The organism is Morganella morganii, from assembly GCF_041099235.1.
Lineage (GTDB): Bacteria > Pseudomonadota > Gammaproteobacteria > Enterobacterales > Enterobacteriaceae > Morganella > Morganella morganii_E.
Window position 1 is genome coordinate 1 of record NZ_JBFZSO010000006.1, and the last position, 57,671, is coordinate 57,671.

The following is a 57,671-nucleotide window of genomic DNA, read 5'->3' on the forward strand; positions in this document are numbered from 1 at the left end:
ACATTCGCTGCCGTTGCCGGTCTTCTGCGTTGTTGCGAGGCTGCGTATATTACGTTTCCAGCCCCTTCGAGTCAAGCGTTGTTTTTCAACTTTTCGCTTTTTCTCTTTCTGCCGGAACCGCTTGTCAGCGTGTTGTTCCGTGTCAGTGGTGGCGCATTATAGACACTCGCTGAGATCACGCAAGTGTTTATTTGAAAAAAATGTTTGTTCGCGTTTTTTTTAGACAAAACATGTATATTTGAGCTTTTATTCGCCTGTTTTGTCATTAATATGCCCATAATGCGTCTTATATATCATTATCCCGCTTTGTTAATGCATCACGCCAAGGAATCAGAATGCAGTTTTCAGAACAACTCAATGCGTCACAAAAGAACCTGTCTTATCTTCTGGCTGAAAAACTGGGACAGCAGATTTTATCCGGCAAGTATCCGCCGGAGTCTATTCTGCCGGGAGAGATTGAGTTGGCGGAGCAGTTCGGGGTAAGCCGGACCGCTGTCCGTGAGGCAGTAAAAATGCTGGCGGCGAAAGGAATGGTTTTACCGCGCCCGCGCATCGGCACCCGGGTGATGCCGGTAATAAGCTGGAATTTTCTCGACCATGACTTTATTAAGTGGTGGCTGAGCAGCGGAGACCACCGGCAGGTACTGACGTATTTCCGCGAGCTGCGCGCCGCGATTGAACCCCAGGCCTGCGCACTGGCCGCCATGAATGCCGGAAAAGATCAGAAACAGTCACTTTCGTTTCTGTTAAAAGAGATGACCTTATTATCCGCCCATTTTGAGAGGGATAAATGGATAGCCGTTGATCACCGCTTCCACCACCTTATTTACCAGGCGTGCGGAAATCCCTTCTTTTCCTCTTTCGCTAATTTATTCGATTTTGTGTATCACAACTTTTTTGAATCCATCACCACTAATCAGGTTATTGAAATTGATCTCCACAAGGAGATTGTGGATGCCATTATCGACGGGAACGGAGAACGCGCCCGCCAGGCATGTCAGGTGTTGTTGAGTAAAGTGTGAATATGTAATAGTTACACTACTGACTATTCAGAGATAATGCATTAAGGGAAAACATGTTTAAAACAGCCCGGAATATGGCGGGCCTGCCGTGGATTGCCGCGATGGCGTTCTTTATGCAGGCGCTCGATGCCACCATTCTGAACACCGCACTGCCGGATATTGCCAAAAGCCTGAACCACTCCCCTCTGGCAATGCAGTCCGCTGTTATCAGTTACACCCTGACAGTGGCACTGCTGATCCCGGTCAGCGGCTGGCTGGCTGACCGCTTCGGCACCCGCCGGGTGTTTATTATCGCGGTGATTCTGTTTTCCCTCGGTTCTTTATTATGTGCCTTTTCACCCAATCTGCCATTCCTGGTGGTGTCACGGATTATTCAGGGGATAGGCGGGGCAATGATGATGCCGGTGGCCCGGCTGGCACTGCTGCGGGCTTATCCGCGCAGCGAACTGCTGCCGATTCTTAACTTTGTCACCATTCCGGGATTGGTCGGCCCGGTACTGGGGCCGCTGCTCGGCGGGATTCTGGTGACCTATGCCACCTGGCACTGGATTTTTATCATTAATATACCTATCGGGATTCTGGGGATTATTTACGCCATCCGCCATATGCCCGATTTCACCATGCCGAAACGCCGCTTTGATACGTTAGGTTTTGCCCTGCTTGGTGCCGGGCTGGTCTCTGTTTCTGTCAGTCTGGATCTGTTCGGGGATAATGCCCTGGCGGCGGCAACGCCGTTCCTGGTGATGGGCAGCGGTTTTGCACTGCTGACTTTCTATGCCCTGCACGCCCGCCGTATTCCTGCACCGATTATTCCGCTGAGTCTGTTCCGCACACGGACATTCAGTGTCGGGATAGCCGGTAACGTTGCCACGCGTCTGGGCACCGGCTGTATTCCGTTTCTGATGCCGCTGATGTTACAGGTTGGTTTTGGTTATCCCGCTGTGGTGGCAGGGATGATGATGGCACCGACGGCTATCGGCTCTATTCTGGCAAAATCAGCGGTCACGCAGATTCTGCGCCGCTACGGTTATCGTCTGACATTATTTGCGGTCACACTGGTGATCGGCGCAATCATTTCTTCTTTCTATTTCCAGTCGCCGGGAATGTCGATTTATCTGCTGGTCCTGCCGCTGTTTATTCTCGGCATGGCGATGTCGACCCAGTTCACCGCGATGAATACGATTACCCTCGCAGATCTGACCGAGCACAATGCCAGTTCCGGCAACAGTGTGCTGGCCGTGACCCAGCAGCTTTCCATCAGTTTCGGGATTGCGGTGAGTGCGTCTGTATTACGCTATTTTGAGTCTCAGGATTGGGGATCGATCGTTGATAATTTCCATGCGACCTTTGTGACGGTCGGGGTGATGACGATTCTGTCGGCGTTTGTGTTCCTGTTCCTGAGCCGGACTGACGGGCGGAATATGATTAAGAAGAAAACCCGCCCTTCAGACAGTCCAGCCTCACCTTAACGGCAGATAACAGAGCCCCGGTTTATCAGTGCCGGGGTCAGCACCAGTAAATCAGAAGGTGCGTCTGCGTCATCCATACGACGCAGCAGCTTATCCACCGCCAGTTTGCCCAGCTCGTCTTTCGGCTGGTGAATAGTGGTCAGCGGCGGCGTGAGAAATGCTGCCAGATCGATATCATCGTAACCGATAACCGCAATATCCTGCGGGATACGCAACCCTTTCTGCCAGATAGCCTGATAAGCACCGACCGCCATCGCATCGTTACCGGCAAATACCGCCTGCGGCGGTACAGGCAGGGAAAGCAGTTGATTCATGGCACTGAAACCTCCGCTGAATTCAAAATCACTTTCCAGCACATACTCCGGCGGCACATCCAGCCCGGCCTGTGCCATTGCACGGTAAAAACCGTCCAGACGGGACTTGGCCGGTGATTTATCCAGCGGACCGGCAATGCAGGCAATCCGGGTAAAACCGTTTTCGATCAGGTGACGGGTGGCAATTTCGCCGCCGAGGAAAGAGTTGTCCTGAATCACATCCCCGCCGAACGCAAACGGCGACCAGTCCATCATCACCATCGGCAGCCGGGGATAGCGGCTGAACACCTCCGCTGACGGGCCTTTTATCTCTGTACACATCAGCAGCAGACCATCCACCCGCTTTTGCAGCAGGGTTTCCAGGCTGCTGTTCATCCGTTTGTGATCCCCTTCGGTATTACAGAGGATCAGGCTGTAGCCGCGCTCATAGCAACTGCGTTCCACGCCGCGGACGACTTCCGCATAAAACGGGTTATTACTGGTAGTCACCAGCATCCCGATGGTGTTTGTGCGGTTCATTTTCAGGCTGCGCGCAAGTGCAGACGGTGCGTAGTTCAGCTCGGCAATGGCATCATTTACTTTCTTGCGCACGCCGTCACTGACAAAACGGTTATTATTGATGACATGGGAGACTGTCGAGGTAGATACCCCCGCCAGCCGCGCCACATCTTTCATCGTCGCCACAGTCTTAACCACGCTCCGCAAGGAAAGCGTCAATTTCACGGCGCCACGGCACCGATGGCTGTGCGCCCCGGCGGGTAACAGCAATCGCGGCGGCGGCATGGGCAAAACGCACCGCGTCATCTGCAGGTTTTCCTTCCAGCAGCGCCGTGACATACGCGCCGTTAAAGGTATCACCGGCTGCAATGGTATCCACTGCATTAACTTTAAAGCCCGGGATCCGGCGGCCTTCACCGTTGACGCTCAGCCAGACCCCCCGGCTGCCCAGGGTGATCAGAACCTGTTCAATCCCTTTATCGTGCAGTACCTGCGCCGCTTTGGCTGCGCCGGTTTCATCACTGACAGAAATACCGGTCAGCTTTTCCGCTTCGGTTTCATTCGGGGTGATAACGTCCACCAGCTTCAGCAGGCTGTCCGGTAATTCCCGCGCCGGGGCCGGATTGAGGATAACTTTCGTCTGATGATTTTTTGCAGCCTGTGCGGCGGCAATCACCGTTTCCAGCGGGGACTCCAGCTGCATCAGCAGGGCATCCGATTGTTCAACAAGCCCTTTATAAGGCGCAAAATGTGCCGGTGTCAGCGCGGCATTGGCACCGGCACTGATGCCGATGACGTTTTCACCGTCTTCATTCACAAAAATCATCGCCACGCCGGTGGCCGCTTCCGGTACCACGCTGACTGCAGCGGTGTGAATACGATCACGCTGCAACTGCGCCAGGATTTCCGCGCCGATGGCATCATCCCCCACACAGGCAATAAAGGTAATATCAGCACCGCTGCGTCCGCAGGCCACAGCCTGGTTCGCGCCTTTGCCGCCGAAGGCTGTCTGATATTGCTTACCGATCACCGTTTCGCCGGGTGCCGGGAACTGTGCAATATTCATAATATGATCGACATTAATACTGCCGAGAACGGTCAGACGGGATGTTGTCATTACCTTTATTTCCTTAATTACTGACAATACTCCCCGGCACAGTGTACCGGGGAGGCTGATATCGTTAGTCTTTTACAATCAGTTCTAACTCAACCGGAATGGTTTTGTCGATTTTTTCGCCTTTCAGGACTTTATCGGCTGTCTGAATACCAATGATACCGATCTGGTCAGGACGCTGTGCCACTGTTGCTCCCAGTTTGCCGCCTTTCACGGCTTTGATGCCGTCAGCTGTGCCGTCGAAGCCGACCACCAGCACATCATCACGGCCTGCAGTCTGCAATGCACGCTGCGCACCTAATGCCATTTCATCGTTCTGGGCAAATACCGCCTGAACAGCCGGATGTGCAGTCAGCAGGTTCTGCATAACATTCAGACCTTTGGTACGGTCGAAATCTGCCGGCTGGCTGGCCAGCACATTCATTTTATGCTCGGCAACCGCCTGTTTGAAACCTTCACCGCGCTCACGGGAAGCTGAAGTCCCGGTGATACCTTCCAGCTGGATAACTTTGGCATCCGCGCCGGTTTTACGGGCGATAAAATCACCGGCCAGTTTGCCGCCGAGGACGTTATCAGAGGCAACGTGGCTGACCACTTCACCTTTATTGGCAACACGGTCAAGGGTGATAACCGGGATATTGGCTTTGTTGGCCAGGATCACGGCGTTACCGACCGCATCAGAGTCTGTCGGGTTAATCAGCATCAGTTTGGTGCCTTTCACGGTCAGATCCTGCACGTTAGCCAATTCTTTCGCCGGGTTATCCATGGAGTCCAGAACCACCAGGTCGTAACCGAGTTTATCCGCTTCTTTCTGTGCACTGTCTTTCATGGTGACAAAGAACGGGTTGTTCAGTGTGGAAATCACCAGGGCAATGGACTCTTTTGCCAGTGCATTGGCGCTGATAGTGGCGCTCAGTGCAACAACGGAGAAAAGGGTCGCAATCTTTTTCAGTTTCATGTTTCTGTTCCTTGCAGGATTCGGGTAAGTGGATTATTTACTGCTTTTGTTATCAACGAGTACAGCCAGCAAAATCACAACCGCTTTAACAATCATCTGGTAGTTGGAGGAGATCCCCAGCAGATTCAGCGCGTTGTTCAGAAAACCTAAAATCAGCGCCCCGATCAGGGTGCCCATAATACGGCCTTTACCCCCGGCGAGACTGGTGCCGCCGAGTACCACCGCCGCAATCGCATCCAGCTCATAACCGTTACCGGCCATCGGCTGTGCGGACGATAAACGCGCCACTTCAATCACGCTGGCTAATGCCGCCAGCAGACCACAGAGGGCATAAACAATGATTTTGATTTTATCGACATTAATACCGGACAGGCGGGTGGCGGATTCATTACCGCCCAGCGCATAGATATAACGACCCAGACGGGTGTGGTGCAGCAGATACCAGGCTGCCGCGAAAACGACAATCATCAGCCAGACCGGTGCCGGAATGCCGAACAGACGGCCGATACCAAACCAGCTGAACACATCGGCGTTATCACTGAATCCGGTGCTGATCGGGCTGCCGTCGGTATACACACGGGTCACACCGCGCAGTAACAGCATCATCACTAATGTGGCGATAAAGGCCTGCACTTTCCCTTTCGCGACAATCACACCGGTCACACCACCGATAGCCGCCCCCAGCGCCAGCGCACCCGCGACAGCAACAATAGCGTTAACATCCGCGCCCACCATGGAGGCCGCCACCGCACCGGTCAGTGCCAGCAGTGAGCCGACAGACAGGTCAATCCCGGAGGTCAGGATCACCAGCGTCATCCCCACCGCCATAATGGCGTTCACAGAGGTCTGCTGGAGAATATTGAACAGGTTATTCAGGGTAAAAAAATTCGGGCTGATCATGGAGACAATCACAATCAGGATCAGCAGTGCTATCAGTGATTTCTGCTCAAGCAGCCATTCTTTGGAAAACCAGCGTTTTGACGCCGGGGTTGAATCTGTACGCATATCTTACTCCTGCCCTGCGCCATATTGTTTGCCGACTGCGGCGGCCATTAATGCTTCCTGAGTGACGTTTTCCGCGGCAAACTCCCCGCTTATCCGTCCTTCGTGCATGACCAGAATCCGGTCACTCATCCCCATCACTTCCGGCATTTCCGATGAAATAAGGATGATACTCAGGCCTTCCTGTTTAAATTTGTTGATAAGCTGATAAATCTCTTTCTTCGCTCCGACATCAACACCGCGTGTCGGTTCGTCGAGGATCAGGACTTTCGGCCGGGTCATCAGGCCGCGGGCGATCGCCACTTTCTGCTGATTACCACCGGATAAGAACCCGATTATCTGATCCATGCCCGGGGTTTTGATATTGAACAGCTGAATAAAATCACTGACAGTCAGATGCTCTTCTTTATGATTAAGGCGTCCGGTTTTGCTGCTGAAATACGGCAGCGCCGTCAGAGACATGTTCTCTTTTACTGACATCCCCAGCACCAGACCATCGCGTTTGCGGTCTTCGGATATATACACGATACCGTTATCCAGCCCGGCTTTCGGCGAGTTTATCTGACAGGCTTTGCCGTCCATTTCAACCGTTCCGCCGGTTTTTGCCATCGCGCCGTAAATGATTTTCATCAGTTCGGTACGCCCGGCGCCCATCAGCCCGGAAACACCGAGAATTTCATTCTCATGCAGCGTGAAACTGACATCATGCACATCGCGGCCGCACAGGTTTTTCACCACCAGCTTCTCTTTGCCGCGCGGCAGATTCAGACGCGGATACTGATCTTCCAGCTTGCGCCCGACCATCATTTCAATCAGCGTATCTTCTGTCAGGTCAGATACCTGTTTTTCACCGATAAACTGACCGTCGCGAAACACCGTCACGTCATCACAAATCTCAAAAATCTCTTTCAGACGGTGAGAAATATAGACAATCCCGCAGCCCTGCTCACGCAGTTCGCGGATCACACTGAAGAGGGATTCGGTTTCGGTGTCCGTCAGTGCGTCCGTCGGTTCATCCATAATGATGACTTTCGACTCAAAACTGAGCACCTTGGCGATTTCCACCATCTGCTGATCGCCGATAGACAGTTCCGCCACCAGCCGGTGACTGCTGTAAGAAAGATTCAGACGGGCCAGTAACTTATCTGCTTCGGCATACATCTTTTTCCAGTCGATATTGCCGAAACGGCCGGTGAATTCGCGGCCGAGGAAAATATTCTCTGCAATCGTCAGTTCCGGGATCAGGTTAAGTTCCTGATGGATAATCCCGATACCGGCTTCCTGAGACGATTTCGGCCCCGTAAACTGACGCTCCTGCCCCAGAAACAGAATCTGACCGGCATCTTTTTTGTAGATCCCGGTCAGCACTTTCATCATGGTGGATTTACCGGCGCCGTTCTCTCCGACCAGCGCCATCACTCTGCCGGGGTAGACTCGCAGGGCGGCACCGGATAAGGCTTTCACACCCGGGAAAGCTTTATCGATACCTTTGAGTTCAAGTAACGGTTCCATAGACACCTCAGAATGTCACGCCGGAAAATAGCATCACATTGGCAAACGGAGTGCACTCACCGGTCCGGATCACGGCACGGCTGTTTTGTGTCTGTAACTTGAAAGAGGCATGAGTCACATACTGAATCTGAATCACATTCCCCTGCTGTAATTCCAGGGCTTTCAGATGTGCCACAATCGCATCATGCAGCTCACAGTTATGCGTCTGGATATCTTCCGCCATCAGTGCAGCTTCCACCTGCATCTCCTGCGTGATGACCTTAAACACTGACATAAAATCAGGCACTCCCTGTGTCAATGCCAGATCAATACGTGGTGTGGCGGGCGGGATCGGCAGCCCGGCATCAGCAACAGTAATATGGTCGGTATGACCCAGACGCGCGATAACCGCGGAGACATCACCGTTCAGTAAAGCCCCTTTCTTCATAAAATCCTCCTGAGCGAAACGTTTCGCTTTTAAACCATGGTAGGAAAAATACGGGAAAACTCAATGTTCATCCATAAAAAATGTGATGGTGATCGAAACGTTTCGCTTAAGAATGTGTTAACTGAAAAAGCTAACTGATTGAATGAGTTATAGCTGAATGGATTCAATATAAAACAGCTGTTTTTTTTCCGTTATTTACGCAAAAAACAGAAGAAACGTGATTTCACGCAGTAAACACGGTAGCTTTTTTAGTTTATAAACGCAGAAACTGCATCAGTAAATTCACGGGAGTCCCATGCAACGTTCTGAACGTATCGCCCGGCTGAGCCGACATCTGGAATCCGGGCTGTATGAACGACAGCACGCCATCCGGCTCTGCTTACTGGCCACCCTCAGCGGGGAAAGTGTTTTTCTGCTCGGCCCGCCGGGAATTGCCAAAAGTATGATCGCACGGCGCATGAAACTGATTTTCAGTGACGCCCGTGCCTTTGAGTATCTGATGACCCGCTTCTCCACCCCGGAGGAGATCTTCGGTCCGCTCTCCATTGCGGCACTGAAAGATGAAGGTAAATACCAGCGCATCACGCAGGGATATCTGCCGGATGCGGAAATCGTGTTTCTCGACGAAATCTGGAAAGCGGGTCCCGCTATCCTCAACACCCTGCTGACCGCGATTAACGAACGCAAATACCGTAACGGCGACAGCGAAAGCCCTATTCCGATGCGGCTGCTGGTGGCCGCGTCCAACGAACTGCCGGACGACGACAGCAGCCTGGAAGCACTCTATGACCGGATGCTTATCCGCTTATGGCTGGATAAATTACAGGAAAAACAGAGCTTCCGCGCCATGCTTATCAGCACACCGGGGGAATCGGATGAACAGATCCCCGCGCATCTGCAGGTAACCGATGAGGAATATCATCAGTGGCAGGAAGAAATTGACCGTGTTGTGCTGACCGATCAGATATTTGAACTGATTTATCAGCTGCGTCAGCAGATTGAGCGGCTGGATAACGCACCGTATATCTCAGACCGGCGCTGGAAAAAGGCACTGCGGCTGTTACAGGCCAGTGCGTTTTTCAACGACCACAGCAGTATCACACCTCTTGACCTGATTTTGCTGAAAGATTGCCTGTGGCATGATTCCGCCTCACTGAAATCCGTTCCGCTACTGCTGACACAACTGATGTGTGAGCAGGCCTATCAACAACGCAGCCTGCTGCTGAAACTGGAAAAATACTATCAGGAATGGATCCTGGAAACGCAGACTCAGCAACAGAGGGATGCCTTCAGTGTGATCCGCAGCAGTGCCCGTTTCGGGCGCAAAGTCAGTTACGCTCTGCCGGATACACTGCCACCCGGCCCGGTCATCCTCTTTTTACATAACCCGCTGACATTACATGATATGACAGTCACTCACGTGACTATTGAGCGCAGTGCTTTTGATACTTTCTTTGATAAAGGAGAGCACATTGCGGCAAAACTCAACGGCATCGGCTTTACCCAGTCTGTATCTGCCGCCGTGAATGATAACGGCCTTCTGGAACTGCGTGATGTCAGTCTGCGCAGCAGTACCCTGTTCCCTGCGGGTACCGAAAGCCGGATGACAGAGGCGCAGAAGCAAATCTGGCTGGATAAGCTTTCGGTGATACGCCAGACACTGGTACAGCAGCGCCAGCTGTTTGCGCAGCATCAGCCGGCCCTGTTTGTCAGTGATGACTGGATTGCGCAGATAGAGGAAAGCTTTCTGCCGGTGGCAGAGCGCCTCGATAAACTGGCTCAGCAAATGAGCAGCACCCCGTGTTAAGTCTTTCGGCACTGGATCTGGCGCTGGCAGTTAATGAAGGGGAACTCATTGAGGAGATCCTGCTGACACTGCTGGCCGCTCCGCAGCTGGCCTGGTTTTTTGAAAAGCACCCGCGGTTACGCCGTGCGGTGCTGACCGATATGCCGTCATGGCGGAAATCGCTGGAAGAACGGGTGAAAGAGGCGCTGGTACCAGCGGCACTGGCAGATGAATTCCGTCTTTACCAGAAAAGTACCGCCGCAGACCGGACAGAATTTTACCGCCTGCTGCCGGAAATCCTCAAAGCGCTGGAGGACATAAACTCGCCGTTCTCGCCGGAAGCACACCGCCTGCACAGAGATGAGCAGGAAACCACCTCCCATCAGATATTATTCAATCAGCGCTGGCGTCTCAGCCTGATTTTACAGGTCACCACCTACCACAAAGAGATCCTGGAGCAGGAAAAAGAACAGCTTCTTGCCGAACTTCAGCAGCATCTGGCGCTGAGCGGCAATCTTGATCCGCTGATCAGTGAAAATGAGCAGGCTTCCGGTAAATTATGGGATCTGGCCAAAGGATCACTGAAATCCCCCGGACCGACGGACGATCTCCTGCTGCGTTACAGCGAGTTTTTAAAATCCCAGCCGGAACTGGAAAAACTGACCTCACTGCTGGGGCGAAGTCAGACAGCAAAATCCGTTCCTCAGGACAGTGCGGTGACAGAGCCGGTCACCATTACCGAACTGGTGCCGGATCAGACCCCGGAAGAGGTCAGCGGGGTAGGGCTGAGTGATGATGTGCTGCGTCTTCTGCCCGCCGAGCTGGCATTACTCGGTATCAGCGGTCTGGAGCTGGAGTTTTACCGGAAGCTAGCCGAGAAGCAGTTATACACCTACCGGTTACAGGGCGATCACTGGCAGGAACGGCAGGTGATGAGACCGGTCGTTCATCATAAAGATGAAAAACAGCCGCGCGGCCCCTTCATTATTTGCATCGATACTTCCGGCTCTATGGGCGGTTTTAATGAACGCTGCGCCAAAGCGTTTTGTCTCGCACTGGTCAAAATAGCCATGGCCGATAACCGGCAGTGCCATGTCATGCTCTTTTCCACTGAACAGGTGCATTATGATTTTCTCGGTCCGGACGGCATAGAACAGATGACCCGCTTTCTGCTTCAGAGTTTTAAAGGCGGAACAGACCTGGCGTCCTGTCTGACAGAAGCGGCAAAACGGCTGGAAACGCCGCAGTGGCGTGATGCGGATGTGGTGGTGATGTCTGACTTTATTGCCCAGCGGCTGCCGGATGACGTGGTGAAGCAGGTAAAACGTTCGCAGCAGCAGGGAAAACACCGCTTCCATGCGGTAGCCCTGTCCCATTACGGAAAGCCCGGTATCATGCGGATTTTTGATCACATCTGGCGTTTTGATACCGGCTTAAAAAATCGTCTGCTGCGCCGTTTCAGGCGGTGAGCCTCCGGGCTCACCGTACGGCAGAGAATTACAGCATATCAGTGATAGTTTCTCGCACTTCCGGTGCCCACACACTGCATTGTACCTGGCCGATATGGCTGCGCTGGAGCAGTAACATCACCAGACGTGACTGGCCGATCCCGCCGCCGATAGTCTGCGGCATTTCACCGGCTGCCAGCGATTTATGCCAGTCCAGCTCCATCCGCACCTGCTGACCGGTCAGATCCAACTGACGCGCCAGGGTAACCGGATCGACACGTATCCCCATTGAGGATAACTCGAACGCATCCTGTAAAACCGGGTTCCACACGAGGATATCCCCGTTCAGCCCTTTGTAACCGTCACTGTTCTCAGTGGTCCAGTCATCGTAATCCGGTGCGCGGACATCATGGGACTCACCATGAGATAATTTACCGCCGATGCCGATTAAGAAGACGGCACCCAGTTCTTTCGCGATGGCGCGCTCACGGCCTTTGGCATCCAGGTCCGGGTAGCGTGCAAGCAGTTCTTCAGAGTGAATAAAATGAATTTGGTCCGGCAGGAACGGTGTCAGACCAAATTCCTTACTTACTGCAAGTTCTGTTTCTTTTATTGTCTGATATATTTTACTCACTGTCTGCTTCAGATAAGGCAGCGTACGCTCCTCATCTGCCATCACTTTTTCCCAGTCCCACTGATCAACATAGACAGAATGGATTGGGGTTAAGCGATCCTCATCAGGACGCAACGCTTTCATGTCGGTGTACAGACCCTGACCCGGCTGAAAATCAAAACGCCCTAAGGTTTTGCGTTTCCATTTAGCCAGTGAATGCACGACTTCAAAGGTTGAGCCCGGCAATGATTTAACTTTCACCTGAACCGCTTTCTCGCTGCCGGATAAATTATCCTGAGTACCATCACCCACGCGGCTTAAGATTGGCCCCTGGACTTCAATAAGGCCCAGTTGTTTTTCCAGCAGACGTGAGAAGTAAGACTTCACGAAGCTGATTTGCTGCTGCTGTCGGATGAATGATTTTTCCATGATAATAATCCTTGATATGCGGAACATGTATTGCCTGTGAAAGAGATTAAGCAACAGAATGGGGTATAAATTCAATATCCTTTAGCAAAAATACCCTTTGCTATTTATAAAATTCATTTTTATGATGATAAAAATGAATTTTCGTTAATTTAAGGGACATAAAATGGCCGAAATTTATCAGATCGACAATCTGGACCGTGACATACTTCACGCTTTAATGGCGAATGCCCGCACACCTTACGCGGAATTAGCGAAAAAATTTGCCGTCAGTCCCGGAACGATCCATGTCCGGGTCGAGAAAATGAAGCAGGCAGGTATCATCACCGGCACCCGGGTGGATATCAGTGAAAAACAGCTGGGATTTGATGTGACCTGCTTTATCGGCATCATCCTGAAAAGTGCCAAAGATTACCCGGCCGCCCTCAAGAAACTCGATAAGCTGGATGAAGTGGTGGAAGTCTATTACACCACCGGGCAGTACAGCATCTTTATAAAGGTGATGTGCAAAACGATAGAATCTCTGCAGGACGTACTTATCAACAAGATCCAGAGTATTGATGAGATACAGTCCACTGAAACCCTGATCTCCTTACAGAACCCGATCATACGGACGATCCGCCCGTAAGAAAAAATTCTTATAACCACATTATCCACAGGTAGATCCCAGCTGTTTCACAGCGTACAATAGCGGCTCTTTACAGCAGGGGATCACCATGACCACAGTTACTCTCATTACCGGCAGTACCATGGGCAGCGCAGAATATGTTGCCGAGCATGTTGCCGAAATCCTGGAAAACGCCGGTTTTACCACGGATGTGCAGCACGGGCCGGAAGCGGACGATGTACCGCAGCAGGACAGTATCTGGTTAATTGTCACCTCCACTCACGGTGCCGGTGATCTCCCCGAAAATATACAGCCGTTTGCTGATACCCTGCGTGAGCAGCAGCCTGATCTCAGTTCCGTCCGTTACGGGGCCATCGGGATCGGCAGCAGTGAATATGACACCTTCTGTGGTGCCGTCCGTACACTGGATGCCCTGCTCACCTCTCTGGGTGCCAGAAAAATCGGTCAGTCACTCGAAATTGATATTCAGAAACACGACATTCCTGAAGATCCGGCTGAGATCTGGATCGAAGAATGGAAAAATTTACTCTGATTTGCTGATAAAAACAGCGATCAACTGTGGATAACTCAGGGATCAACTTGCGATCAACCCGTAGTTATTCACTGTATAAGATCACTCTCCGTCAGGCCCTGTGAATAAGTACCCTTTTTGATCCCAGCTTATACTGTACAGGATCAACGGTACTTCACAGGAAATGATCCTTTACAGTTTTATGATCTTTATGGGGATTTTACACTTATCCACAGAGGATCGCGATCCTAATAAAAGATCTAATAAAGAGATCTTTAAATAAAAAGATCTTTATATAATTACCTGCGTCTTTACCGCTCATGGTCAGACGGCAAGAGTTGAGTTATATTCTCTCCCCCGATGCGCTACTGCATTTTGTAATGAAGGTTTAACATGTTTTATCCGGATCATTTTGACGTCATTGTTATCGGCGGTGGCCACGCCGGTACTGAAGCTGCAATGGCAGCGGCACGTATGGGCCGTCAAACACTTTTACTGACTCACAATATCGACACTCTGGGTCAGATGTCCTGCAACCCTGCTATCGGTGGGATCGGTAAGGGACATCTGGTTAAAGAGATCGATGCACTCGGCGGGCTGATGGCACATGCCACTGACCGTGCCGGTATTCAGTTCAGAACCCTGAACGCCAGCAAAGGACCGGCAGTTCATGCCACCCGTGCTCAGGCTGACCGTGTGCTTTACCGTCTGGCAGTGCGCACCGCACTGGAAAACCAGCCTAACCTGATGATTTTCCAGCAGCCGGTTGAAGATCTTATCGTTGAAAACGATACCGTTACCGGTGCAGTGACCCGGATGGGACTGAAATTCAGAGCCAAATCGGTTGTACTGACAGTCGGGACATTCCTGGACGGCAAAATTCACATCGGACTGGAAAACTACAGCGGCGGCCGTGCCGGTGATCCGCCGTCAGTCTCTCTGTCACACCGCCTGCGGGAACTGCCGCTGCGTGTCGGTCGCCTGAAAACAGGGACACCACCGCGTATTGACGCCCGGACCATCGACTTTGCTCAGCTGACACCACAATTCGGTGACAACCCGATGCCGGTATTCTCCTTCATGGGCAGTGCGGATGAGCATCCTGAACAGATGCCGTGCCATATCACGTACACCAATGAAAAAACCCATGAGGTGATCCGCAATAACCTCGATCGCAGCCCGATGTACGCCGGTGTGATCGAAGGGATCGGACCGCGTTACTGCCCGTCCATTGAAGACAAAGTGATGCGTTTTGCGGATCGTAACCAGCATCAGATTTTCCTGGAGCCGGAAGGGCTGACCAGCAATGAAATTTACCCGAACGGTATCTCCACCAGCTTACCGTTTGATGTGCAGATGCAGATTGTTCACTCGATGAAAGGCATGGAAAACGCGCGTATTGTGCGTCCGGGATATGCTATCGAGTATGATTTCTTTGACCCGCGCGACCTGAAACAGACCCTGGAAAGCAAATACCTGCACGGCCTGTTCTTTGCCGGACAAATCAACGGCACCACCGGTTACGAAGAAGCGGCTGCCCAGGGGCTGCTGGCCGGTCTGAACGCCGCCCGCTATTCTGCCGATCAGGAAGGCTGGTTCCCGCGCCGTGACCAGGCGTATATCGGCGTGCTGGTGGACGACCTGTGCACACTCGGCACCAAAGAGCCGTACCGGATGTTTACCTCACGGGCGGAATACCGTCTGATGTTGCGTGAAGACAACGCAGATGCCCGTCTGACGGAAAAAGGCCGTGAACTGGGGCTGGTGGATGACGCACGCTGGGCACACTTCAGTGAAAAAATGGAACTGATCGAGAAAGAGCGTCAGCGCCTGAGAGATATCCGTGTCCATCCGCAGTCCGAAAGCGTGAAAGAGATCAACGCGATCCTGAACACGCCTCTCTCCAAAGAAGCGACCGGAGAAGATCTTCTGCGCCGTCCGGAGATGGACTACAACCGCCTGATGACCCTGAGTGATTTCGCACCGGGGGTTGATTCACCGGCAGCGGCACAGCAAGTGGAAATCCAGGTGAAATACGAAGGGTATATCTCCCGCCAGCAGGATGAAATTCAGCGTCAGCTGCGTAATGAGAACGCCACACTGCCTGTTGATCTCGATTACAAACAGGTGAGCGGGCTTTCCAATGAAGTGGTGGCCAAACTCAACGACCACAAACCGACCTCGATCGGTCAGGCATCGCGGATCTCCGGTATCACACCGGCTGCTATCTCTATCCTGCTGGTCTGGCTGAAAAAGCAGGGCCTTCTGCGGCGGAGTGCGTAACGGATGAGTGATTTACAGCAACAACTTTCCGCGCTGCTGCGCAGTGCGGATATCCGGCTGACCGATCAGCAGAAACAGCAGCTGACCGGCTATGTGGAGATGCTTCACAAATGGAACAAAGCCTATAACCTGACCTCTGTCCGTCAGCCGGAACAGATGCTGGTACGCCATATCATGGACAGTATCGTGGTGGAACCTCACCTGACCGGCAGCCGGTTTATTGATGTCGGCACCGGTCCCGGGCTTCCCGGTGTGCCGCTGGCGATTGTCCGTCCTGAGTCTCACTTTGTTCTGCTCGACAGCCTGGGTAAGCGTGTACGCTTCCTGAAACAGGTACAGCATGAACTGGGGCTGACCAACATCGAACCGGTTCAGAGCCGCGTGGAAGAGTATCAGGGCGAACCATTTGACGGAGTTATCAGTCGTGCATTTGCATCACTGGATGATATGCTCAGCTGGTGTCATCACCTGCCTGTACCGGAAACCGGGCGCTTTTTTGCACTGAAAGGCAGTGTGCCGGAAGAGGAATTAACCCGGTTACCGGAGGGGATTTCTCTCGTCAGTGTTGAAAAACTGGTCGTGCCGCAACTTGATGAGCAGCGCCATCTGGTGATTCTTAAAGCAAATTGAGTTTGCTGTACGTCAAAAAACAGAAATATTTTTAAGGGGACGGAGTCAGCGCATTTTCTGCACCGTCCCTTTGTTTTGCCGGAGACGAAAATAAAATGCGTAACGGGGCCGTTACAAAGTGACAACGGCAGATTGGTTACTTTCCGGTAAGTTTATCTGCGAAAAATTTCATGCCGGATCGTTTTTACTGATAACGCATTATTTCAAAATTATTTATTTTATTTAAAATTAACCTGTAAATATCAGTTAAATGTTTATTTTTTTGATTAACTGGTTGATAGATATTGCTATTTTTACAACCGTTGATCGCTATAAAATGTTAATTCAACTAATGTATTTTATGTTATGTGATTTTTGTCACGTTTCAGAAATGAGTTGCACGTCGTATTCCGAGGTAGGGTAGACTCTATTTTTTGTACGATTTGTGGTGGCGGCAAAGAAATTAAATTTTTATTCACTTTTTCGCTACTTATTGATTGAAAACAATCTGGCTGCCCGTATAATTTGCACGTTTTTGTCTCTTGACACTCTCGCTCAAAGGCAGTTTTATACATCATTCAGTAAGCCTGACCCCGGAAGGTGCACACGGAGAAACTAAATGTCATGTCTGTCTCCCTTTTCAACGGAAAATTGACCAAAAAACTGTTGTTTTTGCAGTTTATGACGTTTGTTGTTCTTAGTGCGCTTTTTTGCATAAAAAGTATCGAGTGGGGTGCTTCCGCGCTGGCCGGGGGAGTTGCCGCATGGATACCGAATGCGATTTTTTTGCTGATCAGTAACCGGCAGAAAGCGCATGAGGAACCGCAGTCGTACCGGATTGCATGGTTTTTTGTGGTAGGGGAAGGGTTTAAAGTTATCTTCGCGATAGCGATACTGATGATTGCTTTAGGAGTGTTTAAAGCGGCAGTTGCACCACTGGTCTTGACCTATTTAGCGGTGCTTTTCGTGCAGATTATCGCACCGGCCGTGCTAAGCGGTTAGCGGTTTTAACAACAAAGGGTAAGAGGCATCATGTCTGCATCAGGAGAAAGTTTAACCACAAAAGAGTATATCGGTGGCCACCTGAATAACCTTCAGCTGGACCTGAATACTTTCGAGTTGGTCAATCCCCATGCGAACGCGACTCCATCTTTTTGGACGCTGAACATTGACTCCCTTTTCTTCTCAGTCGTATTAGGTATTTTCTTTTTATGGCTTTTCAGAAGGGTGGCAAAGAAAGCGACAAGTGGCGTTCCCGGGAAATTTCAGACTGCGGTAGAAATGCTTATCGGCTTCGTTGACAGCAACGTCCGTGATATGTATCACGGCAAGAGCAAGGTTATTGCACCTCTCGCATTAACGGTGTTCGTGTGGGTGCTGCTGATGAACGCACTGGACTTATTACCAATCGACTTCATTCCGTATATCGGTGAACACATCCTCGGTTTACCTGCGCTGCGTATCGTTCCGACCGCAGACGTAAGTATCACACTGTCGATGGCGATTGGTGTATTCGTTCTTATCCTCTTTTACAGCTTCAAGATGAAAGGCGTGAAAGGATTTGCAAAAGAGCTGACATTACAGCCTTTTAATCATCCGTTATTCATTCCGGTCAACCTGATTCTGGAAGGGGTAAGCCTGCTGTCAAAACCTGTTTCCCTCGGTCTGCGACTGTTTGGGAACATGTATGCAGGTGAGCTGATCTTCATTCTTATTGCAGGTCTGCTACCGTGGTGGTCACAATGGTTACTGAGCCTTCCGTGGGCGATTTTCCACATACTGATTATTACGTTACAAGCCTTTATTTTCATGGTTCTGACGATCGTCTATCTGTCGATGGCGTCTGAAGAGCATTAATTTTATTACCAATAACTGTGATTTAACTGAAACAAACTGGAGACTGTCATGGAAAACCTGAATATGGATCTGCTGTACATGGCTGCCGCTGTAATGATGGGCCTGGCGGCTATCGGTGCTGCGATCGGTATCGGCATCCTCGGTGGGAAATTTTTAGAAGGCGCTGCACGCCAGCCGGATTTAATCCCTCTGCTGCGTACTCAGTTCTTCATCGTAATGGGTCTGGTTGACGCCATCCCGATGATCGCTGTAGGTCTGGGCTTGTATGTAATGTTTGCGGTTGCGTAGTGATACGGCCACTCCCGGATATTTACATCAACTCAATTAGATAAAGAGGTATTGTGCTGTGAATCTTAACGCAACAATCCTCGGCCAGGCCATCGCGTTTGTCCTGTTTGTTTTGTTCTGTATGAAGTATGTATGGCCACCGATCATGGCGGCCATTGAAAAACGTCAGAAAGAAATTGCTGACGGTTTATCTTCCGCAGAACGTGCTAAAAAGGACCTGGACTTAGCGCAAGCCAATGCGACCGACCAAATGAAAAAAGCGAAAGCGGAAGCATCTGCTCTGATCGAACAAGCGAATAAACAACGCGCTCAGATCATCGATGAGGCAAAAGCAGAAGCGGAAGTTGAGCGTAGCAAAATCGTAGCACAGGCACAGGCGGAAATTGACGCCGAACGCAAACGTGCTCGCGAAGAGTTACGTAAACAGGTCGCCATTTTAGCTGTCGCGGGTGCCGAGAAAATTATTGAACGTTCCGTGGATGAAGCTGCTAACAGCGACATCGTTGATAAACTTGTCGCTGAACTGTAAGGAGGATGGGGCATGTCAGAAATCGTTACTGTAGCTCGCCCCTACGCCAAAGCAGCTTTTGACTTTGCTGTGGAAAACCAGGCCGTTGAAAAATGGCAGAACATGCTGGCATTTACCGCGGAAGTGACACGCAATGAGCAGATCGAAGATCTGATTTCCGGTTCTTTTGCTCCGGAAACCCTGGCTCAGGCGTTTATCACTGTTTGCGGTGAGCAGATTGACGAGCATGTGCAGAACCTGGTTCGTATCATGGCTGAGAATGGTCGCTTAGTGACCCTGCCGGAAGTTAGCCGTCAGTTCGCAAAACTGCGGGCTGCGCTGGAGTCAACCGTTGAGGTTGAAGTCACTTCAGCCGGCGAACTCAATGAACAGCAGCTGGCGAAAATTTCTGCAGCGATGGAAAAACGTCTGTCACGCAAAGTTAAGCTGAATTGCAAAATTGATAAGTCAGTTATCGCGGGGTTTGTATTGCGCGCCGGTGACCTTGTCATCGACAACAGCATTCGCAATCGACTCGAGCGTTTAACCGACGTCTTGCAGTCTTAAGGGGACTGGAGCATATGCAACTGAATTCCACCGAAATCAGCGAACTGATCAAGCAGCGCATTGCTCAGTTCAATGTCGTGAGTGAAGCTCACAACGAAGGTACGATTGTCTCCGTCAACGACGGTATCATTCGTATCCACGGTTTAGCCGAAGTTATGCAGGGTGAGATGATCTCTCTGCCGGGCAACCGTTATGCTATCGCACTGAACCTGGAGCGCGACTCTGTTGGTGCGGTTGTGATGGGTCCTTATGCCGACCTGGCAGAAGGCATGAAAGTCAAATGTACCGGTCGTATTCTGGAAGTGCCGGTTGGCCGTGGCCTGTTAGGCCGTGTGGTCAACACCCTGGGTGAGCCTATCGATGGTAAAGGCCAGGTTGAGCACGATGGTTTCTCACCTGTCGAAGTTATCGCACCGGGTGTTATCGAACGTCAGTCCGTTGATCAGCCTGTACAGACCGGTTATAAGTCTGTCGATGCGATGATTCCAATCGGCCGTGGTCAGCGTGAGCTGATTATCGGTGACCGTCAGACCGGTAAAACCGCACTGGCAATCGATGCCATCATCAACCAGCGTGATTCCGGCATCAAATGTATTTACGTCGCAATTGGTCAGAAAGCGTCCACTATTGCTAACGTTGTCCGTAAATTAGAAGAGCACAATGCGCTGGCCAACACGATTGTTGTGGTCGCGAGTGCGTCTGAATCTGCGGCACTGCAATACCTGGCTCCGTATTCCGGTTGTGCAATGGGTGAATACTTCCGTGACCGCGGTGAAGACGCGTTAATCATTTATGATGACCTGTCAAAACAAGCGGTTGCTTACCGTCAGATCTCCCTGCTGCTCCGTCGTCCGCCTGGACGTGAAGCATATCCGGGTGACGTTTTCTATCTGCACTCCCGTCTGCTGGAACGTGCTGCGCGTGTTAACGCGGAATATGTGGAAGCGTTTACCAAGGGTGAAGTGAAAGGCAAAACCGGTTCTCTGACCGCGCTGCCAATCATCGAAACTCAGGCAGGGGACGTATCAGCGTTCGTTCCGACTAACGTTATCTCCATCACTGATGGTCAGATCTTCCTGGAATCCGCGCTGTTCAACGCCGGTATCCGTCCTGCGGTTAACCCGGGGATCTCCGTATCCCGTGTGGGTGGTGCAGCACAGACCAAGATCATGAAAAAACTGTCCGGTGGTATCCGTACCGCTCTGGCACAGTATCGTGAACTGGCGGCGTTCTCACAGTTCGCATCTGACCTTGATGATGCAACCCGTAAACAGCTTGACCACGGTCAGAAAGTTACCGAGTTGCTGAAACAGAAACAGTATGCACCAATGTCAGTGGCACAACAGTCTCTGTCACTGTATGCAGCTGAGCGTGGTTACCTGGAAGATATCGAAATTTCGAAAGTCGTGCCGTTTGAAGCTGCTCTGATTGGCTACGCCACTCGTGAACATGCTGATCTTCTGAAAGAAATCGACCAGACGGGTAGCTATAACGATGATATCGAAGCGAAGTTGAAAAACGTGCTCGATACCTTCAAGGCGACTCAGTCCTGGTAATACTAAACGGCCTGTGTGAACAGTACAGGCCGTCTGGTTCATGAGGAGAGCAAATGGCCGGCGCAAAAGAGATACGTTCTAAGATCGCCAGCGTACAAAATACGCAGAAGATCACTAAAGCGATGGAAATGGTCGCGGCGTCCAAAATGCGTAAAACGCAGGACCGCATGGCGGCCAGCCGTCCTTATGCAGAGACCATCCGCAGTGTGATTGGTCACATTGCATTGGGTAATCTGGAATATAAACATCCATACCTCGAAGAACGCGAGGTTAAGCGTGTCGGGTACCTGGTTGTTTCTACCGACCGTGGTTTGTGTGGTGGTTTGAACATTAACCTGTTCAAGAAGCTGATTGTCGAAATGAAAGACTGGTCTGACAAAGGTGTTCAGACTGATCTGGCTCTGATCGGGTCCAAAGCAACATCATTCTTCTCCTCTGTGGGCGGGAATGTGGTTGCTCAGGTAACCGGCATGGGGGATGACCCGTCGCTGGCTGACCTTATCGGTTCGGTAAAAGTCATGCTTCAGGCCTACGACGAAGGTCGTCTTGACAAGCTGTACATTGTAACTAACCGGTTTGTGAATACCATGTCTCAGGTTCCGACCATTGTTCAGGTTCTGCCGTTACCGCCAAGCGATGACGAAAGCCTGAAGAAGAAAACCTGGGATTATTTATACGAACCTGATCCTAAAGCGTTACTGGATTCCCTTTTACGGCGCTACATCGAAGCGCTGGTATACCAGGGCGTTGTGGAAAACCTGGCCAGTGAGCAGGCCGCCCGTATGGTTGCAATGAAAGCTGCAACTGATAACGGCGGTAACATGATCAAAGAGCTGAATTTAGTTTACAACAAAGCGCGTCAGGCAAGCATTACACAAGAACTCACCGAGATTGTGTCCGGTGCTGCCGCGGTTTAACACCCGGGTTTTACGAATTACGTAGAGGATTCAAGATGGCTACTGGAAAAATCATCCAGGTTATCGGCGCCGTTGTGGACGTCGAATTTCCTCAGGATGCAGTACCGAAAGTGTACGATGCGCTTGAGGTAACAAATGGTAAAGAAAAACTGGTGCTGGAAGTTCAGCAGCAGTTAGGCGGCGGGGTTGTCCGTTGTATCGCTATGGGTACATCTGATGGTCTGAGCCGTAATCTGGAAGTAACCGATTTAGGCCACCCGATCGAAGTCCCTGTCGGCGTGAAAACCTTAGGACGTATCATGAACGTTCTGGGTGATCCGATCGATATGAAAGGTGACATCGGCGCAGAAGAAAAATGGTCTATTCACCGTGCTGCACCAACATACGAAGAACTGTCTAACTCCCAGGAACTGCTGGAAACAGGTATCAAAGTAATGGACCTGATCTGCCCGTTCGCTAAGGGTGGTAAAGTCGGTCTGTTCGGTGGTGCGGGTGTGGGTAAAACCGTAAACATGATGGAACTGATCCGTAACATCGCGATCGAGCACTCCGGTTACTCTGTATTCGCAGGGGTCGGTGAGCGTACCCGTGAAGGTAACGACTTCTATCATGAAATGACAGACTCCAACGTTCTGGACAAAGTATCACTCGTGTACGGCCAGATGAACGAGCCACCGGGAAACCGTCTGCGCGTTGCTCTGACCGGTCTGACCATGGCGGAAAAATTCCGTGATGAAGGCCGCGACGTACTGCTGTTCGTTGATAACATCTACCGTTATACCCTGGCTGGTACTGAAGTATCCGCGCTGTTAGGCCGTATGCCTTCAGCGGTAGGTTACCAGCCGACACTGGCGGAAGAAATGGGTGTGCTTCAGGAACGTATCACCTCGACCAAAACAGGCTCTATCACGTCTGTACAGGCCGTTTACGTCCCTGCGGATGACTTAACTGACCCGTCTCCTGCAACTACGTTCGCCCACCTTGATGCGACCGTCGTTCTGAGCCGTCAGATTGCGTCTCTGGGTATCTACCCTGCGGTTGACCCGCTGGATTCCACCAGCCGTCAGCTTGACCCGCTCGTTGTTGGTCAGGAGCACTACGATGTTGCCCGTGGCGTACAGTCAATCCTCCAGCGTTATCAGGAACTGAAAGATATCATCGCAATCCTCGGGATGGATGAGCTGTCAGAAGAAGATAAACTGGTTGTTGCCCGTGCCCGTAAAATCCAGCGCTTCCTGTCTCAGCCGTTCTTCGTGGCAGAAGTCTTCACCGGTTCACCGGGTAAGTTCGTTTCCCTGAAAGACACAATCCGTGGCTTTAAAGGCATCCTGGAAGGTGATTACGATCATCTGCCGGAGCAGGCGTTCTACATGGTTGGTACCATCGAAGAAGCTGTGGAAAAAGCGAAGAAGATTTAATCCGGTTGACAGGAGGCTGATATGTCTGCAATGACGTTTCACCTGACGGTAGTAAGTGCCGAAAAACAACTGTTTAAGGGCTTAGTCCAGAAGATTCAGGTGACAGGCAGTGAAGGTGAGCTGGGTATTTACCCGATGCATACCCCGCTGCTGACTGCCATAAAACCGGGCATGGTACGGATTGTTAAGCAATTTGGTGAAGAAGAGCTTATCTACCTTTCAGGCGGAATGCTCGAAGTACAGCCAAACGGCGTTATCGTACTTGCGGACACGGCTATCCGTGCAAACGATCTGGATGCTGCACTGGCGATGGAATCAAAACGCCGCGCAGAAGAAAACATCCGGAAAGCACATGGTGACGTGGATTATGCTCAGGCATCAGCTGAACTGGCAAAAGCAATTGCAAAATTACGTGTAATTGACGAATTAGCCAAGAAGATGATGTAACCGAGGCAGTTAAAATATAAAAGCCAGTCAGTATCCGCTGACTGGCTTTTTTGCGTTGCGAAATATGTGGTATTTTCGTGTGTAAACAGGTTTACTTGGCACTCTAAAAGAGGAGCGATCAGATTTCTTATGTCTACGAATGCTAAAAGTGTGGTAATTCTCGCTGCGGGTAAAGGTACCCGGATGTACTCCGCGCTGCCGAAGGTATTGCATCACCTGGCGGGCAAACCTATGGTTCAGCATGTGATTGATACTGCCCTTTCACTGGGCGCACAGAACGTGCATCTGGTTTACGGACACGGCGGTGATTTATTACAGAATACGCTGGCGGATCAGAATCTGAACTGGGTTTTACAGGCAGAACAACTGGGAACCGGGCATGCGATGCAGCAGGCTGCACCTCACTTTGCCGATGACGAAGATATTCTGATGCTGTACGGCGATGTTCCGCTGATCGCGGCTGAAACCCTGGAACGCCTGATGGCGGTCAAACCGGAAGGCGGTATTGGTCTGCTGACGGTGATCCTGGATAACCCGGCGGGCTACGGCCGTATTATCCGCGAAAACGGTCAGGTGACCGGGATAATCGAACAGAAAGATGCCTCTGAAGAGCAGCAGAAAATCAACGAAATCAACACCGGTATTCTGGTTGCCAACGGCGGTGATCTCAAACGCTGGTTAGCAAAACTGAACAACAATAATGCGCAGGGTGAATTTTATATCACCGATATTATTGCCATTGCGCATCAGGAAGGGCATCGTATTGAGACCGCTCATCCGGAAAAACTGAGTGAAATGGAAGGGGTGAATAACCGCCTTCAGCTCGCGGCGCTGGAACGTATTTATCAGCGTGAACAGGCTGATCGCCTGTTACTCGAAGGTGTCATGATCCTTGATCCGGCGCGTTTTGATCTGCGCGGCACCCTGACACACGGTAAAGACGTCATCATCGACGTGAATGTCATTATCGAAGGCAATGTGACTCTCGGTAATAATGTGGTGATTGGCGCCGGTTGTGTGCTGAAAGATTGTGTTATTGGTGACGGCTCTGTGCTCAGCCCGTATACCGTGGTGGAATCATCCGAAATGGCCCGTGACTGTACTGTCGGTCCGTTTGCCCGTCTGCGTCCCGGCTCTGTGCTGGCGGATAAAGCTCATGTCGGCAACTTTGTCGAAATGAAGAAAGCGACACTCGGCACCGGCTCCAAAGCCGGACATCTCAGCTACCTGGGGGATGCGGAAATCGGTAACGATGTGAATATCGGTGCCGGAACTATCACCTGTAACTATGATGGCGCAAACAAATTCAAAACCGTGATCGGCGATGATGTTTTTGTCGGCTCTGATACCCAACTGGTGGCACCGGTCACTATCGGGAAAGGCGCGACCGTCGGTGCCGGTACAACCGTAACAAAAGATGTGGGTGATAATGAACTGGTGATAAGCCGGGTCAGACAAACCCAGATTGCCGGCTGGAAACGCCCGGTAAAAATGAAAAAGTAAATACAATAATAACCCCATATCTACACAGCCCGGGGACACGGCAACGCCGTAAAAACAATCAGGCAGGACATCGTTAAATCAGGAATTTACAACTATGTGTGGAATTGTTGGTGCAGTAGCACAACGTGATATCGCTGAAATTCTGTTAGAAGGGCTTCGTCGTCTGGAATACCGCGGGTATGACTCTGCCGGTATGGCGGTTGTGGACAGCGAAGGGCACCTGACCCGCCTGCGTGAAGTCGGTAAAGTAAAAATGCTGGCGGAAGAAGCAGAAAAAACGCCGGTTTCCGGCGGCACCGGTATCGCGCACACACGCTGGGCAACGCATGGTGAGCCTCTGGAACGCAACGCACACCCGCATGTTTCCGGAAATATCGCCGTTGTTCATAACGGTATTATTGAAAATTACAGTGAATTACGGGAATTACTGAAAGGCCGCGGCTATCAGTTCACATCCGACACAGACACTGAAGTTATCGCACACCTGGTGAACTGGGAACATGCACAGGGCGGTACGCTGCGTGAAGCCGTACAGCGTGCTATCCCGCAGCTGCGCGGTGCATACGGTACGGTAATTATGGATTCCCGCACACCGGAACTGCTGGTTGCTGCCCGTTCAGGCAGCCCGCTGGTGGTCGGTCTGGGTGTCGGTGAAAACTTCCTCGCCTCTGATCAGCTGGCGCTGCTGCCGGTTACCCGCCGCTTTATCTACCTGGAAGAAGGGGATATAGTTGAAATCACCCGCCGTCATGTTCATATTTTTGACCGTAATGGTGATGAAACTGAGCGTGATGTGATTGAATCCAACGTTCAGTATGATGCCGGTGATAAAGGTATTTACCGTCATTACATGCAGAAAGAGATCTATGAGCAGCCGCTGGCCATCAAAAACACGATGGAAGGGCGACTGCGCAATGAAACGGTTGAATTCAGCGAGCTGGGTGAAAAAGCCCGTGATGTGCTGTCCGGTATCGAGCATATCCAGATTGTCGCCTGCGGTACCTCATTCAACGCCGGGATGGTCTCCCGCTACTGGTTTGAAGCACTGGCGGGTATTCCGTGTGATGTCGAAATCGCCTCTGAATTCCGTTACCGCAAACCGGCCTGCCGCAAGAACAGCCTGCTGATCACTATTTCACAATCCGGTGAAACCGCAGATACTCTGGCTGCACTGCGTCTGGGTAAAGAATTGGGTTATCTGACCTCACTGGCTATCTGTAACGTTGCCGGTTCATCGCTGGTACGTGAATCTGATTTTGCCGTGATGACCAAAGCCGGGACTGAAATCGGTGTGGCCTCCACCAAGGCATTCACTACTCAGCTGACTGTTCTGCTGATGCTGGTGGCTTACCTCGGCCGCCTGAAAGGCAAAGGTGAAGCGCTGGAGCACAGTATTGTGACTGCACTGCATGCGCTGCCGAGCCGTATCGAGAGCATGCTGTCCCAGGACAAAGTCATCGAGCAGCTGGCGGAAGATTTCTCTGACAAGAGCCACGCACTGTTCCTGGGCCGCGGGGATCAGTTCCCGATCGCGGTGGAAGGCGCACTGAAGCTCAAAGAGATCTCCTATATCCACGCAGAAGCGTATGCCGCCGGTGAATTGAAACACGGCCCGCTGGCGCTGATTGATGCGGATATGCCGGTCATTATCGTGGCACCAAACAACGAACTGCTGGAAAAACTGAAATCCAACATTGAAGAAGTCCGTGCCCGTGGTGGTCTGCTGTATGTCTTCGCAGATAAAGACGCCGGTTTCAGCGACAGCGAAAATATGAAAATTATTCCGCTGCCGTATGTGGAAGAGCTTATTGCCCCAATCTTCTACACCATCCCGTTACAACTGCTTTCCTATCACGTCGCCTTAATTAAAGGCACCGATGTGGATCAGCCGCGTAACCTGGCGAAATCAGTGACAGTTGAGTAAGCTGAGCCTGATTTAGTTTCAGATAATTAATTAGTAAAGCCCGGCGCGTATCATTGTGATGTTCGCCGGGCTTTTTCTATTCCGCCATTCTCATCCTTAAGAAAAATAACATCATTATTTGACTAACAATCATATTTATAAACTAAATGTGATTAGGTTCACTTACTTATCAGTAATAGAATTTGAATTTATTTCTTTAATAACCAATTATATAGAAAGCCAAAATAAAAAATAAATTAAGATTCAGGCACTAAAAATATCGCAAAATACCAATACTGGAGTAAGTTATGCTTAAACATATCAGTATAAGAACCGTCATTGTCGTCTTTCTCATCTGTAATTTCACTACAATTAATATTATCTTTCTCTTACCCCTGTCTGCACTAATTAAATTAGTAATGCTTAATATTGTTAGTGTTTTTACGTTCGCCTGCTCATGGTTTTACATTACAAAGTATCTGGTGATGCCGATTAATGCCGTGAAAAACAGTATTGATGAGGTCAACGCCGGTAACTTGTCGGTGCGGATCCCGGTATTTGGTAATAACTGTGCCGGACGCCTGATCCCCGGGGTGAATCAGCTGGCAGAAAGCCTTTCTCTGCTGGTCAGTGAGATCCGCAGCTCATCAGATTCTGCATCTGTGTTGTCTGAGCAGCTGGCAATGCGCAGTTTTGAGCTGTCTGCCAAGACAGAGCAGCAATCGGCCATGCTGGTGGAAACAGCGGCCAATATGGAGGAGATTGCCGCCGGAACTAAAAATAATGCGGAGAATACGGTGCTGGTCAGTGAGCATGCACAGGAAGCAACCGTGTTTGCCGGACATGGCGGTAAGCTGATGGAGGAAGTGGCCACCAATATGCATTCTATTAATGAGTGCACCAATAAGATGACTGAAATAATCACCCTGATTGATTCCATTGCCTTCCAGACCAACATTCTGGCGCTGAATGCTGCTGTAGAGGCCGCCCGTGCCGGTGAGCACGGCAGAGGCTTTACTGTGGTCGCCGGTGAGGTCAGAAATCTGGCTCACCGCAGTTCAGAATCAGCCAAAAATATTAAATCCCTGATTGCGGTGACAACCGATAATGTTAAGCAGGGAGAGGATATTGTCCACCGTGCCGAAGTGAATATGAATAAGATTGTTGAGGGGGCGGAGCGGGTAAACGGCCTGATGGCGCAGATCTCTGTTTCCACACAGCAGCAGCAACAGGGGATTGAGCAGATAGCAACGGCCCTTTCCGAGCTGGAACAGGCAACTCAGGGCAGTGTGATGATCGCCGATGAGCTTGCCGGTTCTTCTGATGCGCTTAAGGCTCAGGTTGCGGATTTACAGTCACGGACACGGGATTTCCGCCTGACGGATCATGCCGCTGCTCAGCCGCATAACAAACCGGGATTAAATACCGGTAAACGGGTCACGAGGTTTGCCGCATCAGCTCAGGCATGATTACCGAAAACCTGAATTGCCTGTTGTAATCGCGAGGAGCGCCTTGTCAGTTCAGTGGTGGCACCGGTGACATTATTGACCATTTCAGTATTGTTGCCGGTCATGGTACCGATACGGGCGACGGATTCATTGATAAGCTCCAGTGCCTGAGTCTGTTCTTTGGTGGCAAGACCGATTTCATTGATCATGGATGACATCTTCAGCACATCGGTGACCATTTCCCCGAGCTGGGTTTCAGTCTGCTCTGCCATTGTCACGCCGGTGCGGACATTGGCCGCGTTTTTCTCAATCAGGGTTTTGATCTCTTTGGCGGCAGAGGCGGAATGCAGCGCCAGGTTGCGTACCTCTGCCGCCACAACAGAAAAGCCCCGTCCGGCATCCCCTGCACGGGCTGCTTCCACCGATGCATTCAGCGCCAGAATATTAGTCTGAAAAGCAATACGGTCAATCACGCCGATGATATCAACAATCTGATTATTATCCGCAGAAATGGTATGCATCATATCGATGGTTTTCTGCATGGTTTCGTTGCTTTGAGTTGCACTGTTACTCGCATTACCGGCGATATTCATCGTCAGATAAACACTCTCGGCAGTCTGCTGCACCGCACTGCTGATTTCCTCAATGGCGACCGCAGTTTGCTGCAGATGGGCGGATGCCTCTTCAGAGCGGGTATGCAGCGCGGTGGTTTCCTGTGAAACCCGCTGGTTGATAGCGCGGATCCCGGCAACCTGGGTGCTGACATCATCCACCAGCGAGTTCAGATTAAGTCCTGACTGATTCACCAGGCGCATCAGCAGTCCGATTTCATCAACTCTGTCCATGTGTACCGGATCCGGTTTCCGCCCGGAAACGACTTTTTTCATCTGTGACAGCAGTAATTTAACCGGCTGAGAGACTTGTGACTGAAGGTAAACCGACAGCAGAATAAATAAAGCCGCCACACCACCTGCCTGAATAAACGGATTTAACGGTGAAAATACCAGAGCAAGGGTTAATAGCATTACAGTTAATAAGGAATAATTAATCCGCTGCCCGACAGGCAGCCATTTCAGTAATGATAAAAATGCCAGTTTACCTTTGCGGATAATAATACCTTTAAAAAAACGATATCCGTTTAATTTATTACTCTTTAACCTGCTGTAAAGTGAGGCACTTTTTTTTATTTCATCACGGGTTGGTACTGTCCGGACAGAAATATAGCCTGTCAGTTTTTTATCGTGCCAGACCGGGGTGACATTTGCCCGCACCCAGTAATGGTCGCCGTTACGGCAGCGGTTCTTGATAATACCTGTCCAGCTGTCACCCTGCTGCAGGGTATACCACATATCGGCAAAGGCGGCCGGGGGCATGTCCGGGTGGCGGATAATATTGTGAGGCTGTCCGGTTAATTGCCCTTCCTCAAACCCGCTTGCGGTAATAAATGCAGAGTTTGCATAGGTTATATGGCTCTGAGTGTCAGTGGTTGACATTAATATTGCATTGTCGTTAAGCGAGTATTCATGCTGTGTGACTGGCATGTTGTTTTTCATGATAACCCCGGGTGATATAAAATAATTAACAAATAGCCCTCCGTACTGTAAAAAACAGTACAGAATGGTTGTTTTATTTTTGGGCTAATATATTAGTAATTGACCGGGAAATATAGATTTTTTTATTTTTAAAAATTATTTTTTGTCATAGAGATGAAACAATTTAAGCGATCTTTAATTATTAAATTAATATTATATTTATTCTTGTTTGTTGATGTGACAACAGTTTTTATGTTATTCGTTTTTTATATTGGATAGGGATTTTAAATTTAAATAAATCTCAGTTTCGGAATTTTTAAATCATTACTTAACCGTAATTTTCAGTGAAGACAATAGCCGTGTTTTTAAGGTAAATGTGTACCGGTTATCTGACCGGGTGATCCGGAATGTGGCGCAGCGTCATTTCGGCGACATTCAGTGATTCCGGAAGGGCGATACGGTAAGTGCAGAACACTTTTCTCAGATTCATGTCCACAACGACGGTGTCGAGCTGTAAATTTTTCGGGATGGAAAACCCGAGACCGGAGCCGATAAACACAAACAGGTTCTCCACCGGAACATAAAACAGCACATGCTGGCGTTCAATTTCAGTGGCGGAGACCAGACCGAACAGTTTCAGCGGCAGTTTATTACCGGCTTTAAGATGCGGGATTTGCAGTGTCGGGTGGGCACCGCACCAGTAATTGAGGTTATCCGGTGTCTGCGGCGGGAGTGAGGACACCGGGTCGTAATCACCGGCGTACTCTGTCCGTCCCTGCCAGGTCCGGCCGAAAAAACCGAAACCGTCCGGGCGGAGTATCTGACTGATATGTTCTGCCGGGATATCCGGGGATTCTATCTGATGCGCCGGTAACTGTGTTTTATCACACTGAGCCAGAAATTCCGCCGGGTACCAGCCCATACCGATCGGGTTTGCCGGAGAGGTAAAAATGGTATCACCGGCACTGTATGTACCGCCGGAGGCATGCTCATAACGGATCTCAAGATAACGTACCGGTTCAGATTCCGTGAGAAACCATTCGTTATCCTCTTTTATCCAGTAACGGGGACCGAATATGCGCAGGGCTTTCTGATATTTTCCGATCTGAATACCGACATCAAAAACCGGAACCGGATTATTTTCCGGCACAAACGCCGTGGCGTTAATGACAATATCGGTTTTGGGTTTATAAGGGGCTAAATCACTTTCGTATTCAATACTGGTATCAACCATTTCATCGTAGCTGACATCTGTATAATTCAGCATGGATTGTTCCGGGGAAATAATAAGCTGACTCTGACCATCACGGTTATTTATCCGGATATCATAGGTAATACGTGATGCAACGATATGAAATGTATCATGTTGCTGATTATCGCTGTCATAATTGAGTGCCGGAAAAATAGTGTGATTGATAAAATTCATGACATTAGCCTTTATAACAGATAAAAAATCACAATAATAAGTAATTTCCCTCGGGCTGATGTAATACAGGGCAGATATAATAGTATCCTATGTATAAACACGATATTTTTACGGATTCAGCCGATTTTTAATATCGCTAATGTAGTCTTTTTCCGGGAAAAGAATATAAGAGTTAACCGATATTCTTTTTATTATTTACCGCCCGCACCGCAGGCGGTAAATAAATGTTTATCAGCCGGAAAAATTGAGACAGGCTGCGCCCCGGGCTCCGCCGGAATCCCCGTAACGGGCTTTATGAATGGCGGGCAGTGAGGCAACACCGTAGAGGTACTGCGGCAGGTATTCCGGCAGCAGGCGGTAAATCTCCTCAAACTGTGATAATCCGCCGCCGATCACCAGCAAATCAGGATCAAAAACACTCAGCACATTTCCCAGGTAGTGCGCAAGCAGCGACATATACCGCTCAACGTGCAGTTTCGCATTATGATCACCATCGTAGTAACGGGCGATAATATCAACCGCACTGAGTTTTTCGCCGTAAAATGCCGTGAAAATCCGCTCAAATCCCGGGCCGGAAAGATAGGTTTCAAAACAGCCGGTTTTTCCGCAGCCGCAGAGAGTCTCCGGAACCTGATGGCCGAGAAGTTTATCCCCTTCCAGCGTCATATTGATGTGGCCGATTTCGCCGGCGATACCATTTTTCCCCGGCAACACGGTCCCGTTAATCACAAAGCCGCCGCCGACACCGGTACCGAGGATCAGTCCCAGTACTGTCGGGTAGTGGCGGAATGCCGGATCCCAGGCTTCGGAGAGTGCAAAGCAGTTGGCGTCATTTTCAATTTTTACCGGGCGCTGCAGTATCGTTTCCAGATCATGGCGCAGCGGCTGATACTGAGCGGCAGGCACATTGGTGGTAAACACCGTTCCTTTTTCATGATTCACAATGCCGGGAACGCCGATACCGATTTTTCCTTTGCATCCGAGTTCGCTATCCGCCTGTTCTGTCAGTTGTCTGAACGCTTCAAGCAGCGCGGCGTAGCTCTCTTTCGGTGTCGCGATACGCTTTTGCCAGACCGGTTCCAGTGCTTCATTAAAAACGGCAAGCTCAATTTTTGTCCCGCCCATATCAAAACCGTAATACATGATGATTCCGCCCTGTTCTGATCACTGTTGTGTTATCCCCAGCATAAAGCACCGGCGGCCGGATGAGAACCCGTCGTCTGATATAAGTCCCGCTTCTGAACAGCAGGGGATCATCAATAAATTCACTTGCACCGTTATTCATATTTTGTCAGGTTAAGAGTATTGCAAACGCAGTTCAGATGAGAATAAAAGGAAACATCACGATGAAAAATGTGGGATTTGTCGGCTGGCGCGGGATGGTGGGGTCTGTGCTGATGCAGCGCATGACAGAAGAGCGGGATTTTGACGGGATCCGTCCGGTATTCTTCTCAACCTCGCAGAGCGGCGGGGAAGCGCCGTCATTCGGCGGGCACCGCAGCACGTTACAGGACGCATTTGATATTGATGCACTTCGCGCGCTCGACATTATTATCAGCTGCCAGGGCGGCGATTACACCAATGATGTCTATCCGAAGCTGCGTCAGAGCGGCTGGGACGGCTACTGGATTGATGCGGCATCAGCACTGCGGATGAATGATGATGCAATCATTATTCTCGACCCGGTGAATGGTAAGCATATAGAAGAAGGGCTGAACCGCGGCATTAAAACATTTGTCGGCGGTAACTGTACGGTCAGTCTGATGCTGATGTCACTGGGCGGCCTGTTTGAGGCGGATCTGGTGGAGTGGGCTTCTGTGGCAACTTACCAGGCGGCATCCGGTGCCGGTGCGCGTCATATGCGTGAGCTGCTGGTGCAGATGGGAGCACTGAACGCCCATGTGGTGAAAGAGTTACAGGACCCGGCTTCCGCGATTCTGGATATTGAACGCAAAGTCACTGAATTTACCCGCAGCGGCGCATTACCGGCGGAACAGTTCGGTGTGCCGCTGGCCGGGAGCCTGATCCCGTGGATTGATAAGCAGCTGGATAACGGCCAGAGCCGTGAAGAATGGAAAGGGCAGGCGGAAGCCAACAAAATCCTGTCACGCGGTCAGAATATTATTCCGGTGGATGGCCTGTGTGTCCGTATCGGCGCTCTGCGCTGCCACAGCCAGGCATTTACCCTGAAACTGAAGAAAGATCTGCCGGTTGCGGAGATTGAGTCATTGCTGGCTGCCCATAATGAGTGGGTTCGCGTGGTACCGAATGATCGCGATATTACCGTGCGTGAGCTGACCCCGGCGGCGGTCACCGGCACACTGAAAACGCCGGTCGGGCGCATCCGTAAACTGAATATGGGGCCGGATTATATCTCTGCGTTTACTGTGGGTGACCAGCTTCTGTGGGGAGCCGCAGAGCCGTTACGCAGAATGCTGAATATTTTACTGAAATAACGATAATCATCTAAAGATAGTTTATGGTGTAGACCCATGTGTTGAATTTTTCACATGGGTCATTTTTTTTGTTTACTCTTTGCTTCTTTTGCAGTATCTGCATCTTCTTACTGACTGAACCGGTTAAACAACGGGGTGTATGTGTTTTTTGCGGCTGAACAATACCAGTCAGGTCTATATTACCGGGATCATTGGTACATTCCGTTTATTGTTTGTTATTTGCGCAAAATGCGCCGGTAACATTTCATTCCTGTTCCGTTTTTATTTTATTGTTAAAACTGTACATATAATGTGTTGTATATTCCCGGAGGCTGTTTTATAGCAGATATTTAATCTTTCTGAGAATTAAAATCTGCGTTAATAGCTGTTGAGACTGACTTAATGTTTATATTTAGTTGTATGTTTTAAATCACCCGCTGTATTTGTCTCTTTCTTGTTTTTTTGTCTGCTGTTCCCGGCGCTGTAAAAATGGCTTGATTCGGGTAATAAAAAAAGACGCTGATTTCTGATCCTCTGTACCGCCCGCTTTTTCCTGTTGTTCATTCTTCCTTCGTTAATTTTAGTCTGTGAGTTTCTTATATAAACATACTCCCGTTTCACAAAACCGTAACGAAATAAATAAATGTTTCTTTTGTGTTAATCCGGTTTTTTATTAACAGAATTTATTTATTATCGCAGTGATTAAATTAGTTTACATAAGAAAACGTAATTATTAACCTGTTTTACGGATTTGAAAGTTGCGCATTTCATAAGCTAATATACGTATGTTGCTTCACTGAATGTACATTTTTCAGCAGGGTATACCCTATTTTTCCGTAATTTCCCGTGTTCAGAGTGAAAGCAGCGTTAATTAATTTTAACTATCAATAAGTGATCTGAGAAGGAGGTTTTATGTCTCTTCATGCAGTGAAAGGTAAAAATAGTTCAGAATTTATTGATATTTATGCATCAACGGACTCGGATGCAAAACTCCCGAAATACAAAATGCCGGACGACAGCAGTGACCCGCGGATTATTTACAGTGTGGTCCGTGACGAATTATTGCTGGATGGTAATTCCCGTCAGAACCTGGCGACATTTTGTACAACCTGGATTGAGGATGAAGTCAAACAGCTGATGACGGACAGTGTCGATAAAAACATGATCGACAAAGACGAATATCCGCAAACCGCTGAAATTGAAAGCCGCTGTGTGCATATTATTGCCGACCTGTGGAATTCCCCGCAGGCACAGGAAACTATCGGCTGCTCTACCACCGGCTCCAGTGAGGCGGCGATGCTCGGCGGGCTGGCAATGAAATGGCGCTGGCGTAAAAACCGCGAAAAACAGGGGAAAGAGACCGGTAAGCCGAACCTGGTAACCGGCCCAGTACAGGTATGCTGGGAAAAGTTTGCCCGTTATTTTGATGTGGAACTGCGGCAGATCCCGCTGGAAGGCGATGCTCTCGGTATGCAGCCATCTGATCTGCGCAAATATTGTGATGAAAATACTATCGGCGTGGTGGCGACACTGGGGGTCACGTTTACCGGGATTTATGAGCCGGTGGCGGAACTGGCAAAAGAACTGGATGCAATACAACGGGATACCGGTCTTGATATTCCGCTGCATGTTGACGGGGCCAGCGGCGGGTTTATCGCGCCGTTTATCCAGCCGGAACTGGTGTGGGATTTCCGGATTGAACGGGTGAAATCCATTAACAGCTCCGGACACAAATACGGCCTGTCACCGCTGGGTGTCGGCTGGGTGGTCTGGCGCAGCAAAGAAGATCTGCCGGAAGAGCTGGTTTTCAATGTCGATTATCTCGGCGGCAATATGCCGACATTTGCACTGAATTTTTCCCGTCCCGGCGGGCAAATCATTGCACAGTATTATAACTTCCTGCGTCTGGGACGCGCCGGTTATACCAAAATTCAGCAGGCGTGTGCAGATACTGCGCAATGGCTTGCGGATGAACTGAACAAGCTGGGGATTTTCGACCTGGTGTATGACGGCCGCGGCGCACTGCCGGCAGTAGCTTACAAGCTGAAACCGGGCGTGACACAGTTTAATCTGTATGACCTTTCCGACCGCATCCGCACACGCGGCTGGCTGATAGCCTCTTATCCGCTCCCGGCGGACAGAGAAAAAACCGTTGTTCAGCGCATTATGATCCGCCACGGTGTCAGCCGTGATCTGGCCGCACTGCTGCTGGATGATATCAAGCGGGCTATCGATCACTTCAGGCAAAATCCGGTGGTGAATTCCACGGCTAAAGCAACCTTCCATCACGGTTAATTAACAACGACCTCCGGCTGGTATCCGCAGCCGGAGGCTCTCACTCATTATCCTCCGGGGTGCTTTTATGACTGATACTTCAACCAAAAAACCGTCTTCCGGTGCAGCGAAACTGACTGTCGGCACACTTATCGTCATGAATATTGTGGCGGTGGTGAGCCTGCGCGGTTTGCCTGCCGAAGCGGAATACGGTCTCAGTGCGATTTTCTATTATCTGTTTGCAGCGGTGTTCTTTCTGATCCCCGTATCACTGGTTGCAGCTGAACTGGCTACCGGCTGGTCGGAGAAAGGCGGGGTGTTCCGCTGGGTCGGCGAGGCGTTCGGGCCGCGTCTGGCGTTTCTGGCAATGGCGATGCTGTGGATTGAGGTGACGGTCTGGTTCCCGACCGGGCTGACATTCGGGGCGGTATCACTCGCCTTTATCAATCCGCATCAGGCATTTGATGAAGCGCTGGCGGCCAATAAATTCTTTGTGCTCGGTGTTGTGCTGTTTATCTACTGGCTGGCGACGTTTATTGCCTTTAAAGGGGTCGGCGCATTTGCCCGGGTATCAAAATGGGGCGGGATTATCGGGACGATTGTTCCGGCGATCATTCTGATTGTGCTCGGTTTCTCCTACCTGTTCAGCGGCCAGACACCGCAGATTGACCTGGCGTGGGATCAGGTTCTGCCGGATTTCTCAAACTTCGATAACATTGTGCTGGCGGCCAGTATTTTCCTGTTTTATGCAGGTATGGAAATGAACGCCATTCACGTGAAGGACATTGATAACCCGACAAAAAACTACCCGAAAGCCATTATTCTGGCGGCGGCGGGTACGGTGGCTATCTTTGTGCTGGGCACACTGGCGATCGCCTTTATCATTCCTCAGTCCGATATCAGCCTGACCCAGAGTCTGCTGGTGGCTTACGATGACATGTTCAAATGGGCACATATTCCGTGGATGGGACCGATTGTCGCCGTCATGCTGGCTATTGGTGTGCTGGCAAGTGTGGTGACCTGGGTTGCCGGGCCGTCTTCCGGTCTTCTGGAAGTGGCGAAAGCGGGCTATCTGCCGCACTGGTTCCAGCATACCAACAAGAACGGGATGGCAACACATATCCTGCTGGTACAGGCTGTGCTGGTCTCTCTGCTGGCGGTGCTGTTTGTGGTGCTGCCGTCCGTGCAGGCGGCTTATCAGATCCTCAGTCAGCTGACGGTTATTCTCTATCTGGTTATGTATATGCTGATGTTCAGCGCTGCGATTTACCTGCGCTTCAGTCAGCCGCAGCGTGCCCGTCCGTACCGGATCCCCGGTGGTAATGCAGGGATGATTATCCTCGGTGGTATGGGGTTGCTTGGTTCATTAACCGCGTTTCTGTTCAGTTTTATCCCGCCGGCACAGATTGCGGTCGGCAGCCCGGAAGTGTATGTGGGGGCGCTGATCGGACTGACCGTTCTGTTCGTTCTTCTTCCGTTTGTTGTTTATCAGATCCGTAAACCCGGCTGGCGTGATCCGGACAGTGATTTCGCACCGTTTACATGGGAAAACAAAGGAAAAGCATCATGACGGATTTAACCGCTATCAAACAGGCAGTGACCAATGCCTGGCAGCAGTTTCATCAGGCGCCGGGCGGCGCGAATGCGGATTATATTCCGTTCCTGGCCAATATTCCGTCTGACCTGGCGGCAGTTGCGGTAGTCACTGTGCAGGGGGATGTGATCAGCAGTGGTGATGCCGATTACCGGTTTGCTATCGAGTCAATTTCCAAAGTCTGCACGCTGGCACTGGCGCTGGAGGATATCGGCCCGCAGGCGGTTCAGGATCAGATTGGTGCCGATCCGACCGGGCTGCCGTTTAACTCCGTGATGGCGCTGGAACTGCATAACGACAAGCCGTTGTCGCCGCTGGTGAATGCCGGTGCGATCGCGACCGTCAGTGCGGTCACCGCAAAATCCGCCGATGAACGCTGGCAGCGCATTCTGACCATGCAACGCCGTCTCGGGTCGGAGAATATCGCACTGTCAGACGAACTGAATCAGTCGGAGCAGACCACCAATTTCCATAACCGGGGCATATCCTGGTTGCTGTATTCGGCTCAGAATCTCTATTGTGATCCGATGGAGGCCTGTGATGTGTATACCCGCCAGTGTTCCACACTGCTGACCACCAAAGAGCTGGCCACAATGGGGGCGACACTGGCCGGACACGGCAAAAACCCGGTAACCGGTGAGCAGGTGCTGAACCCGGCTCATACCCCGTTTATCCTGGCAGAAATGACTATGGAAGGGCTGTATGGCCGCTCCGGTGACTGGGCATACACGGTCGGGTTACCGGGTAAAAGCGGGGTCGGCGGGGGGATCCTCGCAGTGGTACCGGGTGTAATGGGTATCGCGGCATTTTCACCGCCGCTGGATGATGATGGAAACAGCGTCAGAGGCCAGAAAATGGTGGCTTCGGTTGCCGCTGCACTGGGATATAACCTTTACCGGTGATCCCGCTGATAACGATAACGCCCGGATTTCCGGGCGTTATCGGATATAGATAAACACCAGCGGCAGCATATGTTTTATTTCAGGAGCGGGTTATGAAGCCAGTGTCATCAGAAAAGCCGTTAACATTGTTACAGGTTATTGCGCTGGGGATTGGCGCGATGGTCGGTGCCGGGATTTTTGCCCTGCTGGGGCAGACGGCGCTGATTATGCAGTCTGCAACATGGATTGCCTTTGCCTGCGGCGGTCTGGTTGCGTTATTTGCCGGTTATGCCTATGCCCGGCTGTCCGCCTGCTATCCCTCACCGGGCGGCATTATTGATTTCTTCCGGTTGTCATTTCCCGCAGTGCTGACGATTGCCTTATCCTTTCTGTATCTTGTCACGCTGATCCTGACAGTGGCGATGGTGGCAAGGGCGTTCGGAGCCTATGCTGTTCAGCTTTTTCATCAGGGAAATGAATCGGCCTTATTACCGGAAGTGTATACCGCGTTTATTATTATCGCGGTCGGTCTGATGAATATCACCGGCAGCCACGCTGTCGGCAAAGTTGAAGTCCTTCTGGTGGGCACCAAACTGGTGATTATTATCGCCCTGGTAGCAACGGGTGTATTTACCGTGGATACAACACTGCTGAATATCAGCACGTTTTCCGGTGATACCCTTTTTTCCGCCGTCGGGCTGACGTTTTTCGCCTATGCCGGGTTCGGCATGATGGCAAATGCCTCAGATAAAGTGGCAGACCCCGGCCGGGTGATGCCGAGGGCATTTATGATCGCCATTTTATTCACGATTGCGCTGTATATCAGCCTGGCGCTGGTATTACTCGGCAATCTCTCGCCGTCTCAACTGGTGCGTTATGCCGATACCGCTGTGGCTCAGGTGGCTTATCCCGTATGGGGAAAAACTGGTTTTGTGATTGTGGCCGCCGCCGCGCTGCTGGCGACAACATCCGCCATTAATGCCACCCTGTTTTCCGCCTTTAATATCACCGACAGAATGTGCAGCACCGGTATTCTGCCGGATGCCTGGGGAAAAACGGTATTCCGGCAGGGTACGCTGGTGAATATTCTGCTTATTCTGCTGACACTGCTGCTGGCGCTGTTCCTGAATCTCAGTGATCTGGCAAATGTCGCCAGTTTTACGTTCCTCCTGTGCTATCTGATGGTGCTGGTGGTGGCGTGGCGTCAGAGCGCGGTTATCCGGGCATCAAAAATTATTACCGGTACCGGGATTGTCCTCGTTACCGCGGTATTGGCCGGTTTTGTGGTGACGTTGCTGAGCGGAGGGTTTATTTCTGTCAGTGTGATTGCCGCGGCGCTTATTCTCTGTCTGGCTGCGGGTTATCTGCGGAAACGGAGCCGGAAAGATGAATGAATGGCTGGATAACATTCTTCTTAATTATGTGACTTTTGTGTCGCTGTTCAGCCCTCCGGCAACCATCACTGCCGCCACGATTATCCTTGGCCGGATTGACCGGAACATATTGTGGCAAATCGCCTGGAAGATTGCGGCGGGATACACACTGGTCATGCTGGTGGTTATCTGGCTGGGGAACTGGCTGCTGACGGCTCTCGGGCTGAGTGCGGATGCGCTGACCGTCACCGGTGGCATTGCACTGCTGGCACAGGGATGGCCGATGCTTATCCGCGGGGTCAAAGAGGAGCACAGTGATATTCCGGTCAGTGTGACGCCGCCGAAAGATATTATGCGGCTGGCAATGGTACCGCTGCTTTTCCCGCTGTCGATGGGTGGCGGCACGATAGCGGTCGGAATTTCGCTGGCCGGACACAGTGATTCCCTGTCCGGGCTGATACAGCTTTCTGTTGTGATCCTGCTGATGCTGCCGACCATTGCGCTGACTTTTCTGGCAACCGGGCCGCTGCACGGGCGTTTATCCCCCGGGGTGATGGACACCCTGGCGCGGATCTCCGGCATCATTCTGGTCACGCTGGCGATTCAGTTACTGGTCTCGGGAATGGTCGGTATTATTACCACAAATCTGAAGCATCTTGCTGGATGAATTAAAAAAATAAAGCCCGGAAAACCGGGCTTTATGGGGTCTAAGAGAGAGGAAAAAATTATACGTCGATATTTGCCGCTTTCAGGGCGTTCTCTTCGATAAAGGCACGGCGCGGTTCAACATCATCACCCATCAGAGTGGTGAATAACTGATCCGTTGCAATCGCATCTTTCACCGTAACCTGCAACATACGGCGGGTTTCCGGGTTCATGGTGGTTTCCCACAGCTGTTCCGGGTTCATTTCACCCAGCCCTTTATAGCGCTGTACAGCCAGACCACGGCGTGATTCTTTCATCAGCCAGTCAAGAGCCTGTTCGAAGTTGCTGACGTTCTGACGGCGCTCACCGCGGACAACATAAGCACCTTCTTCAATCAGACCACGGATAAGCTCACCCAGTTTAGAGATGCGGGCATATTCGCTGCCGTGAACAAAATCGAAATCCAGATTGTAGTCAGTATCAACACCGTGCGTACGGATAGTCAGTACCGGCTCAAACAGCTGACGCTCTTTGTTTTCCGCAATGCGGTAGCTGTAGGTGCTGCCGTGTTCTTCATGACGGGTCAGGCGTTCTGTCAGGCTCTGTGCCCAGGCTTCCACCTCGGTTTTGTTCAGCAGCGCGGATTCTTCCAGTTTCGGCTGGTAGACCAGGCTGTTTAACAGTGCCAGCGGATAGAGACGCTCCAGGCGGCGGATAATTTTGTGTGCGCCGTTGTATTCGTGCAGCAGTTTTTCCAGATGTTCGCCCTGAATCGGCGCTGCATTTTCGTTTACATACAGTGCCGCGCCATCCAGCGCAATAGAGACCTGATACTGCTCCATCGCTTCGTCATCTTTAATATACTGTTCCTGCTTGCCTTTTTTCACTTTATACAGCGGTGGCTGTGCGATATACACATAACCGCGCTCAATGATTTCCGGCATCTGACGGTAGAAGAAGGTCAGTAACAGGGTACGGATGTGTGAACCATCGACGTCGGCATCGGTCATGATGATGATGCTGTGATAGCGCAGTTTGTCCGGGTTGTATTCGTCGCGGCCGATACCGCAGCCGAGTGCGGTGATCAGGGTGGCAACTTCCTGAGAAGCCAGCATTTTATCAAAACGCGCCTTCTCAACGTTCAGAATTTTACCTTTCAGCGGTAAGATTGCCTGGTTCTTACGGTTACGCCCCTGTTTTGCAGAGCCGCCCGCAGAGTCTCCTTCCACTAAGTACAGTTCGGAGAATGCAGGGTCGCGTTCCTGGCAGTCCGCCAGTTTACCCGGCAGACCGGCTAAATCCAGTGCGCCTTTACGGCGGGTCATTTCACGGGCACGGCGTGCTGCTTCACGGGCACGTGCGGCATCAATAATTTTACCGACAATGATTTTGGTGTCGTTCGGGTTCTCATCCAGATATTCAGACAGTTTTTCGTTCATCAGGGTTTCAACCGCAGTTTTCACTTCGGAAGAGACCAGCTTGTCTTTGGTCTGAGAGGAGAATTTCGGATCCGGCACTTTGACGGAAATAACCGCCACCAGCCCTTCACGGGCATCATCCCCGGTGGTGCTGACTTTGGATTTTTTATTCAGCCCTTCTTTCTCAATATAGCTGTTGAGTGTACGGGTCATTGCAGCACGGAAACCGGCGAGGTGTGTACCGCCGTCGCGCTGCGGAATGTTGTTGGTGAAGCAGTATACGTTTTCCTGGAAGGAGTCATTCCACTGCATGGAGACTTCCACGCCGATATCGTCTTTCTCGGTGGAGAAATAGAAAACGTTGTTATGAATCGAGGTTTTGGCGCGGCTTAAATATTCCACGAATGCTTTGATACCGCCTTCATAGTGGAAGTGATCTTCTTTGCCGTCGCGTTTATCGATCAGACGGATCGATACACCGGAGTTCAGGAAGGAGAGTTCGCGCAGGCGTTTTGCCAGAATGTCGTACTGGAATTCAGTCTCGCCTTTGAAGGTGTCCATGCTCGGCCAGAAACGCACGCGCGTCCCGGTTTTGTCAGTTTCGCCGACAACAGTCAGACGATCCTGCGGTTCACCGTGGCGGTAGATCTGCTCGTGAACTTTGCCGTCACGGCGGATAACCAGTTCCAGTTTTTCAGACAGGGCGTTAACAACAGAGACCCCGACGCCGTGCAGGCCGCCTGAGACTTTATAGGAGTTATCATCGAACTTCCCGCCGGCGTGCAGAACAGTCATGATAACTTCTGCGGCGGAGACGCCTTCTTCTTCATGGATCCCGGTCGGGATCCCGCGGCCGTCATCCTGTACGGAGACTGAATTATCATTGTGAATGGTCACAATGATGTCTTTACAGTAACCGGCGAGGGCTTCGTCGATAGCGTTGTCAACAACCTCGAAGACCATGTGGTGTAAACCGGTTCCGTCATCGGTATCACCAATGTACATTCCCGGGCGTTTACGCACCGCGTCCAGCCCTTTTAATACTTTGATACTTGAGGAGTCATAGGTATTCGACATCAACGTTTCCCGCTCATCTAATCCTGATTATTGAACCTGTATTTTACCTTTTTCCACGACAAAGAGGCGACTGTTTTCATCCGCCATATCACTGACCTGTTCAGGGGTGATGGCACTGACAAAAACCTGTGCCTGTGTGGCTTTCAGCCGGTGAGCCAGTAAAAGACGGCGCCCGGCATCCAGTTCGGAGGCAAAATCATCAAGCAGATACAGGCATTGCTGCCCGCTCTGACGGGTGAAATATTCACCCTGTGCTAACCGCAGCGCGCACATCAGCAGTTTTAACTGACCACGTGAAAGTAAATCTTCCACCGGCACCCCGTCCGCCCTGATCCGTAAATCCGCTTTATGCGGGCCGGAGGCGGTGTAGGTCAGTGCGCGGTCCCGTTCAAACTGGCGCTGCAGAAGCTCTGAATAATCGGTCTCTTTATCCCATCCGCGCTGGAAAGAGACACTCAGCGAAAATTCAGGTAAAAACTGCTGACAGGTCTGCTCAATATCCGGAGCAATCGCTGTCACATAATTCTCCCGCCACTGACTGACCTGTTCAGCAACCGGAATCAGCTGCTGATCCCAGTGGCGGATCTGACCGTAATTCGATACCTGGCGGAGGGCGGCATTGCGCTGTTTCACCAGACGTTTTAAATCACTCCACAGCGCAAAAAATTGCGGCTCATTGTGGAAACAGCCCCAGTCAATATAAGCCCGGCGGAATTTCGGCCCGCCGTTGAGCAGGGTAAAGCCTTCCGGGGTGATAAGCTGCATCGGCAGTAATTTTGCCAGCTCGGCAATTTTATGGCCGTCGGTACCGTCAATACGGACCTTGCTGTCACCCTGGCGGTTTTTACTCAGGCCGACGCTGGTGGCCCGGTCTGTCTGTTCCTGCCCGAGTTTGCCGTGCAGGATAAATTCATCGTTATCATGGCGGATAACACGCCCCGCCTGTACTGAGCGGAATGCCCGGCCGTGGCCGAGTGTGTAAATGGCTTCCAGAACACTGGTTTTACCGCTGCCGTTCGGGCCGACCAGAAAGTTAAACCCGGTGGCCAGCGGTAAATCCGCATTTTCGATATTGCGAAAATCACGGATAAGTAAACGCGAGAGGATCATCGTGTTACAGGCGCATCGGCATCACAACGTAAGCGGCTGCATCACTGGCGTCATCTTCAATCTGCACGCTGGAGGTGGCATCGGTCAGTTTCACAGAGACATCTTCGCATTTCAGTGTGTTAAGAACATCAAGGACATAGCTGACGTTGAACCCGATTTCCATGTCCGTTCCGTCATAGGTGACATCCACGATTTCTTCGGCTTCTTCCTGCTCCGGGTTATTGGCGGTAATTCTGAGCTGATTGTTGCTCAGGTAAATCCGCACGCCGCGGAATTTCTCGTTCGATAAAATCGCCGCACGGGAAAAAGCCTGCTTCAGCATATCACAATTTGCCGTCAGCGTTTTGTCCGGGTTTTTCGGCAGGACACGGCGGTAGTCCGGGAAGCGGCCATCCACCAGTTTGGAGGTGAAAATGAACCCGCCGACATGGGCGCGGATATTGTTACTGCCTATTTCCAGTTTCAGCAGGGCATCACCGCCGTCAAGCAGGCGCATCAGTTCGATAACCCCTTTACGCGGCACGATCACCGAATGGTCCGGCAGTTCCTGTCCGATATCCAGCGAGCAGACCGCCAGGCGGTGCCCGTCTGTGGCGACAGTACGCAGCACGGAGCCGCTGGTTTCAAACAGCATGCCATTTAAGTAGTAGCGGACATCCTGATGTGCCATGGAGAACTGGGTGGATTCAATCAGGCGTTTTAATGTTGCCTGCGGCAGGGAGAAAGTGACATCACTCTGCCAGTCATCCAGATTCGGGAAATCCGAGGCCGGTAAAGTGGACAGCGAGAAGCGGCTGCGCCCGGAGCGGACCAGAAGACGATCACCGTCAAGCTCAACACTGATTTGTGCGCCGTCCGGCAGACCCCGCCAGATATCCAGGAACTTCCGGGCCGGTACCGTGGTTTCGCCGTTTTCATGCGGCTGATCCAGCGGAACGGCGGCCATCATTTCCATCTCAAGGTCTGTCCCTGTGAGATGCAGTACGCCATCAGAGACTTTCAGCAGTAAGTTACCCAGAATCGGTAGGGTCGGGCGACCGCCCAACGGACTGCTGACCTGTTGTAAGGGTTTTAACAATTGCTCACGTTCAATGATAAATTTCATAGCGCTATGATGATAATGTCCGGATTAAGTTAGAAAAATCTTCTTTGATGTCGTGGCTTTCCTCACGCAGCTGCTCGATCTTACGGCAGGCGTGCAGAACGGTCGTGTGGTCACGGCCGCCAAAAGCATCCCCGATTTCTGGCAAACTGTGGTTTGTCAGCTCTTTTGCCAGTGCCATCGCCATCTGGCGCGGCCGGGCGACAGAGCGCGAACGGCGTTTGGAGAGCAGATCAGCCACTTTAATTTTATAATACTCAGCAACAGTTTTCTGAATATTATCGATGGTGACCAGTTTCTCCTGCAGTGCTAACAGATCCCGCAGTGCTTCACGCACAAAATCGATGGTAATCGCCCGCCCGGTAAAGTTGGCGTTGGCAATCACCCGGTTCAGTGCACCTTCCAGTTCACGGACATTGGAGCGCAGACGTTTCGCAATAAAGAAAGCCACTTCATCCGGCAGGCGGATGTTGTTTTCATCGGCTTTTTTCATCAGGATGGCGACCCGCGTTTCCAGTTCCGGCGGTTCAATGGCAACGGTTAATCCCCAGCCGAACCGCGATTTCAGGCGATCTTCCACCCCGTTAATTTCTTTCGGGTAGCGGTCGGAGGTCAGGATTATCTGCTGATTACCTTCGAGTAAGGCATTGAAGGTATGAAAAAATTCTTCCTGAGAACGCTCTTTGTTAGCAAAGAACTGAATATCATCTATCAGTAAGGCATCGACAGAACGGTAGTAACGTTTGAACTCTTCAATCGCGTTGTTCTGTAAGGCTTTGACCATATCCTGCACAAAACGTTCTGAGTGCATATAGACCACTTTGGCGTTGGCTTTGCTTTCCATAATGCTGTTGCCGACGGCATGTAATAAGTGGGTCTTACCCAGACCGGTTCCGCCGTATAAGAACAGCGGGTTGTATGCGCCACCCGGGTTATCTGCCACCTGACGGGCGGCTGCGCGCGCCAGCTGGTTCGATTTACCTTCCACAAAGCTGTCAAAGGTGTGCTTCGGGTTAACGTTGGAACGGTAAGCCACATCCGGCTCCGCGCTGTTATCATGCCAGCTCGGGCGCAGTGCGGGGGCTTTTTCCCGCGAATGCGGCTGTTTCATCGTCCGTGACGGGGGAATACTTCTTTCCGGTGTGCTGACAGCGCCGGCCGGTTTATTACCGACCTCAAAGCGCAGTTGCGGAATGTCGTTGCCGCAGAAATCGGACAGGAGCGCATTAATGTTATTAATGTACTTTTCCCGTACCCAGTCGAGCACAAACCGGTTTGGGGCATAGAGCGCCAGAGTGTCATCACTCAGCTCAGCCTGAAGGGGGCGTATCCACATACTGAATTCTGTGGCAGGTAATTCATCCTGCAAACGGGCAAGACATTGCTGCCAAAGCGAAAGAGACACGGTGAACTCCCCTAAACAAGACCAGTCAAAGAAACAGAATAAGATTTTTCACGCAGACACAGCACATACAGACGAATTGTCCTCTGCATGTTTCAACGGACACTTCAGTGTACAAAAGTGGGGCTGTGTTATGGACGATCATTCCCTGCACCGGCGATCACCGCACGGGTGAAAATGATCGTGACGACGGATCATATCGCAAAAGCGGGACAAGATCCTCATCCTTTTACACAGTTTTCCGGGTTTTTATCCACAGGGGCTGTCAGCCCGTCCGGAGCGGGATTCAGGCCGGAGTATAACGAATCCGGGCAGGAGAATACAGCGGGAAGATCCCGTTTGGGGATAAGTTTTGGTGAATTATCCTCAGGCTGAAAAACCGCATTCAGGATCCGGCGCGTGATCGAATATTCACGGATCGCGGATCGATCCTTGCGCTTTGCCGGGGAGTCCGTATAATCTTGCACCCTGTGCGCGTTATCTGTGTCTTGATACGGTGATGTGTGCAGGCAGGTTATGGGTAAATGCAATTATGTGCAGAAATCTGTGTTATCGCGCCATCTTTGATTGACGGACAGGCCCGGATTTTATTACAATCTCGCATCTTTCCATATTGATGTTGCGATAAGGCACAGAGGTCAGCCACTTTCCGTGATGGCCCTTTCAGCAGAAAGATGAGAATCCGCCGCTGAATTTACTGTTTGCCGATGCGTTTACTGAATCAGTAATAATTTAAAGTTTAGGTAGAAACCGCTATGAAACGCACTTTTCAACCGTCCGTACTGAAGCGTAACCGTTCCCATGGTTTCCGCGCTCGTATGGCCACTAAAAATGGTCGTCAGGTTCTGGCTCGCCGTCGTGCTAAAGGCCGCGCTCGTCTGACCGTTTCTAAGTAATAAAGCTAACCATCTGACGTGGTTAAGCTCGCTTTTCCGAGGGAGTTACGTTTGTTAACTCCCGAGCATTTCAACTTTGTTTTCCGGCAACCACAACGGGCAAGTACTCCTGAAATAACACTTCTGGGACGCCGTAATGAGCTGGAACATCCCCGCATTGGTCTTACCGTCGCTAAAAAAAACGTTAAACGGGCTCATGAGCGCAACCGCATCAAACGGTTAGCGCGTGAATACTTTCGTCTGCACCAACATGAGTTGCCCGATATGGATTTCGTGCTTCTGGTAAGAAAAGGGGTATCGGAGTTGAGTAATCGCGAGATTACGGAAGCATTGGGTAAGTTATGGCGTCGTCACAGTCGCTTGGCGCACGCTTCCTGATCCTGTTAATCAGAGGTTACCAGCTGGTGATAAGTCCGCTGCTGGGACCACGTTGCCGCTTCACACCAACATGCTCGCAATACGGAATTGAGGCATTGCGCAGGTTTGGTATGATAAAAGGCGGTTGGTTAACGGTGAAACGCGTATTAAAATGCCACCCTTTACACGAAGGTGGTGATGATCCTGTCCCACCTAAAAATGATGATAACAGAGAACATTAACGATGGATTCGCAACGTAATCTTCTATTCATCGCTTTGCTACTCGTATCCTTCTTTGCATGGCAGACGTGGGAAAGTGATAAGACACAAGCACTTAACGCGGCTACTCAGGCAACGCAGCAGACGACAACGCCAAGTGGTGAAAGCAGCGGGCAGAACAAATATATTACGGTCAAAACAGATGTGCTGTCACTGAACATCAATCTGCGCGGCGGTGATATTGATGAAGCTGACCTTTTGGCTTACCCGGCAACCTTAAAATCCGCAGATCCGTTCCGCTTACTGGAAACAACTCCTGAATTTGCCTACCAGGCAATCAGTGGTTTAACCGGTGTGAATGGTCCGGATAACCCGAATAATTACAAAGATCGCCCGCTGTATACCACTGAAAGCGATACATTTGTGCTGGCGAAAGGCCAGGATGAACTCCGTGTTCCTCTGACTTTCGTTCTGGATGGTGTCACTTATGTGAAAACCTATACCCTGAAGCGCAAAGATTATGCCATCAGTGTTGATTACACCATCAAAAACGACACCTCAGCTCCGCTGGAAATGGCGTTTTTCGGTCAGTTAAAACAATCTGTGAATTTACCGGAACGTCTTAACAACGGCAGCAGCAACTTTGCGCTGCATACCTACCGTGGTGCGGCATACTCGTCTGAAGACACTAACTACAAAAAATACAGCTTCAGTGATATCGAAGATAAACCACTTAACATCAACAGCAATGTTGGCTGGGTGGCGATGTTACAGCAGTATTTTGCGACAGCGTGGGTTCCTGAGAAAGGCACCACCAACAACTTCTATACACTGTACAGTGCCAAAACCGGCGATGCATTTATCGGCTATAAGAGTGATGCAATCCGTATCGGGGCAAACAGCGAAGCGAAATATAACGCAACACTGTGGGTCGGACCGGAACTGCAGAACGAAATGGAAGCCGTGGCACCACATCTGGACTTAACCGTTGATTACGGCTGGTTATGGTTCATTTCTCAGCCGCTGTTCAAGTTACTGAAGTTTATCCACAGCTTCATTGGTAACTGGGGCTTCTCCATCATCGTTATCACCTTTATCGTCCGCGGTATCATGTATCCGCTGACCCGTGCGCAATACACCTCTATGGCGAAAATGCGTATGCTTCAGCCGAAGCTGAAAGCAATGCGTGAGCGCATCGGTGATGACAAACAGCGCATGAGTCAGGAAATGATGGCGCTGTACAAAGAAGAGAAAGTGAACCCGCTGGGTGGCTGCTTACCGCTGATTATCCAGATGCCTATCTTCCTGGCACTGTATTACATGCTGATGGGCTCGGTGGAACTGCGTCACGCGCCGTTTATCGGCTGGATCCATGACTTATCCGCACAGGATCCGTACTACATCCTGCCGATTCTGATGGGTGCAACGATGTTCGTGATCCAGAAACTGTCTCCGACAGCGGTCACCGACCCGTTACAGCAGAAGATTTTCACCTTTATGCCGGTGATCTTCACAGTCTTCTTCCTGTGGTTCCCGTCAGGTCTGGTTCTGTACTATATCGTCAGTAACCTGGTGACTATCCTCCAGCAGCAGATTATCTATCGCGGCCTGGAAAAACGCGGTCTTCACAGCCGCGACAAAAAATAAGCCCGTGACCGGCGGGGAATCTCTGCCGGTCTTATAGTATTATTTAAAGGCGGTCATATTGACCGCCTTTATTGTTTATCACACGGTGAGAAAGAGAGACATGGTCATGAATAACGCTGAAATTCAGAGCACCGATACCATTGTGGCACAGGCAACCCCGCCGGGACGCGGCGGAGTCGGTATTTTGCGTGTGTCCGGCCCGCAGGCGGCACAGGTGGCTCAGATTGTACTGGGGAAACTCCCGAAAGCGCGTTATGCCGATTATCTGCCTTTCCGTGATGAAACCGGCAAAGTGCTGGATCAGGGGATTGCGATTTTCTTCCCCGGCCCGAACTCCTTTACCGGTGAGGATGTGCTGGAACTCCAGGGACACGGCGGGCCGGTTATCCTCGATTTATTGTTAAAACGTATTCTGCTTATCGATAATATCCGTATCGCCAATCCCGGTGAGTTTTCAGAACGTGCATTCCTCAATGACAAACTGGATCTGGCACAGGCCGAAGCTATTGCTGACCTGATTGATGCCAGTTCGGAGCAGGCGGCCCGTTCTGCGATGAATTCATTACAGGGTGCTTTCTCCGGCGAAGTGCATCAGATGGTGGAAGCGCTCACTAACCTGCGGATTTATGTGGAAGCAGCAATCGACTTCCCGGATGAAGAAATTGATTTTCTCTCGGATGGCGTGATTGAAGCTAAACTCGATACCGTGATTGCTGATCTGGAACGGGTTCGTTCTCAGGCGCGTCAGGGCAGCCTGCTGCGTGAAGGGATGAAAGTGGTGATTGCCGGTCGTCCGAATGCCGGAAAATCCAGTCTGCTGAATGCGCTGGCCGGCCGCGAAGCCGCGATTGTCACCGATATTGCCGGAACCACCCGTGATGTGCTGCGCGAACATATTCATATCGATGGTATGCCGCTGCATATCATTGATACCGCCGGGCTGCGCGAAGCCGGGGATGAAGTGGAGCGGATCGGTATTGAACGCGCCTGGCAGGAAATTGCACAGGCAGATCGCGTCCTGTTTATGGTGGACGGTACCACGGTGGATGAACAGACCCCGGAACAAATCTGGCCGGAATTTATGTCCCGCTTACCGGCCGGTATTCCGGTCACTATTATCCGCAATAAAACCGATATCACCGGGGAAACCACCGGCATCACAGAGCGGAATGGCGATACGCTGATTAAACTCTCCGCCCGTGAAGGTCACGGCATTGATTTGCTGCGCGATCACCTGAAAACCACTATGGGGTTTGAAGGCAACACTGAAGGCGGATTCCTCGCCCGCCGCCGTCACTTACAGGCGCTGAATACGGCTGCGGAGCATCTGATTTCCGGCCATGAGCAGTTAGTGGTTGCCCGCTCCGGCGAGTTACTGGCAGAAGAACTGCGCCTCGCCCAGCAGGCACTGAGCGAAATCACCGGGGAATTTACCTCAGATGATCTGCTGGGGCGTATTTTCTCCAGCTTCTGTATCGGTAAGTAATAAAACAGCAGCGGGGGATCATCAGATCCCCCGCTGCAATAGCCATTTCCTGAACCAGCCCCTGTTCGTCGTTACTGTACGACTATCCTGACATCGATACTGCCTGTATAAGAATCTGCCTGGATTTGCCCCCTGCCGCAAAGATTAAAATAATAACTGAGTGAATCCCCGGTATTCGCCTGAACCCGTTTATTGATAGATATTAATTCATTGTATTTCAATGCATTTGTGGCGTTATCATTGCATATTGAATTATCAAGTGGCGTTGTACTCAGTGACGTGACGATATACGGCCGGATAACGGCGTTTGTTTTGGCGGGCTGTAAATCCATACCCGTCTTTGTATTCACTTTTAATCTGTTGTGCGGTGACAGGTAAATATAACCTGATCCATTCTTATTACAGTTAAATGTGATACCGGCGAGAGAACTTTCCAGTAAGGTTGGTCCGGTAAATCTCCCGGCTAATTGATTCGAAAAAATAATATTTGTCGGCGTCGTCGGAATAATATCACAGGTTTTTAAGACATAGATTGATCCGCCGGTTGCGGAGCCGACCGCTGTATTATTATAAACTTTCTGATTGATGTTTATCCTGTTTATACCAGAACTCATAGCATAGCCACTTGTCATCACATACCGGCCTGCTTCTGGTACACCAACGGTATAAAGGTGAAAACCTGTAATTTTCACATTCAGATAATCATACATAGCCCAGCCGCTATAGGTTGAAAAGCAGAGGGGACCTCTTTGCCAGACTTTATCAGGAAGTGAACCGGTTACTTTTGAGTTAACAACAGAATGGCTATAAGGGGATGTTTGTCCTCCGTTATCACTGAGTATGCCATAGCTCCAGGTGACATCTGGGGCGCCAAGGAAATAACCATTACCCGATGAACCGCCTGCTTTGGCAAATTTAAATCCGTAAACGCCGTTTTGCCCCGGAACCTGTTCAATAAATCCCTTTTGTTCTGTACCCACAGTGGAAAAATCGGAACAGTCATTTCTTATCTGGCTGAATCCCGTTTTATGGATATTCTCGAGGTACCCTATTAAACCGCCCGGTGATGCTGTCTGAGAATGATAGCCCACACTTCCGGTTACCCCCTCAGCAATATAAAAATCTGCCGCAGACGCAGAGGATGAAAAAAATGCAATGCCGGTCAGTACTGTTAAAAGATAATTATGTGATTTCATCATCACTCCTGAATTTATTTTTAAGATTACAGACAAGGTACGTTCAGCATTCTGATCGGTGATTGCGGTGTTATCTCTATTTTCCCGATCCCGCTGAATTTCACGGTACATTGCTGATTATCCTGACCCCACTGAATAAATAACTCGCCACTGTCCGGTAAACCACTCATGTATAACTGCTGGTGATTACCCATAATGCCGGTATTAATCTCATCATCTGTGTTGTTCAGGCGGGCAATTGCGCCGAATGGCGGTAATTTCCCGTCTTTTGTTATTGTCAGTAATGCCTGATAGCCGATTTTTGTATTAAAGCGGCGTTTTATGACGGCACCTTCTGTCGGATATACCGTCATGGACGTTTCTTTGAATGTCACGTTTTCAGGCAATGTATCGACATTGACGTTAATATGGTTGGCATTGAATCCGTTAAGATGGCCTGCGACGGCATTACCAAACCGGTCAAATGACGAATAACTGTTGAGTTGCGTCGTTGCCGCACCATCGGCACTGATAACGGCAATGGTATTTCCGAGCTGGCGGGATAATGTTATTCCGTCACTGTGTGCAACCAGCCCGCCGGACAGGTTTGCCGAGAGGCTCTGTGAATCCTGAGAATAGCTGTAACCGCCGGATACGGTAGCGATATCGCTATTGTATGACGCATTGGCGCTGGCATTGTATTGGTTTCCCGCACTGTTCAGATTCTGATACAAGCCATAGGACAGTTTATTATCAAACGCACTGTCGGTGATACCCAGTTGCTGAGTGGTTTCATTTTGGTTATTACGGGTCATTCCGTAAGTGGCCACCATTGAGCGGCTGACCGTGTTATTGGTAAACAGACTGAACGGAACACTGATATTGAGAGCAACCCAGCGATTTTCCGGCCATTCATTATTATCGGTTTTCATACGATCAATATTGTAGCTCAGGTCGTAATTCACCCCTTTAATATTGGTATTGTAGGAAACGGCCAGGTTGGTATTTGATTTTTGCTCATTCCAGTATGTATTTTTCGTCGCACGGAAGCTGACTGTTCCGTACTCTTTCAGGGATTGGGTGATTGAAGTATGGAAACTGTAGCGCGCTCTGGCAGTGAGCCACGGGGCGAGATCATCTTTCAGTGCATAGCCCGCATTATTGAAATCCGAAAAACTGTAATAATCCTTTGTGCTGTAGCGCATTGCCGTCAGGTCAAACGAAGTCCCTGTGGATAACATACTTTTGGAATAACGGATTCTGTATGATTCACCAGTGTAATCGGTATCCGCAATAGTCGCCCGTGAATGGGTTCCGTCGACAGAAACCGCACCGGCCATACCCAGAGAAACGCCGGCACCGCCGGAAACAGCACGGTAATCATTGGCCAGCAGTGTGCCGCCGTATAATGTGACGTTTTCCGGAAGCCCGTAACTGAATGTACCGAGAATGAATTTCTGGCGCCGGGAGCCTTCTGTCAGATGCCCGTCATATTCCCCCGCGCTCACTTCGTAATTATACATACCGGGGCGGAGCATGGTCGGAAGTGACGAATAAGCCTGAGTAAAGACACGGGTTGACCCGTTATCTTCTTCAATCGTCACTTCCATATCACCCGACATATTACCGGAAGGAATATCGTCGATCCGGAATTCACCGGGAGAGACAAACGTCTGATAGACAACCATGCCATTCTGACGGACAGTGACGGTCGCGTTACTGTTTGCTGTACCGGTAACGACAGGAGCAAAACCGCGGCGGTTATCCGGTTGCATCTGATTGTTTGATGTAAGCGTGATACCTTTCATCGGAATACTTTCAAAAATATCACTGGCAGTACTGATCTCACCGAGCCGCAATGTTGATTTCAGTGAGATAATTGACCGGTAAAGATGTGTGCCGGAAAAATCAGAGGATGAAGACGTGCCGGACTGATTACGGGCATTGTTATACACATAATTGGAACGCAGCCGCCAGGCGCCGAGGTTAACCCCGCCGTTCACACTGCTGAAAAACATCTGATTATCAGATGAGCTGAGTGATTTTTTTTCTGACGCAGATGTTCTGGAATAGTTAATAAAATAGTTTAACACCAGGGCCGTAATACCTTCATCCAAATCGCCGGATTTCAGAATATCAAAACCGGAGGATTGCATGGCAATCTGAGGAACGGAGATATTGACGGATAATTTTTGCAGGTTAAACGTCACAAAAGCATCGGGAATATAGTCAGATACCGGAGAAATAATCTGATCAGCCGGAAGATTTCTGAACGCAGGAATGGCGTCAGTATTGACACCCATCTCGTTTAATTCACGGACAGTAAATGCGGGATCAATTTTCTGATCCTGGCCATCAGTGAACCGCACATCACGCTCACCGAGAAAACGGTTATTGATAAAAACCGCCATGTTGTAAGTACCGGCAGAAATGCTGTTACCCTGCTCATATTGGTTCAGGTCGATCATCGAACTGTCTAATCCGGTGCCATTCATTAATAACGCCGGGTCAAAATAGGTTTCGGCTGAAACATAAAACGGAAATACAGATATCAGACAACATAAAATAGTCTTTGATTTTATTTTTCTTATTGTAATTATCTTCATTTTAATTTCCCGGATGTAACAATATCAACCCTGTCATTTGTTCGTTACGGTATGCTTTTCAAGTTCAAATAAATTCTCATCATTTATTTGCCATGTGATAACATCGTTTTCATTTCCTGCAGGCAGCACAATATCTTTTGAAGAAAAGGGTTCGACAGTGATTAATGCATTTCCGTCTTTGAGTTCTGTATTTCCGGCCATTAATTTATCAAAAGTGACAAAAAGCGGGGTCGGATTTTCAAGGGTAAGCATATTTTTATTCTGCTTAACGACCAGCTTATCTTCGATATCGGCTAATGTAATGTTTTCAATAGCCGATGGTCTGTAAAGCAGTTTAAAGTAAAATTCCGGCGATATTTTAAAAGAGATGCCGTCGGAATCTGACTTGTTCTCAGCAGGAATTGCTTTCATTCCTATCCAGAATAATGATTCCCGATCCTGAGGTAATGTCTTGCCGTTAACCTCATTTCCGGTTCTCCGGATTACCCAGCTATATGAATGATGCGATTCCAGTTTTTTCAGAGGCGGTAATATAATAAAAGGAGCCTTATCCTCTTTGATATTTTCGGCAGGTAAAAATGCGTTTTCTTCTGTGCCAGAAACCCAGGTTTCTATCAGATAAGGAATAGCTGTATTATTGGACAGCGTAATACTGATACCATTTTTACTGCTCTCCTGATAAACGTAACGTTTTAACGGAAAATTAAACCCTTCTGATGCCGTGGCACATTGAATAAACAGCGCGGATAACACCAGAATACGGACTGATTTTTTTAGTAATTTTTTAATCATTTTGTTATTTTCCCGCCGTCGTCTTAAACAGATCGGAGGCGCCGCCCAAATCATTAATGACACGCCATTCCACCTGGTTTATTTTTCCGGAAACCGGCAGACTGACTGATGAAAATGGCGGAACCATCGGTGCTCTGTCCGCGTGATAGTCTTTTCCGTCCAGATTTAAATACTCAAGAGTATAAAAATACCCGGAAGGGTTTTTTATCGTTAGCCGTTTTCCGTCTGTGCTGAAGGAAAGTGATCCGGCAAGCTTATCTGCATCGCCGGCAACCGACGCTGGCCGGTAAAATACTTTGATAATAATACGTGTGGCGATATTAAAATTGGCCGCGATGTCGTTATCATTATTTTTTATTTTTTTTCCTTCCGGAATCAGATTAACCACAAAATAAAAGATGGACTCTCTGTCCGCAGGCAGTTTACTGAAATCTTTAGGTAAAATCCGGATGGCATTTCTTGAGTTTTTTTCCAGTCTTGCCAGCGGAGGAACCGTCACAAACTGAGTAACAGCTTCGCTTTGAGCATTCGCATGGTCAACAAGGATAGTATTTTGAACCAGATATAATTTATCACTATCGTTAATAATATTAATTGATTGATTTTTATCAGATTCATTAAAAACGATGCGTGTTTTATCCAGAGAGACACCGGCAAATGAAGACAAACTTATCGCAAAAAGACCTGAAATCAAAGTAAGCAGCGTAATGTATGTTTTCATTTTTATATCTCTTATTAATTAATGTAATAGCTGAATGAGAGTGACGCTGAAAAATTGCCTTCCCGTGGTTCACAGGAGGTGTTCTTACACCGGAGCCGGGCTTTGATGATTTTAGTTTCGGAGTCACTCATTATATTATCCCACACAACAGATTCATTTGAAGGGATAGCCGTTGTATTTTTTTTGAAAACATTGACGCCGTCTGTAATTTGCAGGCCAATCTCGCTATTCGGGTCATCATTAAAAAAATCATCTGTTCCTGTCAGTGTATTACCCTCTGAAATAAACACTTTTGAGTTGGCAATATTGCTGTCGGTACAATTTGTCAGTCCGAGTGACACATCGGTAACGGCCATATCATTTTTTATATCGCTGCTCGATACACTGCCGGTTCCGGGGGTCGTTTCGATAATAATTTCATTTTTCACTGATACATCACAGGTTTTGGCTAAAAAAAGAACAGAAAAATG

At 50.2% G+C, this 57,671-nt stretch carries 50 protein-coding genes (1 of these 50 running past the window's edge); 31 read left to right on the forward strand and 19 right to left on the reverse strand.

From position 1 onward, the window contains the following. Nucleotides 1-335 precede the first annotated feature (335 nt). Both AB7038_RS11235 and mdtD read left to right on the forward strand, forming a co-directional pair. Entirely contained in the window at nt 336-1,022 is a 687-nt protein-coding gene (locus AB7038_RS11235; protein WP_036413354.1) for a FadR/GntR family transcriptional regulator, read from the forward strand. Between the two features lie 53 nt (nt 1,023-1,075). Beyond that, the gene (gene mdtD / locus AB7038_RS11240) at nt 1,076-2,491 is read left to right on the forward strand and encodes a multidrug transporter subunit MdtD (protein WP_369453330.1); all 1,416 of its coding nucleotides are present in this window, start codon (nt 1,076-1,078) and stop codon (nt 2,489-2,491) included. Here mdtD and rbsR read toward each other — a convergent pair. The 6 genes from rbsR to rbsD all read right to left on the reverse strand — a co-directional run bounded on the left by rbsR (nt 2,488) and on the right by rbsD (nt 8,316). Then, on the reverse strand, nt 2,488-3,489 hold the full coding sequence (rbsR, locus tag AB7038_RS11245) for a ribose operon transcriptional repressor RbsR (RefSeq protein ID WP_368899154.1): 1,002 nt from the start codon (nt 3,487-3,489) through the stop codon (nt 2,488-2,490). The genes mdtD and rbsR overlap by 4 nt on opposite strands. A 4-nt stretch (nt 3,490-3,493) precedes the next feature. Further along, the gene (gene rbsK, locus AB7038_RS11250) at nt 3,494-4,420 is read right to left on the reverse strand and encodes a ribokinase (RefSeq protein ID WP_369453331.1); all 927 of its coding nucleotides are present in this window, start codon (nt 4,418-4,420) and stop codon (nt 3,494-3,496) included. A 64-nt stretch (nt 4,421-4,484) separates the two neighbouring features. After that, nucleotides 4,485-5,375: a ribose ABC transporter substrate-binding protein RbsB gene (gene rbsB / locus AB7038_RS11255; RefSeq protein WP_354621757.1), complete on the reverse strand. Its 891-nt coding sequence runs from the start codon at nt 5,373-5,375 to the stop codon at nt 4,485-4,487. Nucleotides 5,376-5,408: 33 nt separating this feature from the next. Further along, nucleotides 5,409-6,380: a ribose ABC transporter permease gene (gene rbsC, locus AB7038_RS11260; RefSeq protein WP_004236751.1), complete on the reverse strand. Its 972-nt coding sequence runs from the start codon at nt 6,378-6,380 to the stop codon at nt 5,409-5,411. Nucleotides 6,381-6,383: 3 nt separating this feature from the next. Further along, nucleotides 6,384-7,889: a ribose ABC transporter ATP-binding protein RbsA gene (rbsA, locus tag AB7038_RS11265; RefSeq protein ID WP_368889604.1), complete on the reverse strand. Its 1,506-nt coding sequence runs from the start codon at nt 7,887-7,889 to the stop codon at nt 6,384-6,386. Nucleotides 7,890-7,896: 7 nt separating this feature from the next. Next, nucleotides 7,897-8,316 carry a D-ribose pyranase gene (gene rbsD, locus AB7038_RS11270; RefSeq protein WP_368889603.1) on the reverse strand — a complete coding sequence of 140 codons (420 nt, stop codon included), beginning with the start codon at nt 8,314-8,316 and terminating at the stop codon, nt 7,897-7,899. Between the two features lie 295 nt (nt 8,317-8,611). Here rbsD and ravA point away from each other — a divergent pair, with 295 nt between their 5' ends. Both ravA and viaA read left to right on the forward strand, forming a co-directional pair. Further along, nucleotides 8,612-10,123 (forward strand): ATPase RavA, encoded by a 1,512-nt coding sequence (gene ravA, locus AB7038_RS11275; protein WP_368889602.1) that lies wholly within the window; start codon nt 8,612-8,614, stop codon nt 10,121-10,123. After that, the gene (viaA, locus tag AB7038_RS11280) at nt 10,117-11,571 is read left to right on the forward strand and encodes an ATPase RavA stimulator ViaA (RefSeq protein WP_369453332.1); all 1,455 of its coding nucleotides are present in this window, start codon (nt 10,117-10,119) and stop codon (nt 11,569-11,571) included. The genes ravA and viaA overlap by 7 nt, the downstream gene beginning before the upstream one ends. 28 nt (nt 11,572-11,599) lie before the next feature. Here the strand turns inward: viaA and asnA are convergent, their stop codons facing one another. Continuing rightward, nucleotides 11,600-12,592: an aspartate--ammonia ligase gene (asnA, locus tag AB7038_RS11285; RefSeq protein ID WP_004240217.1), complete on the reverse strand. Its 993-nt coding sequence runs from the start codon at nt 12,590-12,592 to the stop codon at nt 11,600-11,602. A 163-nt stretch (nt 12,593-12,755) separates the two neighbouring features. Between asnA and asnC the strand changes: the two genes are divergently transcribed. From asnC to AB7038_RS11365, 16 genes are all read left to right on the forward strand, one after another. After that, nucleotides 12,756-13,217: a transcriptional regulator AsnC gene (gene asnC, locus AB7038_RS11290; RefSeq protein WP_004240216.1), complete on the forward strand. Its 462-nt coding sequence runs from the start codon at nt 12,756-12,758 to the stop codon at nt 13,215-13,217. Between the two features lie 88 nt (nt 13,218-13,305). After that, complete coding sequence (mioC, locus tag AB7038_RS11295; protein WP_368889600.1) at nt 13,306-13,749, forward strand: FMN-binding protein MioC; 444 nt, start codon at nt 13,306-13,308, stop codon at nt 13,747-13,749. Between the two features lie 372 nt (nt 13,750-14,121). After that, nucleotides 14,122-16,011 (forward strand): tRNA uridine-5-carboxymethylaminomethyl(34) synthesis enzyme MnmG, encoded by a 1,890-nt coding sequence (gene mnmG / locus AB7038_RS11300; RefSeq protein ID WP_123569571.1) that lies wholly within the window; start codon nt 14,122-14,124, stop codon nt 16,009-16,011. A 3-nt stretch (nt 16,012-16,014) separates the two neighbouring features. Next, nucleotides 16,015-16,641 (forward strand): 16S rRNA (guanine(527)-N(7))-methyltransferase RsmG, encoded by a 627-nt coding sequence (rsmG, locus tag AB7038_RS11305; RefSeq protein WP_368889599.1) that lies wholly within the window; start codon nt 16,015-16,017, stop codon nt 16,639-16,641. Between the two features lie 603 nt (nt 16,642-17,244). Beyond that, on the forward strand, nt 17,245-17,622 hold the full coding sequence (gene atpI / locus AB7038_RS11310; protein WP_004236739.1) for a F0F1 ATP synthase subunit I: 378 nt from the start codon (nt 17,245-17,247) through the stop codon (nt 17,620-17,622). A gap of 30 nt (nt 17,623-17,652) precedes the next feature. Next, complete coding sequence (atpB, locus tag AB7038_RS11315; RefSeq protein ID WP_004236738.1) at nt 17,653-18,477, forward strand: F0F1 ATP synthase subunit A; 825 nt, start codon at nt 17,653-17,655, stop codon at nt 18,475-18,477. Nucleotides 18,478-18,525: 48 nt separating this feature from the next. Continuing rightward, the gene (gene atpE, locus AB7038_RS11320) at nt 18,526-18,765 is read left to right on the forward strand and encodes a F0F1 ATP synthase subunit C (RefSeq protein ID WP_000429386.1); all 240 of its coding nucleotides are present in this window, start codon (nt 18,526-18,528) and stop codon (nt 18,763-18,765) included. A 58-nt stretch (nt 18,766-18,823) separates the two neighbouring features. After that, on the forward strand, nt 18,824-19,294 hold the full coding sequence (atpF, locus tag AB7038_RS11325; protein WP_072871640.1) for a F0F1 ATP synthase subunit B: 471 nt from the start codon (nt 18,824-18,826) through the stop codon (nt 19,292-19,294). 12 nt (nt 19,295-19,306) lie between these two features. Then, nucleotides 19,307-19,840, forward strand: coding sequence for a F0F1 ATP synthase subunit delta (gene atpH / locus AB7038_RS11330; protein WP_072871638.1), 534 nt, complete (start codon nt 19,307-19,309; stop codon nt 19,838-19,840). Nucleotides 19,841-19,854: 14 nt separating this feature from the next. Next, the gene (gene atpA, locus AB7038_RS11335) at nt 19,855-21,396 is read left to right on the forward strand and encodes a F0F1 ATP synthase subunit alpha (protein WP_368889598.1); all 1,542 of its coding nucleotides are present in this window, start codon (nt 19,855-19,857) and stop codon (nt 21,394-21,396) included. Nucleotides 21,397-21,449: 53 nt separating this feature from the next. Then, nucleotides 21,450-22,313, forward strand: coding sequence for a F0F1 ATP synthase subunit gamma (gene atpG, locus AB7038_RS11340; protein ID WP_368889597.1), 864 nt, complete (start codon nt 21,450-21,452; stop codon nt 22,311-22,313). 35 nt (nt 22,314-22,348) lie between these two features. Continuing rightward, nucleotides 22,349-23,731 carry a F0F1 ATP synthase subunit beta gene (atpD, locus tag AB7038_RS11345; protein ID WP_004236732.1) on the forward strand — a complete coding sequence of 461 codons (1,383 nt, stop codon included), beginning with the start codon at nt 22,349-22,351 and terminating at the stop codon, nt 23,729-23,731. 21 nt (nt 23,732-23,752) lie between these two features. After that, the gene (locus AB7038_RS11350; protein WP_004236731.1) at nt 23,753-24,178 is read left to right on the forward strand and encodes a F0F1 ATP synthase subunit epsilon; all 426 of its coding nucleotides are present in this window, start codon (nt 23,753-23,755) and stop codon (nt 24,176-24,178) included. Nucleotides 24,179-24,307: 129 nt separating this feature from the next. Further along, nucleotides 24,308-25,681: a bifunctional UDP-N-acetylglucosamine diphosphorylase/glucosamine-1-phosphate N-acetyltransferase GlmU gene (glmU, locus tag AB7038_RS11355; protein WP_369453333.1), complete on the forward strand. Its 1,374-nt coding sequence runs from the start codon at nt 24,308-24,310 to the stop codon at nt 25,679-25,681. Nucleotides 25,682-25,775: 94 nt separating this feature from the next. Next, complete coding sequence (glmS, locus tag AB7038_RS11360; protein ID WP_369453334.1) at nt 25,776-27,605, forward strand: glutamine--fructose-6-phosphate transaminase (isomerizing); 1,830 nt, start codon at nt 25,776-25,778, stop codon at nt 27,603-27,605. 287 nt (nt 27,606-27,892) lie between these two features. Further along, nucleotides 27,893-29,053, forward strand: coding sequence for a methyl-accepting chemotaxis protein (locus AB7038_RS11365; RefSeq protein ID WP_368889594.1), 1,161 nt, complete (start codon nt 27,893-27,895; stop codon nt 29,051-29,053). Here AB7038_RS11365 and AB7038_RS11370 read toward each other — a convergent pair. The 3 genes from AB7038_RS11370 to nagK form a co-directional block, all read right to left on the reverse strand. Then, a complete protein-coding gene (locus AB7038_RS11370; protein ID WP_369453335.1) occupies nt 29,044-30,585 on the reverse strand; it encodes a methyl-accepting chemotaxis protein in 1,542 nt (513 codons plus the stop codon). The genes AB7038_RS11365 and AB7038_RS11370 overlap by 10 nt on opposite strands. Before the next feature lie 364 nt (nt 30,586-30,949). Then, nucleotides 30,950-31,990 (reverse strand): DUF2169 domain-containing protein, encoded by a 1,041-nt coding sequence (locus AB7038_RS11375; protein WP_368889592.1) that lies wholly within the window; start codon nt 31,988-31,990, stop codon nt 30,950-30,952. A gap of 231 nt (nt 31,991-32,221) precedes the next feature. Continuing rightward, complete coding sequence (gene nagK / locus AB7038_RS11380) at nt 32,222-33,133, reverse strand: N-acetylglucosamine kinase (protein ID WP_036424344.1); 912 nt, start codon at nt 33,131-33,133, stop codon at nt 32,222-32,224. Between the two features lie 203 nt (nt 33,134-33,336). On the opposite strand from nagK, the gene asd reads away from it, so the two are divergent. The 6 genes from asd (at nt 33,337) to AB7038_RS11410 (ending at nt 41,214) form a co-directional block, all read left to right on the forward strand. Beyond that, complete coding sequence (asd, locus tag AB7038_RS11385; protein ID WP_368889591.1) at nt 33,337-34,446, forward strand: aspartate-semialdehyde dehydrogenase; 1,110 nt, start codon at nt 33,337-33,339, stop codon at nt 34,444-34,446. 891 nt (nt 34,447-35,337) lie between these two features. Further along, nucleotides 35,338-36,720: a glutamate decarboxylase gene (locus AB7038_RS11390; RefSeq protein WP_369453336.1), complete on the forward strand. Its 1,383-nt coding sequence runs from the start codon at nt 35,338-35,340 to the stop codon at nt 36,718-36,720. Nucleotides 36,721-36,787: 67 nt separating this feature from the next. Then, nucleotides 36,788-38,269 (forward strand): putative glutamine/gamma-aminobutyrate antiporter GadC, encoded by a 1,482-nt coding sequence (gadC, locus tag AB7038_RS11395; protein WP_369453337.1) that lies wholly within the window; start codon nt 36,788-36,790, stop codon nt 38,267-38,269. Next, a complete protein-coding gene (gene glsA / locus AB7038_RS11400; RefSeq protein WP_337152905.1) occupies nt 38,266-39,195 on the forward strand; it encodes a glutaminase A in 930 nt (309 codons plus the stop codon). The genes gadC and glsA overlap by 4 nt, the downstream gene beginning before the upstream one ends. Nucleotides 39,196-39,287: 92 nt before the next feature. Beyond that, nucleotides 39,288-40,568: an APC family permease gene (locus AB7038_RS11405; RefSeq protein ID WP_368889590.1), complete on the forward strand. Its 1,281-nt coding sequence runs from the start codon at nt 39,288-39,290 to the stop codon at nt 40,566-40,568. Beyond that, on the forward strand, nt 40,561-41,214 hold the full coding sequence (locus AB7038_RS11410) for a MarC family protein (RefSeq protein WP_072871617.1): 654 nt from the start codon (nt 40,561-40,563) through the stop codon (nt 41,212-41,214). The genes AB7038_RS11405 and AB7038_RS11410 overlap by 8 nt, the downstream gene beginning before the upstream one ends. A gap of 58 nt (nt 41,215-41,272) precedes the next feature. On the opposite strand, the gene gyrB is transcribed toward AB7038_RS11410, so the two are convergent. The 4 genes from gyrB to dnaA are packed head-to-tail and all read right to left on the reverse strand — an operon-like array spanning nt 41,273 to nt 47,304. Beyond that, entirely contained in the window at nt 41,273-43,687 is a 2,415-nt protein-coding gene (gene gyrB, locus AB7038_RS11415) for a DNA topoisomerase (ATP-hydrolyzing) subunit B (RefSeq protein ID WP_368889589.1), read from the reverse strand. A gap of 27 nt (nt 43,688-43,714) precedes the next feature. Further along, nucleotides 43,715-44,797 carry a DNA replication/repair protein RecF gene (gene recF / locus AB7038_RS11420; RefSeq protein WP_369453338.1) on the reverse strand — a complete coding sequence of 361 codons (1,083 nt, stop codon included), beginning with the start codon at nt 44,795-44,797 and terminating at the stop codon, nt 43,715-43,717. Between the two features lie 4 nt (nt 44,798-44,801). Continuing rightward, nucleotides 44,802-45,902 carry a DNA polymerase III subunit beta gene (dnaN, locus tag AB7038_RS11425; RefSeq protein ID WP_004236713.1) on the reverse strand — a complete coding sequence of 367 codons (1,101 nt, stop codon included), beginning with the start codon at nt 45,900-45,902 and terminating at the stop codon, nt 44,802-44,804. A 4-nt stretch (nt 45,903-45,906) separates the two neighbouring features. Further along, the gene (gene dnaA / locus AB7038_RS11430; protein WP_369453339.1) at nt 45,907-47,304 is read right to left on the reverse strand and encodes a chromosomal replication initiator protein DnaA; all 1,398 of its coding nucleotides are present in this window, start codon (nt 47,302-47,304) and stop codon (nt 45,907-45,909) included. 752 nt (nt 47,305-48,056) lie between these two features. Between dnaA and rpmH the strand changes: the two genes are divergently transcribed. The 5 genes from rpmH to mnmE all read left to right on the forward strand — a co-directional run bounded on the left by rpmH (nt 48,057) and on the right by mnmE (nt 51,907). Beyond that, entirely contained in the window at nt 48,057-48,197 is a 141-nt protein-coding gene (gene rpmH, locus AB7038_RS11435; protein ID WP_000831330.1) for a 50S ribosomal protein L34, read from the forward strand. Nucleotides 48,198-48,215: 18 nt separating this feature from the next. Next, complete coding sequence (gene rnpA / locus AB7038_RS11440; protein ID WP_071592722.1) at nt 48,216-48,575, forward strand: ribonuclease P protein component; 360 nt, start codon at nt 48,216-48,218, stop codon at nt 48,573-48,575. Then, nucleotides 48,539-48,796: a membrane protein insertion efficiency factor YidD gene (yidD, locus tag AB7038_RS11445; RefSeq protein ID WP_015422368.1), complete on the forward strand. Its 258-nt coding sequence runs from the start codon at nt 48,539-48,541 to the stop codon at nt 48,794-48,796. Before rnpA ends, yidD begins: the two co-directional genes overlap by 37 nt. 2 nt (nt 48,797-48,798) lie before the next feature. Beyond that, nucleotides 48,799-50,421: a membrane protein insertase YidC gene (gene yidC, locus AB7038_RS11450; protein ID WP_072871612.1), complete on the forward strand. Its 1,623-nt coding sequence runs from the start codon at nt 48,799-48,801 to the stop codon at nt 50,419-50,421. 121 nt (nt 50,422-50,542) lie between these two features. Then, entirely contained in the window at nt 50,543-51,907 is a 1,365-nt protein-coding gene (gene mnmE / locus AB7038_RS11455; protein ID WP_024473709.1) for a tRNA uridine-5-carboxymethylaminomethyl(34) synthesis GTPase MnmE, read from the forward strand. 71 nt (nt 51,908-51,978) lie between these two features. Here the strand turns inward: mnmE and AB7038_RS11460 are convergent, their stop codons facing one another. The 5 genes in view from AB7038_RS11460 to AB7038_RS11480 are tightly spaced (at most 33 nt apart) and all read right to left on the reverse strand, a layout consistent with a single transcriptional unit that may run on beyond the window. Beyond that, nucleotides 51,979-53,214, reverse strand: coding sequence for a hypothetical protein (locus AB7038_RS11460; protein ID WP_369453340.1), 1,236 nt, complete (start codon nt 53,212-53,214; stop codon nt 51,979-51,981). Further along, nucleotides 53,130-55,688 carry a fimbria/pilus outer membrane usher protein gene (locus AB7038_RS11465; RefSeq protein WP_369453341.1) on the reverse strand — a complete coding sequence of 853 codons (2,559 nt, stop codon included), beginning with the start codon at nt 55,686-55,688 and terminating at the stop codon, nt 53,130-53,132. Before AB7038_RS11465 ends, AB7038_RS11460 begins: the two co-directional genes overlap by 85 nt. A gap of 33 nt (nt 55,689-55,721) precedes the next feature. After that, entirely contained in the window at nt 55,722-56,480 is a 759-nt protein-coding gene (locus AB7038_RS11470) for a fimbrial biogenesis chaperone (protein WP_369453342.1), read from the reverse strand. A 4-nt stretch (nt 56,481-56,484) separates the two neighbouring features. Next, entirely contained in the window at nt 56,485-57,201 is a 717-nt protein-coding gene (locus tag AB7038_RS11475; protein ID WP_369453343.1) for a fimbrial biogenesis chaperone, read from the reverse strand. Between the two features lie 14 nt (nt 57,202-57,215). Then, on the reverse strand, nt 57,216-57,671 hold the 3' portion of the coding sequence (locus tag AB7038_RS11480) for a fimbrial protein (protein WP_369453344.1). 84 nt of this gene lie beyond the right edge of the window; only the last 456 of its 540 coding nucleotides appear in the window; its start codon lies beyond the right edge, outside the window; it ends in the stop codon at nt 57,216-57,218.

Bases quoted from the DNA above. Each gene is read 5' to 3' on its own strand.
- rbsB (WP_354621757.1), bottom strand. From the start codon at position 5,375: ATGAAACTGAAAAAGATTGCGACCCTTTTCTCCGTTGTTGCACTGAGC.
- AB7038_RS11375 (WP_368889592.1), bottom strand. From the start codon at position 31,990: ATGAATTTTATCAATCACACTATTTTTCCGGCACTCAATTATGACAGC.
- AB7038_RS11465 (WP_369453341.1), bottom strand. From the start codon at position 55,688: ATGAAGATAATTACAATAAGAAAAATAAAATCAAAGACTATTTTATGT.
- glmU (WP_369453333.1), top strand. From the start codon at position 24,308: ATGTCTACGAATGCTAAAAGTGTGGTAATTCTCGCTGCGGGTAAAGGT.
- AB7038_RS11475 (WP_369453343.1), bottom strand. From the start codon at position 57,201: ATGAAAACATACATTACGCTGCTTACTTTGATTTCAGGTCTTTTTGCG.
- AB7038_RS11350 (WP_004236731.1), top strand. From the start codon at position 23,753: ATGTCTGCAATGACGTTTCACCTGACGGTAGTAAGTGCCGAAAAACAA.
- AB7038_RS11365 (WP_368889594.1), top strand. From the start codon at position 27,893: ATGCTTAAACATATCAGTATAAGAACCGTCATTGTCGTCTTTCTCATC.
- mdtD (WP_369453330.1), top strand. From the start codon at position 1,076: ATGTTTAAAACAGCCCGGAATATGGCGGGCCTGCCGTGGATTGCCGCG.
- rsmG (WP_368889599.1), top strand. From the start codon at position 16,015: ATGAGTGATTTACAGCAACAACTTTCCGCGCTGCTGCGCAGTGCGGAT.
- asnA (WP_004240217.1), bottom strand. From the start codon at position 12,592: ATGGAAAAATCATTCATCCGACAGCAGCAGCAAATCAGCTTCGTGAAG.
- AB7038_RS11390 (WP_369453336.1), top strand. From the start codon at position 35,338: ATGTCTCTTCATGCAGTGAAAGGTAAAAATAGTTCAGAATTTATTGAT.
- atpG (WP_368889597.1), top strand. From the start codon at position 21,450: ATGGCCGGCGCAAAAGAGATACGTTCTAAGATCGCCAGCGTACAAAAT.
- rpmH (WP_000831330.1), top strand. From the start codon at position 48,057: ATGAAACGCACTTTTCAACCGTCCGTACTGAAGCGTAACCGTTCCCAT.
- gadC (WP_369453337.1), top strand. From the start codon at position 36,788: ATGACTGATACTTCAACCAAAAAACCGTCTTCCGGTGCAGCGAAACTG.
- atpD (WP_004236732.1), top strand. From the start codon at position 22,349: ATGGCTACTGGAAAAATCATCCAGGTTATCGGCGCCGTTGTGGACGTC.
- atpI (WP_004236739.1), top strand. From the start codon at position 17,245: ATGTCTGTCTCCCTTTTCAACGGAAAATTGACCAAAAAACTGTTGTTT.
- asnC (WP_004240216.1), top strand. From the start codon at position 12,756: ATGGCCGAAATTTATCAGATCGACAATCTGGACCGTGACATACTTCAC.
- dnaN (WP_004236713.1), bottom strand. From the start codon at position 45,902: ATGAAATTTATCATTGAACGTGAGCAATTGTTAAAACCCTTACAACAG.
- glmS (WP_369453334.1), top strand. From the start codon at position 25,776: ATGTGTGGAATTGTTGGTGCAGTAGCACAACGTGATATCGCTGAAATT.
- nagK (WP_036424344.1), bottom strand. From the start codon at position 33,133: ATGTATTACGGTTTTGATATGGGCGGGACAAAAATTGAGCTTGCCGTT.
- asd (WP_368889591.1), top strand. From the start codon at position 33,337: ATGAAAAATGTGGGATTTGTCGGCTGGCGCGGGATGGTGGGGTCTGTG.
- atpH (WP_072871638.1), top strand. From the start codon at position 19,307: ATGTCAGAAATCGTTACTGTAGCTCGCCCCTACGCCAAAGCAGCTTTT.
- AB7038_RS11370 (WP_369453335.1), bottom strand. From the start codon at position 30,585: ATGAAAAACAACATGCCAGTCACACAGCATGAATACTCGCTTAACGAC.
- atpE (WP_000429386.1), top strand. From the start codon at position 18,526: ATGGAAAACCTGAATATGGATCTGCTGTACATGGCTGCCGCTGTAATG.
- atpB (WP_004236738.1), top strand. From the start codon at position 17,653: ATGTCTGCATCAGGAGAAAGTTTAACCACAAAAGAGTATATCGGTGGC.
- rbsA (WP_368889604.1), bottom strand. From the start codon at position 7,889: ATGGAACCGTTACTTGAACTCAAAGGTATCGATAAAGCTTTCCCGGGT.
- glsA (WP_337152905.1), top strand. From the start codon at position 38,266: ATGACGGATTTAACCGCTATCAAACAGGCAGTGACCAATGCCTGGCAG.
- atpA (WP_368889598.1), top strand. From the start codon at position 19,855: ATGCAACTGAATTCCACCGAAATCAGCGAACTGATCAAGCAGCGCATT.
- yidD (WP_015422368.1), top strand. From the start codon at position 48,539: ATGGCGTCGTCACAGTCGCTTGGCGCACGCTTCCTGATCCTGTTAATC.
- recF (WP_369453338.1), bottom strand. From the start codon at position 44,797: ATGATCCTCTCGCGTTTACTTATCCGTGATTTTCGCAATATCGAAAAT.
- mioC (WP_368889600.1), top strand. From the start codon at position 13,306: ATGACCACAGTTACTCTCATTACCGGCAGTACCATGGGCAGCGCAGAA.
- rbsC (WP_004236751.1), bottom strand. From the start codon at position 6,380: ATGCGTACAGATTCAACCCCGGCGTCAAAACGCTGGTTTTCCAAAGAA.
- rbsK (WP_369453331.1), bottom strand. From the start codon at position 4,420: ATGACAACATCCCGTCTGACCGTTCTCGGCAGTATTAATGTCGATCAT.
- mnmG (WP_123569571.1), top strand. From the start codon at position 14,122: ATGTTTTATCCGGATCATTTTGACGTCATTGTTATCGGCGGTGGCCAC.
- AB7038_RS11405 (WP_368889590.1), top strand. From the start codon at position 39,288: ATGAAGCCAGTGTCATCAGAAAAGCCGTTAACATTGTTACAGGTTATT.
- rbsD (WP_368889603.1), bottom strand. From the start codon at position 8,316: ATGAAGAAAGGGGCTTTACTGAACGGTGATGTCTCCGCGGTTATCGCG.
- ravA (WP_368889602.1), top strand. From the start codon at position 8,612: ATGCAACGTTCTGAACGTATCGCCCGGCTGAGCCGACATCTGGAATCC.
- AB7038_RS11410 (WP_072871617.1), top strand. From the start codon at position 40,561: ATGAATGAATGGCTGGATAACATTCTTCTTAATTATGTGACTTTTGTG.
- gyrB (WP_368889589.1), bottom strand. From the start codon at position 43,687: ATGTCGAATACCTATGACTCCTCAAGTATCAAAGTATTAAAAGGGCTG.
- AB7038_RS11470 (WP_369453342.1), bottom strand. From the start codon at position 56,480: ATGATTAAAAAATTACTAAAAAAATCAGTCCGTATTCTGGTGTTATCC.
- yidC (WP_072871612.1), top strand. From the start codon at position 48,799: ATGGATTCGCAACGTAATCTTCTATTCATCGCTTTGCTACTCGTATCC.
- AB7038_RS11460 (WP_369453340.1), bottom strand. From the start codon at position 53,214: ATGTACCGTGAAATTCAGCGGGATCGGGAAAATAGAGATAACACCGCA.
- AB7038_RS11235 (WP_036413354.1), top strand. From the start codon at position 336: ATGCAGTTTTCAGAACAACTCAATGCGTCACAAAAGAACCTGTCTTAT.